Below are 53,739 nucleotides of genomic sequence, written 5' to 3'. Positions count from 1 at the left end.
CCCGCCCCCCGCTCCCCCCGCCCCCCCGTCTTTCTTGTTGTGGGGGGGGGTGTTTTCCTCCCAACCCCGGCTTACGCCTGCCACCACACCTCCATGATCGACTCGGGAGGGCGGCGGGGGGGCGGGGGCGGGGGCGGGGGCGGGGCCGGGGCAGGGGCCGGGCCGGGGCAGGGGCGGGGCCGGGGCGGGGCCGGGGCAGGGGCGGGGCCGGGTCAGGGGGCGGGGCCGGGGCAGGTTCAGAGGGGGGCGGGGCGGGGGCTGGGTTAGAGGGCGGGGAGGCCGAGGGCTTCGTCGACGCGGGCGAGGACGGCGGCGTCGTCGTCGGGGTTGACGCCGCGGAGCAGGTCGATAGCCGTGGCCCGAACCTGACCGATGATCATGGCGAGCGGAAGGGCCTGCGTCGAGCCGAACAGTTGCCCGGCGGTGTGCACGGCGGCGAGGGCCGACTCGTCCGCCCGGCTGGCGTACCGGTCGGCGGCCTCGTCCTGGCCGTTCAGGTCGGCGGCGAGCGCGGCACCGGCCTCGCGGACGGCCTCGGCGAGCGACCGCAGCGCGACGCCCAACTCGGGCGGCACCGGGGTGTGCAGGCGGCTGAGCGTCACCCCGGCACGGGCCAGCACCCGGACGTTGCGTACCGCGTAGTCGATCTGGCGGACCGACTCGTCGACCGACCGTAGCCGGCCGATGTGCCGACGCCGCCGCACGTTGAGCCGCAGCGCCTCACCGGCGGCGAGCACCCCGTCGCGCAGACCGTCGACGCGGACGTCCATCCCCCGGGCCCGCGTCAGTTCGTCCATCGCCGCCGACTCGTCGCGGCGGTCCAGCGCGTCGGCGATGCCGGCCAGCAGGCCGGCCAGTTCGTCAAACGTGTGCCGCACCTCGGCGACCAGCGGCGCGAGCGGGTGCCGGGCGTCGACCAGCAGGCTGGCCGCGAGCGCCACCGCGCCGCCGATCAACGCGTCGACGAAGCGGAACGGCACCAGCGTCCCGTCCGGCGGCGCGACCACCACCAGGTAGAGCGCGGACACCGCGGCCTGTACCAGGGTCACGCCGGTCGCGCCGAAGGCGACCGCGAGCAGGACGGTGAGCAGAATGACGGTGAAGACCGTCCAGGTGCTGCCCGGCCCCAGCGCCTGCACCACCAGGTCCGCGACCAGCACCCCGGCGGCCACCCCGAGGATGACTTCGACGGCCCGCCGGATGCGCTGCCCCCGCGCCTGCCCGAGGACGATCAACGCGGCGGCCGGCGCGAAGAACGGCTGCGGATGCCCGAGCAGCCGGGTGGCGAGCAGCCAGGCGACGGTCGCGGCGACGGTGGCCTCCAGCACCGGCCGCCAGCCGTGCCGCAGTCGCCCGCCGGCGACCCGTAGCCCGGTGAGCCGCCGCATCCGTCCACCTCCCCGCACACCGCTCCAGCCGAACGGACCGGCACCGCGCCGCGCCGGGCGGTCCCGGTACCCGAACTGATCGTCTCCCATCACGTGGCGAACCGGCTCACCGGGCCGCTCCCCAGGCCCGACGCGCCGCCCATCACGCGGCGGACCCGCAGGCCGGACGCGCGCCGGCCGCACCGGCCGTCCGGTCAGCTTCCGGTCAGGGCACGCAGCAGCGTACGGACGGCGGTGGTCAGGTCGGCACGGCTGGCCGGGCTGCCGGGTGGTGGGGCGGTGAGCGCGCCGGCCCCGACCAGGCGGTCGAAGAGCAGACCGTCCACGAACGCCACCGGCGAGCTGAGAAGGCGGGCCGAGACGGCGGGCCGAGAAGGTGGGCGCTCGGCCGGCGGCGATCACCATCATCTTCGCACCGGAGGGGCGGCGAACCGCACGTCGGCCCAAAACTCCAGAATAGCCATTTGTGCCGTCGGCGGCCCCGGGTAAAGACGACAGTTCGCCGGTACAATCGGCGACTGCATTGTGACTGATCGCTGACTGCTCGTGGTGAAAGCGATCACACACACTGAGCGCATGAACAGGAGAGTCAACCGCGGTAGGGCACTCCGCGTCGCGGTGTGTCTCGTTCTTCTCGCCGCGCTGAGCGGCTGCATGCAACTCAACATGGGCCTCACCGTCAACGCCGACGACACGGTCGACGGGCAGCTGCTGCTGACGGCCCAGAAGTCCGTGCTCACCGCACGGAACAAGAACATCTCGGCGGCCTTCGCGGAGCTGCGGCAGAACATTCCCGCGCTGCCTCCGGGCGAGGAGACCGGCTACGAGGACAGCCAACTCTTCGGATCCCAGATCAGTTACCGCAAGGCGCCGCTGAAGACGTTCGACAGCGAGAGCGTGAAACTGGTCCGGGACGGCGATTTCTACCGCTTCACGTTGCCGCTCGATCCGAAGAAGTACGGCGGAAAGGTCGCCGAGCAGAATCCGCAGAACCAGCAGGCATTCATGAAACTGATGTCGTTCGAGATCTCGGTGACATTTCCGGGCCGGGTGATCGACAGCAATGGCACGGTCAACGGCCGCTCGGTCAGCTGGAAGGTGAACCCCAACCAGGACAAGCCGGCCGAACTGCGTGCCGTGGCCGAGGCGCCACCCCGACCGTCGACCTCGCCGGCAGCCGCCGGCGACGACAGCGGGTTCCCGTGGCTGCTGGTCGTCGGCGGCGTACTCCTGGTGGTGCTGCTCGCCGCGGTGGGCGTACTCCTGCTGCGTCGCCGCCGCCCGACGGCGCCGGCCGCGCCCGGTCCGACCGCGCCCGGTCCGTCTCCGGGCGCGGCGGGGCCCGGCTGATCCATCGGTGGCCGGCCCTGCCGGCCACGCCCGGCCCCGGCCGCCCCGCGACGACGGCGACCGGCCCCGGCGCTCCCGCCCGGGGGCACCGGACCTCACCTCCACCACATCCCGGTCGCACCATCGCAGAAAAGGGGGATCGCCGTGAACGATCTCTTCACCTGGGCCGCCCTGGGCAGCATCGCCGGCGCGAGCGCCGCCACCCTGCTGGCCACCAACGTCATCGGCGGCCTGATCGGCCCCAGCGGGGACAAGCTCCGCAAGTGGATCGCCATCGCCATCGCACTGCTGCTGTCCTACGTGACCGCGGCGTTCGCCGACGAGGCCGGCGGCGAGAAGTGGGTCATCGCGTTCTTCAACGCGCTGGTGATCTTCTCCGCCGCGCTCGGCATCAACCAGTTCCCGCCCGGCAACCGGCAGGCGACCCCGACCCAGGTCGCGAGCGGTCGCGAGCCCCGAGTCTTCCGCTCCTGGGTCTGAGGGGTGACGTCATGATCTTCGGAATTCTCAGCGCGGCGGTCCAGGTCTGCGTCGGCGCCGTCCTCGGCCTCCTGGCCGGCGGCCCGGTCGGCCTGCTCATCGGCGCCGTCGTGGGCCTGCTGGTCGGCGCGGTCTTCGGCTGGGCGGTGGCCTCCGCCGGGGTGTACGCGTCGGACGCGCGCGGCATCTTCCTCTTCGTCGTCGACCACACCTGGAGCCTGCTGAACACGGTCGTCGGGGCCATCTACCTGGCCGTGCACCTGATCTTCGGGCACTCGTTGGACCGGCCCACCTCACTGAGCAGTGGCCGAGTCAGCGTGGTGGAGGGCGTCTCACCCCGCTACGCCACCACCATCGGCACCGTCTGCGCCGGCTCCAGCTCGGGCATCCAGCGACACGAGGACGTGCACATCTTCCAGGCGCGCCTGCTCGGCCCGCTCTACATCCCGCTGGTGCTGGCGAACTACGTGCTGTTCACCATCGCCCCGGTGTGGCTGCTCTACCACGACCACACGAACGCCCCGATCAACCGCTTCACCCGGTACTTCGAGATCGGCGTCTACCCGCACGTGTGGAACGAGGCCATCGCGTACCGGATCCAGGGGACGCCGCCGCGATGACCGGGCGCGGACCGATCGAGACGGCCACCACCGAGCTGGCCACCTGGCTGACCGGCGCGGCGGGCGAACCCGTCCCGATCGGCCCGCCCCGCACCGACGGCGACGGGCTCACCCTCTGGCCGATGGATCTGCGCCCGGCCCGGCAGACCCGCTCCAGCGGCGCGGTCCGCGAACCGTACCGGTTCACGATCCGCTACCTGCTCTGCGTGACCGGACCGGCCGGACTGGACCGCCTCGACCGGGTGCTCACCGCTGCCACCAGCGACGGCAGCTACCCGGTGGTGCTGGAGGCCGGCGACCCCACCCTGTGGACGGCGCTCGGCGCCGCACCCCGCCCGGCACTGCTCATCGACGTGCCGGCGCAGGTGGACCACCCGACCCCGGCCGCGCCGCCGGTGCTGCGACCGCTGCGGCTGCACCACCTTGCGGTACGCAGCCTCGCCGGCCGGGTGGTCGGCCCCGAGGACCAACCACTGGCGGCGATGCGCGTCGAACTGCCCGGCAGCCCGTCGGCCACCCACACCGATCCCGACGGCCGGTTCCTCATCGTCGGCGTCCCGCACGACCCCGAACACCCCGCACCGGTACGACTGCGGCTGACCGGACGAGGGCTCGTGCTCACCGCCGACGTCGACGCGGACGAGGACGACATCGTCATCGTCTGCGCGCCACCGACCAACTGACGCCCACCCGCACAGGAGGACCGATGCCCAGCTACTTCTCCCCCGGCATCTACGTCGAGGAGGTCCCCAGCGGCGCCCGACCCATCGGACCGGCGAGCACCAGCATCGCCGCGTTCGTCGGCGTCGCCCCGGACCGTGGCGCCCACCTGGGCAAAGCGGTACCGGTCAACAACTGGACCGAGTTCCTGCGGCTCTTCGCCGGCGGGGACCAGGTGGAGAGCACCCCGCTGGCCCGGGCGGTCTTCGGTTTCCTCGACAACGGCGGCGCCCGCTGCTGGATCGTCAACGTCGGCGACGGCGGCGCGATCACCGGCACCGGCAAGCAACGCGGCGGCCTGCAACTGCTGGAGGCCATCGACGAGATCTCCATCATCGCCGCGCCCGGCTTCCACGACGTGGTCGCCCACGAGGCGCTGCTCAGCATGGCCGAACGGACCCGCACGATGGTCGCGATCTGCGACCCGGCGCCCGACATCGACGACATCGCCGCGTTGACCCGCGTCGCCACACCGTCGTCCGGCAAGCCTCCGAAACCCGCCGAGGGTGCCGGCGGCAGCGCCGCCGGCTCCGGCGGTCCCGGCGGCTCGGGTGGCGTGGACGGGGCGGCGTACCGGCCCCGGCAGTCCGAGTTCGGCGCCTTCTACTACCCGTGGCTGCGGGTCCGTGACCCGATCAGCGGGGAGCTGGAACTCACCCCGCCGAGCGGGCACCTGGCCGGCATCTGGGCCCGCACCGACGCCCTGCGCGGCGTCCACAAGGCACCCGCCAACGAGCCGGTACGCGGCGCCGTCGACCTGGGCTACCTCGTCACCCGGCCCGAACACGACGTGCTCAACCCCAAGGGCGTCAACGTGATCCGCTACTTCGCCGGCGAGGGCATCCGCGTCTGGGGCGCCCGTACGCTCGCCGCCGAGGCCAGCGAGTGGCGCTACCTCAACGTACGGCGGCTCAGCATCGCCATCGAGCAGGCCATCGCCAACGGCACCCGCTGGATGGTCTTCGAGCCCAACGACTTCACGCTCTGGCGTTCGATCCGCCGCGACATCGGGGCGTTCCTCACCCGCGTCTGGCGCGACGGCGCACTGCTCGGACGCAGCCCCGAGGAGGCGTTCTTCGTCAAGTGCGACGAGGAGACCAACCCGCCGGACGTCCGCGACGCGGGCATGGTGATCGCCCACATCGGCATCGCCGTCGTCAAACCCGCCGAATTCGTGGTGTTCAAGCTGAGCCAGTGGGCCGGCGGCACCGAGACCGAGACGATCGGAGGCTGACATGCCCACCACGGCCGCCCCGCAACCGGGCGCACCGGTCGACCCGTACCGGGCCTACAACTTCAGGCTGCTCATCAACGGTGTCACCAACGGCCACTTCACCGAGATGAGCGGGCTGGAGGTGAACATTCCCGGGCAGCCGTACCGGGAGCACGGCGTCGGCCGGATGCGGATGGTGCCGGGCCAGGCCGAGTACGAGCCGGTGACCCTGCACTTCGGGCTCACCGCGTCCCGGGAACTGTGGGACTGGGTGAACGCCACCGCGCAGGGCACCGTCAACCGCCGCAACGTCTCGGTGGTCCTGCTGGACCCGGTGGGCACCGCCGAGGTGCTGCGGTGGAACCTGATCGACGCCTGGCCCACCCGGTGGCGCGGGGCGCACCTCAACACGCTCAGCCACGAGATCGCCATCGCGTCGCTGACCCTGCGCTACGAGGGCCTGGAGCTGGAGACCGGCGGTGCCACCGCGCCGACCCCCGCGTAACTGGCTGGCCGACCGGCTGCGCTCGGCGGCCGGGGCGGCGCAGCGCCTCGCCGGGCGGATCGAGGAACCCGGCGTACCCGCGGAGCGCCCGGCGGACGTGCCGCGTCGCTTCGGGGAGCCACCACCGCACTGGCTGAACCTGGTCGCCGCACACGCCCCGGGCCTGCTGCGCGAACTGGACCTCGACCCGCCACCGACCGCCATACAGCAGACGCGGGGCGGCGACGGATTGTCGGCAGGTGACGCGGCGTCGACCGCTGCGGAGCGGCCGCGGTCCGGGGCCGCACGGCCATCCGGACGTGCGGAGGAGGTCCGGCCCGCCGCCCAGACCGTCGAGCCTCACGCTCACGGCGGAGATGGCACCACGGGTGGTTCCGCGGCGTCCGCGCGGCACGGTGGTCCGGGTCCGGGCGGTTTCCAGGCTTCCGGTACGACGGTCGGCCGCGAGTGGACGGACGAGTCCGGGACGACGGGCGGCGCTGGTCCCGCGGGGCGCCTCGGCGCAGCAGGCGCCTTCGGCGCAGCGGGCGGGTCCGGGACGGCCGGCGGGTTCGGCACGGCCGGCGGGTTCGGCACGGCCGGCGGGTTCGGCACGGCCGGCGGGTTCGGCACGGCCGGCGGGTTCGGCACGGCCGGCGGGCAGGACGCAGCGGGCGGGATCGGCGCGGCGGGCGGGTCCGGGACGGCGGGCGGGGCGTTTGGCGTCGGTGGCCCGCCGGCGGTGGGTGCGGACGGGTGGCGATCGGCGGACCGGGCCGGCGGGTCGGGCCGTCCGTCCGGTGCGGCTGACGGTCCCGGCGACCCGGGCATCGGCAGCGCCTCAGCAGGCGCCGACACCCAAGGCGCGGCGGCGGCCTCGCACACGGACCGTGGGGTGGCCGGGCGGCTGCTGGATCGTTGGCGCCTGCGCTCGCCGTCCCGGCGGGGCGAGGCGACAGGGCCGCCCGCGCGCACCATCGCCGCGTCCACCGACACGAACTGGCCGCGCCGGACCGGCGAGCCGACCAGTCAGCCCAGCCGGCCAGTCCGGCGTCCGCCCCGCACACCCGCCGAGATCGTGAGAGATGTCGGCCGCTCCCGGGACACTCGCCTGCCACGATCCGCGGCCGCCTTCGCCGACGCCGGCGGGGTGGGGTCGGATCGGGCGGGCGGGCTTGTCGGGGACGGGTCGTGGCCGGCTCTTCCCGACGATCGCGCATGGCCGGGCCAGCAGACCGAGCAGCCGGCCGAGCAGGGCGTCGGGCAGCGGACCGCACGGCCGGGCGGGCAACGCGCCGGGCAGTGGGGCGTACCGCCGGGCGGCGCGGTGGCAGAGGGCTGGGCCGGCGCGGTGGCACGCGACCCGAGCGGCGGGCGACGGCCGGTGCGCGGGGCGATCCCGTTGTCCACCACCCAGGCGACGGCCGTCGACCCGTGGCCGGCGTTGCCGGATGACGGACCGCTGTGGGCGCTGCCCACCGCGGCGTGGGACACGGCCCAGCTCGCCCGACTGGAGCGGGAACAGGCGGGCGACTGATGGAACGCGTGGCCTTCCTCATCGACTCCTCCGGGGAACGGGTGGACTGCCTGCTCAACCCGGAGACCGTGCAGGTGACCCGGCTCGCCGGCGTACGGCACCGGGGCGTGGCCGGTGGGCAGCTCACCGGGGCGGGACTGGCCGACGACCCGCTGGTCTTCACCGGCGGCGGCCGCACCGAGCTGGTGCTCGACCTGCTGTTCGACGTCGACTTCGTCCAGGCGCAGGTCCGGCCGGCCGACGTGCGGGTGTTGACGCGTCCGCTGTGGATGCTGGCCGAGAACTCCGGCTCCGAGCACGGATGGTTGCGGCCACCGCTGGTCCGGCTGGTCTGGGGCAAGACCTGGAACGTGCCCGGGGTGATCATCGCGGTGGCGGAGCGGTTCGACGCGTTCACCGGCACCGGCTCACCTCGGCGCTCCTGGCTGCGGTTGAAGCTGGTGCGGGCCGCCGAGACCGCCGATCAGGCGCAGGCCGGGTTCGCCGAGGAACTGGCCGCGGCGAACACCCCGACCGCCGCACCAGGCAGCGCGGTCATCGCCGCCGGTGACGGCGCCGCCGAGCCGGGCCGCTCCGGTGTGCGCTTCGACCTGCTCGCCAACGACGCGCTCGGCTCGCCGTTGCGCTGGCGGCTGCTGGCCGAACACAACCGGATCACCGACCCGCTCGCGGTGCCGGCCGGCACCACCCTCGCCGTACCCCCACCCCACAGTGCCCCGGGCGCGTCGACGCTGACCGGTATGGCCCGGGCGGTGGCCGGCGCGGTCGGCGCCGGCGCGTCGTTCCTCGGCTCCTCGATCGCCACCGCCACCGCGGGCTGGGCCGCGCCGGCCGACACGACACCCGCACCGGCCACCGCCGCACCGACCGGCACCAGTCCCGCGGGTGCGCCGTGACCAGCGTCGTGCCCCGGGCGCTGATCGTCCTGCTGGACGGCGTCGAGCTGACCGCCACGGCCCGCCAGCGGCTGCGTTCCCTGCGGGTGGCGGCCCGCCTGGACCAGCCCACCCAGGCCGAACTGGTGCTCGCCACCACCGCCGGGGTCGGCGCGTTCGACCCGGCGGTACGCCCCGGCACGACGCTCGACGTACGCCTCGTCGACCACGCTGACGCCCTGTTCACCGGGGAGGTCACCGGTGTGGAGGTCGAGTACGCCGCGGACGGCGCGGCAGTGCTGCGGCTGCGGGCGTACGACGCGTTGCACCGGCTGCGCAAGCGTCAGGGGTTGCGGGTCTTCACGTCGGTGACCGCCGCCGACCTGGCCCGGGAGCTGTGCGGCGAGGTCGGGCTGGACGTGACGGCGGAGACCGACGGGCCACGGTTGGAGCGGCTGGTGCAGCACCGGCACAGCGATCTGGAGCTGCTGCGCGACGTGACCGGCCGGGCCGGGCTGCACCTGGCCGCCGACGGCGACGGGGTCCGACTGGTCACCCTCGCCGGGTACGGGGAGCCGGTCGCGTTGGCCCTCGGCGCGGGTGTGCACAGCCTGCGGTTGTCCACCAACGCCGACCAGGCCAGCGGTGCCAGCGCCGCGCTGGGCTGGCATCCGCAGCGGGCCGAGCCGATCAGCCAGCGGGCCGACGAGGCGCGGTGCGGTCGACCGGCCGGTGACCGGCCGGACCCGGCTGACGTGGGCGCCGACGGGGTACGCACCGCCGTCGACCAGCCGGGTCGTAGTGACGACGAGTTGGCGGCGCTGGCCCAGGCGCGACTGGACACCCGCGCCGCCGCGCTGGTCACCGCCGAGGGGGTGGCCGAGGGTGATCCGGCGCTGCGCCCCGGCCGGCGGATCGACCTGAGTGGGGTGCCGGACCCGGTCGCCGGGGCGTACGTGCTGACCGAGGTGGTGCACACCGTCGACGGCGACGGGCACCTGACCCGGTTCTCCACGGTGCCGCCGACCACCCCGCCGGCCGTGACCGGCGGCGCGGTGGTCACCCTGGGCACGGTCACCGACGTCGCCGACCCCGATGGGCTGGGCCGGGTGCGGCTGACCCTGCCGGCGTACGGGGACCTGGACGCCGGGTGGCTCGGCGTGCTCTGCCCCGGGGCGGGCCGCGGCAAGGGTCTGGTGGCGCTGCCCGATCCGGAGGACACCGTGCTGGTGGTGCTGCCCGGCGGCGAGCCGGCCTCGGGCATCGTGCTGGGCTCGCTGTTCGGCGCCGTCGAGCCGTACGACGCGGGCATCGACGACGGCCGGGCGCGTCGGTGGACGCTGCGCACCGCCGGCGGGCAGTCGATCGTCGTCGACGACGTGCGGCGCAGCCTGCGCCTGGCCACCGAGGGCGGCAGCTCGTTGGAGCTCACCCCGGATCTGGCCACCCTGCACGCGGCGACCGACCTGGTGATCTCCGCGCCCGGCCGGGCCCTGGTGGTACGCGCCCGCAGCGTCGACTTCCTGCACGCCGAGTCGACCGAGGACCCGGACACCGCGGCGGAGCAGGCCCGTTCGCTCGCCCGCGCCCACCACGAAGGAGGCGGCTGACATGCGCTGGATCCACCGCGACTCGGTGATCACCTGCGACCACGACGGCCGGGTCGAGAACCGGCCCTCGCAGGAGTGGGTGACCGTCACCGGCGTGCCGGTGCTGGTGGACGACGACCCGGAGGGACGAAAGATCATCGCCTGTCCGAACTACGGCCCGACCATCAAGCCGTGCACGAAGACGGAGTCCCTGCGCGTCGGCTACAGCGACTGGCTGCGGGTCGACGGGCACCGGGTGGTGCTGTCGAACCTGGAGGGATTCACCAACGGGACACCTCCCAACGCGGTCCACCACACCGTGCGCGATCCGCGCCAACTGTTCCTGGCGGCGGACCGATGAGGGCGTTCCGGTTCGTCGGCGCGGGCTTCGACGCCGGCCGTACCGGTGGGTTGGCGCTCACCGCGGCCGGCGGCCTGGCCATGACCGAGGGCGACGAGAGCGTACGCCAGGCGCTGTTTCTGCTGTTGTCGACGACGCCGGGCGAGCGGCTGATGCGCCCCGGGTACGGCTCCCGGCTGCACCGACTGGTGTTCGCGCCCAACGACGACACGACCGCCGGGCTGGCCATCCACTACGTCCGGCAGGCCATCGCCCGGTGGGAGCCCCGGGTCGAGGTCATCGACGTCGACGCCGGGCCGGACCCGGACGACGCGTGGCGGCTGGTGATCCGGTTGGACTACCGGGTGCGGGCCAGCCTGACCCCCGGGCAGCTGGTCTTCTCCGTGGACCTGCTCCCCGCCGACGAACCCGAACAGGGAGGATCGTCATGACGCTGCCCGTGCCGCACCTGGACGACCGGGGGTTCCTCGACCTGGTCACCGAGACCCGGGAACGGATCCGGCAGTCCTGCCCGGCGTGGACCGACCTGTCGGCGCACGACCCGGGCATGGCGCTGGTGGAGGCGTTCGCGCACCTGACCGAGGTGATGATCTACCGGCTGAACCAGTTGCCGGACAAGGCGTACGTCTCGTTTCTGAACCTGCTCGGGGTGACCCGGCACGCGCCGACCGCGGCCTGGGCGGACGTCCGGTTCACCCGCGGCGGCACCGATCGCGCGGCGGTGCGGATCCCGGCGGGGCTGCGCGTCGCGGCGGCCCGTGGCGCCGACCCCCGCCCGGTCGTGTTCGTCACCACCGAACCGGCGCTGCTGCCCGCCGGCGAGGCGTCGGTGCTGGTCCGGATGCACCACTGCGAGCTGGTCGAGGCGGAGCTGATCGGCGTCGGCACCGGCCAGCCGGGGCAGGTGCTGCGGGCGGCGCGCGCTCCCCTGGCGCACACGGCCGAGCCGCTGGACCTGCTGCTCGGCGTGGAGGTGCCGGCCGGCACGGTGGAGTTGGGCGCGGCGGCCCGGGAGCACGACGGCCGCACGTTCGAGATCTGGCGACCGGTGGACAGCTTCGCCGGGCTCGGCCCGCAGGCCAAGGCGTACCTGGTGGACCGCTGCTCGGGCACGGTCACCTTCGCTCCCGCCCTCGACCTGCGCCCGCCCGTCGAGCCCGCGTCCGACACGGCCGAGCAGGGCGCGCCGGCTCCGGTGACGGTGGCGGCGGTGCCGCCGGCCGGGCGTCAGGTCCGGCTCTGGTACCGGGCCGGCGGCGGGCCGACCGGCAACGTGGCGGCGGGCACGCTGACCAGCCTGCGCGATCCGCTTCCCGGCATGAAGGTGGACAACCCCGCGCCGGCCGCCGGTGGTCGGGACATCGAGGCGTTGGAGTCGGTGCTGCTGCGTGGCCCGTACGAGTTCTTCGCGCAGCAGCGGGCGGTCACCGCCCGCGACTTCGAGGTGTTGGCCACCAGTTCCGGCGCGGTGGCGCGGGCCCGGGCGTTCACCCGCGCGGCGGTGTACAGCTTCGCCCGGCCGGGCGAGGTCGAGGTGGTGCTGGTGCCGTTCGTGCCGGCGACGGCCCGTCCGGGTGGCCGGCTGCCGGTGGCGGTGCTGCGCGAGCACGAGGTGCCCGAGGCTCGGCGTCGGGTCGAGGCGGACCTGGAGCAGCGCCGGATGGTCGGCATCCGGTCCCGGGCGACCTGGGCCCGGTTCAAGGCGGTGTCGGTACGGGCCCGGGTGGTGGTCCGGCGGGAGGAGGACGTCGACGCGGTCCGCCGGCGGATCCACGACCGGCTGCACCAGACGTTGAGCCCGCTGCCCACGGCGCTCAATCCGACCGGCTGGCCGTTCGGCGAGCCGCTGCGGGCGTCCAACGTGTACCGCCTGCTGGAGCACGCCGAGCCGGGCGTGCGGTACGTCGAGTCGGTCCGGTTCGTGGTGGACGAGGCGCCCGACGCCGACGTCCGCGCCCTCGCCGTCGACCAGTACCAGCCGCGCACCTGGTACGCGGGGCGCGGCGCGGTGCTGTTCCGCTCCAGCAACGCGGGCTCCGGCTGGGAGCCGACCGGCCGCTTCGACGGTGAGACGGTGCTGCGGGTGGCGCCCGCGCCCGCGCCGGTGCGGCCGGGCATCGTGCCCCGGGCCGGCGCGGTGGCCGTGGTGACGCTGCGCGCGTCCGGCGGCTCCCGGGTGCACCTGAGCACCGACCTGGGCGAGACCTGGTCGCTGCTCGCCGATCTGGATTCGCGCATCTCCGACGTGGCCTGGTTGGACCGCGACGGCGCGGGCGCGCTGCTGGTGGCCACCGATACCGGCCTGTACGAGGTGTCGCTGCTGCCCGGGGCGGTGCCGTTGCAGATCCTGGTGGATCCGTCCGACGCCGACCGGGGGTTCTACGCGGTCCGCGCGTTCGTCTCCGAGCGGGGTGCGCCGGGTGTGGCGGTGGCGGCGCAGGCCAGCTTCGGGGTGTACCTGTCGACGGCCGGCGGCCGGCCGGGCAGCTTCACGCACGTCGGGCTCGCCAACGTGGACAACCGGGTCCTGGCCGTGCAGTACGACGGCCCGGCCACGCTGCTGTGGAGCGGCGCCGGCGAGCCGGACCCGAAGAAGCCCGGCCAGGGTTGCCACCGGACCCGGCTGTTCGAGTCCGACGTGCAGTGGCAGTCGGTGCAGAGCGGCTGGATCGGCGGCACCTGCCGCGACCTGGCGTTCGCCGGCCAGTCGGCGTTGGCGGCGACGCAGAGCGGCGGGGTGCTGCGGCTGGACACCCTCGCGGCGCAGCCGCAGTGGCAGCCGGTGTCGGTCAACTGCGGGTTGCCGCTGCGCGACCGGACCCGGTTCGTGCCGGTGGACGCCATCGCCGTGAGCGGCCCGGCGACCAGCGCCCCGGCGACCAGCGGGACGGCGGGCAGCGCGGCGGCGGGCAGCGGTCCGGCGGAGCGGCTGATCCTGGCCGGTGGTGAACGCGGCGTGCACCGCAGCGCCGACGCGGTGGACTGGACGCCCAGCGCCAACCAGGCCACCGCCGACGTGGTGACCGTCCCGGACACGTGGCTGCTCTGCTCCGGCGAGCACGACATCGAGGTGGTGCGTCAGGATGCGACGCTCGGCGATTGAGCGGCTGCTGCCCGCCGCCTACCAGCGGGCGTGCGTGCCGGGCAGCGTGCTCTGGGCGCTGCTGGACGTGATGGAGGGACTGCACGCCCCGGACGAGGCCATCCTCGCCGAGGTGGACGCCCTGTTCGACCCGTACCGGGCGCCGGACCATCTGGTCGTGCGGTTGACCCGCTGGGTGGCGATGGATCACGTGGTGGCCTCGCCCCGACCGGACGCCCCACTGCCGCTGCCGGTGGGCCGGCTGCGTGACCTGGTGGCGAACGGCGCGCTGCTGGCCCGGTGGCGCGGCACCCCGTACGGGATGCGTCGGGCCCTGGAGCTGGCCACCGGGTCGACGGGTTTCGTCATCGACGAGCCCACCGAGCAGCCCTTCCACATCGTGGTTCGGGTGCCGGCGGCCGCCGCCGGCCAGCTCGCCGTGATCACCCGCATCGTCGAGGCGGAAAAGCCCGCCTCGACCACCGTCGAGATCGTCGTGGATGAGGAGTCGTCATGACCACCGAGTGGGCGGTCGTCGCCGCCGCCGAGCAGTTCACCCTCGATCCGCGCAACAGCGGCGAGCTGACCTTCACCGTCTCCAACCCGGGCAACGCGCCGGACACGGTGGTGTTCGACGTGGCGCCCGGCGACGGTTCGCAGCGGGCGTGGTTCACCGTGGCCGAGCCGCAGCGGGTGGTGCCCGGGCAGGGCTCCGTGTCGTTCCTGGTCAAGCTGGCCGTACCGGCCGGCACCCCGCCCCGGCGCTACGACATGACCGGGTTCGCGTACTCGGCGAACACCGCGCCGGAGGAGAGCTCCCGGTCCAGTGGTCGGGTCACCTACGAGGTGCGGGCGGTCGCCGCACCCCGGCGTATCCCGTGGTTGTGGATCGCCGCCGCGGCGGCGATGGTGCTGGTGGTGGTGACCGTCGGCGTGGTGCTGTTGACCCGCGACGGCGAGCCGGGCCCCGGCGAGCCGCGGGTGGTCACCGTCGAGGCGGAGAGCCTGGTGGACGGCGCGGTGGTGGAGTCGCCGCAGAAGAGCAAGGCGGGCGTGGGCGCCCAGCCCAACTGCTGCGGGGTGACCTGGTCCGAGGACAAACAGCTGTTCTTCACCGGGCTGGCGATCGGCGACCAGGTCACCGTGACGGTGCAGATCCCGGCCGACGGCACCTGGCGCTTCGCCACGGTACGCACCACGGCCCCCGACTACGCCAACACCGTCTTCACCATCGACGGCAGTCAGGTCGGCGGCACGTTCCTCGGCTTCACCCCGACGGTGCAGAAGACGGAGTTCCTCGACGTCGGCACGGTCCGGCTGGCCAAGGGGCCGCACCGGATCACGCTGCTGGTGGTCGGCAAGACGCAGGGCACCAACTCCTACTTCGCCGGGGTGGACACGATCCGGTTCACCGAGCTGGTCGCGCAGGCCGTCGCACGATGAGCGGGCGGCAGAAGGCGCTGCTGGGGGTGCTCGCCGTGCTGCTGGTGGCGCTGTTCGTGGTCGCGGTCAGCGTCCCCGGGCAGGATCGCGGCGACCCCGGGGCGAGGCACGGGCTGGTCGATCGACTGGGTGCGCTGGGCGGTGAGCGTTCGGCGGTGGACCCGGGCACGGTCAGCGCCGACTGCGCCGACGAGACCGGCCGGCTGGTCTTCACGGGCAGTTGCGTGCTGCGGGTCGCCGACCCCGGCGGGCTGCGCACCCTCGTGCTGCGCAGCCCGGCACGGTTCCGGGTGACCGCTCCGGCGCCCGGGGACGCCGACCTCACCATCCGCGACGACGTCGAGCCGGCGTCGGACGGCACCGGCGCGGTGGCGAAGGTCGCCGTCGACGAGGCCACCGAGGTCGCGGTGACCTGTCCCGGTCTCGGTGGCTGCACGGTCACCGTGACCACGTCCTGACTGGGAAGGTGCCGCCGTGGGTGACCTGCGCAAGCCGTTCCTGCTGCTGGCGATGCTCGCCATCGTCCTGGCCATCGGGGTGGAGCTGGGGGCCGGGCTGCTGCTCGGCGGCGCCGACGCCAGCAGTGCCCTGACCGACAGCGCCGGCACGCTCGACGTGGAGATCGACGACGTGTCCGGGGTCAGCGAGCCGTCCGGTCGGGGCACCGGCTACCTGGCGTTGATCGACGCCGTGGCGGTCTGGAGCACCGGCCTGTTCTGTCTGGGCCTGCTGCTGCCCGAACGTGTCCAGGGTCGGGTGCAGGGCATCGCCAGCCTGATCTTCTCGATCATCCTGATCATCGTCGGGCTGGTGGCGTTGCTCATCGCGTTCGTCGAGCTAATGATCATGGTGTCGCTGTTCCTGGCCGTCCCGTTCGGCACCCTGGCGTACCTGGCACTGTGGGGGTTCTTCCCGGTCGGCGAGGCGTCGGTGCTGCTGGGGTTGGTGCTGCTGCTCAAGCTGCTCTGGGCGGGGCTGCTGGTGCTGGCCCAGCCGCGCTTCCTGCAGAACAAGGGCCTCGTGCTGCTGATCGGCACCACGCTGCTGTGCACGGTCGTCCTGGAGTTCCTGCACAACCTGGTGCCGGTGATCCTGGTCAGCATCGTCGACGACGTGGCGGCTCTGGTCTTCGCGGTGGTCGCCATCATCTGGGGGCTGGTGCTGCTGATCGGGTCGATTCCGGCGATCGTCAAGGCCGTCCGCGTGACGGCGGCCCTACCGGCCCGCGCCGCCGGCCGGGACTGACGGCCGCCCGTGCCCGCGTCGTCTCGCCGGGCGGTTCACGGCGCCGACGCGCCCAGGGCGGCGACACCGTCGCGGTCCAGCGTCCCGTCGGCCAGCCACACCCGGTACCGGCCGTGCCGGCTCGCGCCGGCCGGGACCACCGCCGGGCGGTCGAACGCGAACGCCACGCAGACCCCCGGATACATCCCGGTCCGCACGAACCACCGGTCGCCCCGGCCCAGACCGGCAAAGACCAGGGTGTACGCCCCGCCGCCCGGCCCGGTGCCGGTCAGCGCGAGCCACGGCGCCGTGCTGCCGTTGACCGTCTCCTCCCCGGCGGCGTCGGCGGTGAACGCCACCGGTTCGCCGTCGGCGGCGGCCCGCCAGAAGAATCCGCCGTAGCCGGCCCCGCCGGGGCGGCCGTTGGTGGCCGGGCTGCCCAGGCGCACCTCCCGGTCGGCCGGGGCGGTCAGGACGGAATCCAGGTCGAGCCGCCAGACGTCGGAGGCGACCACCGACGCGGTCAGCTGCCGTCGCTCGGTCAGCAGCACCCCGCCGGCCCGGTCGCGCCACTGCAGATCGTGTGCGTACCGGCGCGGGGAGCGCTCGATCTCGGCGGTGTGGGCGATGACGCCGTGGTCGTCGCGCCAGGTGTAGCCGACGTCGCGCACGTAGGTGCGCCCGCCCCAGAGGTTGCTGCCGTTGACGTCCTGCACGGCCAGGGACGCGCCGAGGTGCCACACGTGGTCGGCGGGCAGCGCGTCGGTGACCACCGTGCCGCCGAGGGTGCGTACCGGGTGCAGGTACGGCCGGGGTCCGTGCCGCGCGTCCAGCGCCGGTTCGAGCATGTAGCGGGCCACCTCCGTCCCGTCGACCAGCAGCCGGGCGGGCTCGTCGGCCGGGGCGGCAGGACGGGCCACGGGCTCGGCGCTCACGGCAGCTCCGGGCGGGCGGGGACGGGCAGCCGGCCGGCGACGGCGTGCAGGGCGGCCAGGGTGTAACCGGCGAGGATCGGCACCGCCACGGGCGTGACCAGGACGGCGAGCAGCCCGGCCAGCGCCGTCACCCCGCTCACCGCGGCCCAGCGGATCGGCGCGTCCAGGCAGGCGCGGGCGGCGGTACGGGCCGCGTCGCGCCACCGTCGGCGGCCGCCCACCTCGACGACGACCAGGCCGGCGTACCCGGCCAGACCGGCCGTGACCAGCGCGGTCACCAGCAGAGCCGGCGGGCCGCCGGGCACCCGGCCGGTGGCCAGCGCCGTCAGGTCGGCGGCGAGGAGGCCGGCCACGACCAGGGCGAGCAGGCTCACCGGCACGCCGGGCAGCACCGAGCGGCCGAGTCGGCGCAGGGTGGCGCGCGCCGACGGCCAGCTGCCGGTACGCGTCCAGTCGTGCACGGCCGCGCTGGCCGTACCCACCGCGGCGGCGGTGAGCAGGAGCCCCGCCGCCAGGGTCAGCAGGATGACTCGACCGGGCCACCGCCACCTACCCCACCCCTAAACCAAAACCTGGGCCGACGCTGGCTTCAAGAACCGCGTCATCGAACACGGCGCCGCAATCGGCGTCGACGTCGACGCCGTCACCAAAGACCCGCAGGTCAAGGGCTTCAGCGTGGTTAAACGTCGATGGGTCGTCGAACGCGCCATCGGCTAGCTCATGCACCACCGACGACTCGTGCGCGACTACGAAACCCGACCCGACAACTCCGCCAGCATGATCACCATCGCCATGATCGACAACCTCGCCAAACGCCTCACCACCGAAACCACCCCAACCTGGCGAGATGACTAAAACCACAAGCACGCAAAATACGTGAATCGGACGCCCTCTCAGTGAACCGAACCAGTCGGCGGTCCGTTGTATCTATATCCATGAGGTCCCTGCAGTGCGATCAGGTTCACGCCGTTGGCCGATTTTTCGTGACACGGCATCCAGGCAGGTCAGTAGAGGAAAGGAAGCGGCATGCAGCGAAGGCCGCCCGTCCGTGGGTCAGTTCCGCATAACCAGCTCGGAATTTTGGACTGCTATCTTGTGTGGCTTCTGAGTCCCGCTGGCAAAGATGGAACTAAGCCAACCGACACTTTCAACTCGCCCCACAGGAAGCTCGGTGGTCGCCTCAATAAACTTGCTAGACGAGGTGAAAATGTCAGGGCTTTCGACCGTGAGGTGCCAGTGTTGGAGGCGCTCGGGGCTACTGTCGGAAACCGACAGATCACCGATGCGCCATGGTTTCCGGAACGTGGCGGGCAAATTACGGATATGAAAACGCGGCACGCGGTTGTTTTGGGTGTCATTGTAGAGCAAATGCGGGCATTGGCATTGGCCGCTGACGCCCCATCCGGCTTCTCTGACCATGTGGAAAAACTGCTGAAAGAACGTTTTCCTGATTCCGGCAAGGTGCCGCAGGGCCAGGGTGGATCGCAGGCCGCGGTGGGGCTGGCACCGGCCAGCTTGTCAGGGTTTACTGGTGGGTCGTCTCAGCCCCCGGCGACCGGGTTGGATCACTATAGGGAATGGGTCCAGTCGCAGACGGGGCTTACCTACGCTATGAGCCCGCCAGGCGCGGAATTTTGGGGGAGTTATCAGGAATACCTGGCGCGACAGGCCGCCATGGCACAGGCTCCGCGCCGGCCGCCGCGGCAGTACGCCGCATACCCAGAACGATCTCTGTCGCAGCCAGTCCCACTCATGGCCACTCCTTCGCTATCGGTCACAGCCGCGACGACGAGCAGCACCATTCAGGTAACACGCCGAGAGCAGCAGGCAGCCCCGCATCAGAATCCGCCCTACATGCACCAAGGAACGGCACAGATGCCCGCCCCTGCTACTCACCCTCAATTCAGGATCTGATCAACGCCCCAGCAACGGCGGAACGCTGCGGCGAACCACACGAAGTGACGAACCTCCGCAGCAGTACTGCTGTGGAGGTTCGTCACTATTGATGGCGTCGAGTCGTCTGCGGTAGTGGCTGGCTTTCACATACGAGACGTCCTGTTCCCGCAGCCAGCCGCGTAGGCCCGGGTTCTGCCCGTAGGCCTCAGCGGCGGTGAACCACGCGAACGGCACCCCAGCGGCGATCGCTCTCTCCAGCATCGCCCGCGCCTGCTGCGGCTTGGTCGCGAACGCCACCTCATCGGGGATCGCCGCGTCCCGGCACCGCCGCCGGTCCTCGGTCCACGACTTCGGCAGGTACAACTTTCGGTGATCAACGCCCGCCCCTTGCCAGAGGCATAGCACAGGAACGTACCGATCCGACAGTTCTCCGACCGCCGTCCCCGAATACTGCCGCTGCACCCCCGCAGACCGGTCCCCTTGTTCAAAAACCCAGTCTCGTCGGCAACCAACACCGCAGCAGGATCGCCGAGGTGTTCCACCACATAATCGCGAACATCATCACGCACCGCGTCGGCATCCCAACACGGGCTACACAACACCGCCTGCATCCCGTCCGGCGACCGGTCACCAGCCTGCTCCGCGAGAGTCCACCCGTTACGCCGCTCCAACGGCGACAGCAGCCCTCGCACATAAGCGAACGCCCGCTTCCGCGGCTCCACCCGCGAGAACCGGCCCGCGATCCGGGCAAACAACTCACCCAGCCCGACTTCCCACCACTCAACCAACCCAACGCCAACCACAATGGACTATCGAGCCACATCCACCCGAAGTTGCGAACCACCGTTGCAGTATTTGGAGGCGATGGCGTCACCGGTGGCCGCGGTCGTGGTGCCCGGGCCCGCAGGGCAATGCGGGTCCGGGCCACGCGATGCGGCCAGGGGACGTGCCGGTCGGGCGTGCGGGCCCGGGCCGGTCGAGTCGCGGATGACCAGGTCGGTCTGGAGCATTACCTGTGCGGTGGTACGACGGACGCCGAGCGCCGTGCCGGCACCGAGCCCTCGCGCGCCGCGCGGTGACTCGGTGTCCTGTTGCAGCAGCATGTCGACGGCCGTCCGGCCGGCGGCCGCGGTGGGTGTGGCCACCGTCGTCAGTTTGGGGCGGGTGAGCCGGCTCAGGGCGATGTCGTCGACCCCGACGACGCTCACCTCCTGCGGCACCCGGACCCCGAGCGCGTCCAGCCCCTCGATGAGGCCGATCGCCATCAGGTCGTTGTAGGCGAGCACGGCCGACACACCGCTGCGCCGCACCTGCTCGGCGACGGCCGAGCCGCCGGTCTCGGTGGGCGCGTTGGGGCCGAGCATGGTCAGCTCGGCGCCGCCGGCGCGGGCGGCCGTGGCGGCGGCGCGGCGCATCTCCCGGTTGGTCCATGAGCTGCGCGGGCCGCCGAGCAGGGCGATGCGGTCGTGGCCGAGGCCGACGAGGTGCTCGATCGCCGCCCGGGCGCCCTGCCCGACATCCATCAGCACGCAGGGCAGGCCGGTCACCTGGCGGTTCACCACCACCAGCGGCACCTCGCGGCTGAGCTGTTCGATGAGGCTGTTGCTCATCCGTGGGCTGCACAGCAGCACCCCGTCCACCTGCTTGGCGAGGGCGTGGACCAACTCCTCCTCGGCGGTCGGGTCCTCGTTGGTGTCGGCCACGAAGACGTGGTAGTCGCGGTGGCGGGCCTGGCTCTCCGCCGCCTTGATCAGCGGCGGGAAGAACGGGTTCGCGATGTCCGCGATGATCAGGCCGATGTTGTGCGTACGGCCGGTGATCAGGGCCCGGGCGGCCCGGTTCGGCCGGTAACCCAGATCCTCCGCGCAGGCCAGCACGCGGACCCGGGTCTCCGGGTTGACCAGGTGCGGGGCCGAGAAGGTGCGGGACACGGTGGAGATGTGCACACCGGACGCCCGGGCGACGTCCCGGATGGTGACTGGCACGGCGGCCCCTTCGTCCGTTGTGGCGGCGGTCACGTGGGTGTCGCCAATTAATGCAAACGGTTGCTCCAGTGTCAACGGTGGATGATGACGGTTCTGTTGCGCCAGCGCTCCCAGCGGTGATCTATGAGCCCGCAAAGGGGGACATATGCCGCCGGTTGCGGCCTCCACGTTGACGCAATCGGATCGACCGTGATTACTTCACTGCAAACCTTTGCAGGATCACCGGGGAGGCCACCGAATGTCACCGAGAGCCGGCGGGCGGGTCCGGTACGCCGTCGTGGGCACCGGCGCGCGGGCGGAGATGTTCGTCCGGGCCCTGGTCCTCGATCACCCCGACACCACCGAGCTGGTCGCCTTCGCCGACGTCAACCAGGCCCGGATGGACGCGCACAACCGCTGGCTGGCCGAGCTGGGTCACGACCCGGTGCCCACGTACCCGGCCGCAGACTTCGCGGCCATGCTGGACAAGGAGCACGTCGACGTCGTCCTGGTCACCAGTGTGGACGTCACCCACGACGCGTACGTGGTGGCCGCGCTGCGCGCCGGTCGGGACGTCGTCACCGAGAAGCCGATGACCGTCGACGCCCCGCGCTGCCGGCGCATCCTCGACGCGGTGAGCGAGACCGGCGGTCGGGTGACCGTCGCCTTCAACTACCGCTACAACCCGCTGCACGAACAGGTCCGCCGGCTGCTCGCCGACGGCGCGGTCGGCGAGATCGGCTCGGTGCACTTCGAGTGGCTGCTGGACGTCCGCCACGGCGCCGACTACTTCCGCCGCTGGCACCGGGACAAGGCCACCTCCGGCGGGCTCACGGTGCACAAGGCCAGCCACCACTTCGACCTGGTCAACTGGTGGCTGGCCGCCACACCCGTCGAGGTGTACGCGGCCGGCCGGCTCTTCTTCTACGGCGACGGCGGCCGCCGGCACGGCTACGCCCGCGACTACGACCGGGCGCACGGCTCCCCCGCCGCCGTCGACGACCCGTTCGCGCTCCGGCTCGACGCGCACCCCCGGCTGCGCGAGCTGTACCTCGACGCCGAGGCCGAGGACGGCTACCACCGCGACCGCAACGTGTTCTCCCCCGGGGTGAGCATCGAGGACGACATGGCGGTGCTGGCCCGCTACTCCACCGGCGCGACGATGACCTACCACCTCACCGCGTACGCACCCTGGGAGGGCTACCGGGTGATGGTCAACGGCAGCCGTGGCCGCCTGGAACTGGAGGTGACCGAGAACGACTTCGTCGACCGGGGCACCGCCGGCGCGGTCAAGGGCGCCGCCCTGCACGGGGTCGAGGCGCCGGCCGAGGGCGGACGCGCGACGCTCACCCTGCGCCCGTTCTGGGAACCACCCCGGCAGATCCCGGTGCAGGGCCGCACCCGGCACGGCCACGGCGGCGCGGACGCCCGGATGACCGCTGTGCTCCTCGGCGGCCAGCCGGACCCGCTGGACCGTGCCGCGACCGCCGACGACGGCGCGTTGGCCCTGCTCACCGGCCTGGCCGCCAACCGGTCCTTCGAGACCGGGCAACCGGTCCGGGTCGCCGACCTGCTCACCCTCCGCTGACCACCGACGAGGAGCCCAGCCCCGTGCCGACGTCCGACCACACCGATCTGCTCCTGCCCTCCGAGCCCGGCCAGCGCGCGTTGGCCCGGGAGTTGTACGCCCTCGCGGCGGAGCAGCCGATCATCTCGCCGCACGGGCACGTCGACCCGGCCCTGCTCGCCGATGATCGGCCCTTCCCCGATCCTGCGCAGCTGCTCATCGTGCCCGACCACTACCTGACCAGGATGCTGCTCAGTCAGGGCGTGCCCCCGGCGCAGCTGGGTGTGCCCACCCGCGACGGCAGCCCGGTGGAGACCGACGGCCGGGTGATCTGGCGGCGATTCGCCGCGCACTGGCACCTGTTCCGGGGCACCCCGTCGCGGCTGTGGCTGGAGCAGACCTTCCGCACCGTGTTCGGGGTGAACACCCCGCTCGGCCCGGCCACCGCCGACACCCTGTACGACGAGATCGCGGCCCGGCTCGCCGAGCCGGACTTCCGCCCCCGGGCGCTGTTCGAGCGCTTCGGCATCGAGGTCCTCGCGACCACCGAGTCGCCGCTGGACGACCTGGGTCAGCACGCCAAGCTCGCGGCCGACGGCTGGGGTGGGCCGGGCGGGCGCGTGGTCACCACGTTCCGCCCGGACGACGTGGTGGACATGGAGTTCGACGGCTGGTCAACCAACGTGGACCGGCTCGGGACGCTGACCGGTGCGGACACCGGCACGTACACCGGTTATCTGGCCGCGCTGCGGGCCCGGCGGGCCGCGTTCATCGCCGCCGGGGCGACCTCGTCGGACCACGGCCATCCCACCGCGCGCACCCTGGACCTGTCACCGGCCGAGGCGGCGCGGCTGTACGACCGGGGCCGGCGAGGCGAGGCCGACGCGGCCGACGCGGAGGCGTTCCGGGCGCACATGCTGATGGAGTTCGCCCGCATGTCGCTCGACGACGGCCTGGTCCTGCAGCTGCACCCCGGCGCCGTGCGCAACCACAACCGCTGGCTGCACGCCCGGCACGGCCGCGACGTCGGCGGTGACGTCCCGCAGGTCACCGAATACGTGCACGCGCTCGCCCCGCTGCTGGAGCGCTACGGCAACGATGCCCGGCTGCGGGTCGTGCTCTACACCCTCGACGAGGACACCTTCACCCGCGAGCTGGCGCCCCTGGCCGGCGGCTACGCCGCACTGCTGCTCGGCGCGCCCTGGTGGTTCCTGGACTCCCCCGAGGTGCTGCGCCGGTTCCGGGAGACCGTCACCGAGAGCGCCGGCTTCTACAACACCACCGGGTTCGTCGACGACACCCGGGCGTTCTGCTCCATCCCGGTCCGCCACGACGTCGCCCGCCGGGTGGACGCCGGTTTCCTGGCCCGGCTGGTCGCCGAGCACCGGCTGCCGATGGACGAGGCGGCCGAGACGATCGTCGACCTGGCGTACCGGCTGCCCAAGCGGGTCTTCAACTTCGGAGGCGACGACCAGTGAGTGTCACCATCACGTCCGTCGACGTGCACGACGTGCGGTTCCCGACCGCTGCCCGGGGCGACGGCTCCGACGCGATCAACCGGGGTGACTACTCGGCGACGTACGTGGAGCTGGGCACCGACGCCGGCCCGATCGGCGCGGGGTTCACCTTCACCAACGGCCGGGGCAACGAGATCACCTGCGCGGCGGTGCAGGCGCTGGCGCACCACGTACGGGGGCGCACAATCGAGGAGATCACGGCCGAGCCGGTCGCGTTCTGGCGCTCGCTCAGCGCCGACGTGCAGTTGCGCTGGCTGGGTCCGGAGAAGGGCGTCATCCACATGGCGACCGGCGCGCTGGTCAACGCGGTGTGGGACCTGCGGGCCACCCTCGCGGGCAAACCGATGTGGCGGTTCCTCGCCGAGCTGCCCACCGACGACCTCGTGGCCAGCGTCGACTTCCGGCACATCAGTGACGCGCTCACCCCGGACGACGCCGCCGCGATCCTCGACAAGGGACGCGACGGGCTCACCGACCGGATGGCCACGCTCGACCGCGACGGCTTCCCCTCGTACACCACCTCGGTCGGCTGGCTCGGCTACCCCGACGACAAGGTGCGGGCGCTGACCCGGCAGGCGTACGACGACGGCTGGCGGGCGATGAAGATGAAGGTGGGCGGCCCGCTCGCCGACGACCTGCGCCGGGCCCGGATCATCCGGGCCGAGATCGGCCCGGACGCGCTGCTGATGATGGACGCCAACCAGGTCTGGGACGTCGACGAGGCGATCACCGCGATGGCCACTCTGGCCGAGGTCGACCCGTACTGGATCGAGGAGCCGACGCACGCCGACGACATCCTCGGGCACGCCCGGATCGCCCGCGCCGTCACCGAGCTGACCGGCGGGCGGTGCCGGGTGGCCACCGGCGAGGTCGCCGCCAACCGGGTGATCTTCAAGCAGCTGCTGCAGGCCGAGGCGATCGGCGTGATGCAGATCGACGCGTGCCGGGTCGGCGGCGTCAACGAGGTCCTGGCGGAGCTGCTGCTGGCGGCGAAGTTCGGGGTGCCGGTCTGCCCGCACGCCGGCGGTGTGGGCCTCTGCGAGTACGTCCAGCACCTGGCGATCTTCGACTACCTGCGGGTGGGCACCAGCCTGGACGGGCGGATGGTCGAGTACGTGGACCACCTGCACGAGCACTTCGTCGACCCGGTACGCACCCGCGGTGGCCGGTACCTGCTGCCGGAGCGGCCCGGCTACAGCGCCACCATGCGGCCCGCGTCGGTGGCCGAGTTCCGCTTCCCGGACGGTCCGGCGTGGCGGTGACCGTCGGCGCCACCCGGCTCGGCCTGGGTGTAATGCGCCAGCTACCCATGGAGTCCCGTCCGCTCGTCCGGCCGGGCACGGTGCCGACCGGCGTCGTACACCTGGGGTTGGGCGCGTTCCACCGCGCGCACCAGGCCGTCTACACCGAGGCGGCGGTCGGCGCGGCCGGCGGCGACTGGGGCATCGTGGCCGTCGCGCCGCGCAGCACCGCGCTGGTCGAGGCCCTCGCCGCGCAGGACAACCTGTTCAGCGTCAGCACCCTCTCGGCGGCCGGCAGCACGACCCGGGTGGTGGGCGCGCTGAGCGGGGTACGACACGCTCCCGGCGACCCGGACGCCGTGGTGGCGCTGCTCGCCGACCCGGCGGTGCGGGTGGTGACGCTGACCGTCACGGAGAAGGCGTACCACCTCGACCCGGTGACCGGCGACCTGTGCCCGGACCCGGCGCTCGCCGCCGATCTGGCCGGCGGTCGTGCGCCGACCACGGTGCCGGGGCTGCTGCTGCGTGGGCTGGCCGCCCGGGCTGCCGCGGACGCCGGGCCGGTGGCCCTGGTGAGCTGCGACAACCTGCCCGCCAACGGCCGACGTCTGCGGGGTCTGGTCGACCAGGCGGTCGCCCGGGCCGCCGGGGTGCCCACCGGGCTCGTCGAGTGGGTCGCCGGCAATGTCACCTGCCCGGGCACCATGGTGGACCGGATCGTGCCGGCCAGCACTCCCGACACCATCGAGGCGGCCCGTCGGGCGCTCGGCGTGACCGATCTGGCGGCGGTCGCCGCCGAGCCGTACGCGCAGTGGGTGATCGAGGACGACTTCCCGGGTGGGCGGCCGGGTTGGGAGCACGCCGGGGCGGTGCTCACCGACGACGCCGGCCCGTGGGAGCGGTTGAAGTTGCGCAGCCTCAACGGCGTGCACTCGGCCGTCGCGTACCTGGGGGCGCTCGCCGGCCGGGAGACGATCGCCGACGCGCTGGAGATCCCGCACCTGGCCGACGTGCTGCGCCGGCTGATCGCCGAGGACGTCGCGGCCAGCTTCACACCGCCCGACGGGGTGCGGGTGGTCGACTACGGCGAGCAGGTCCTCGCCCGGTTCGGCAACCCGGCGATCCGGCACCGCACCCTACAGGTGGCGATGGACGGCTCGCAGAAGCTGCCGCAGCGGATCCTGCACACCATCGCCGACCTGCGCGCGGCCGGCCGGCCCGCGCGCTGGGGCGCGCTGGTCGTGGCGTCCTGGCTGCGCTTCGCGCTGGGCTACGCCGACGACGGCCGGCCGTTGCCGTTCCAGGATCCGCTGGCCGGGCCGATCCGGGCCGTGCTGGACGCCGGCGCGCAGAGCCCGGCCGGCGCGGTGGACGCGGTCTTCGCCCTGCGCGAGGTCATTCCGGCCGAGGTGGCCGGCGACGACGAGGTACGCGCCGACGTGATCGCCTGGCTGACCGCCCTGGAACGCCACGGCGTCGAGGCCACCCTGGCCGGTGTCCGGTGAGCGGGCGCCTACCGCCGGCCGGTGCGCGGTGACCGGGGCGGCGCCGCCGACGCGGGTGGCGGTGATCGGTGCGAACGGGCACGGCCGCTGGCACCGCCGGGCGATCGCGCCGTTGCACGCCGACGGCCGGGTGCGGCTGGTCGCGCTCGTCGACGTCCAGCCGGTGCGGGACGATCCGGTGGCGCCGCTGCCGTCGGGGGTGCAGGTGTTCACCGACCACCGGGCGATGCTCGCCGCCACCCGGCCGGAGGTGGTGGTCATCTGCACGCCGCCGCACACGCATCTGCCGATCGCCCGCGACGCCCTCACCGCCGGCGCCGACCTTCTGCTGGCGAAGCCGCCGGTGTTGTCGCTGGCCGAGCACGACGAGCTGACCTGGGCGTTGACCACCGCTGGTCGGGTCGCCCAGGTCGGTTTCCAGGCGCTCGGCTCGGCGGCGCTGACCGCGTTGACCGACGCGCTGGCCGCCGGACGCCTCGGCACGGTCACCGGCATCGCCACCGTCGCCGCCTGGCAGCGCCCGGACGCCTACTACGCCCGCTCCGCGTGGGCCGGTCGGCGGACGCTCAACGGGCGGCCGGTGCTGGATGGCGCGCTGGCCAACCCGCTCGCGCACGCGGTGATGCAGTGCCTGGCCGTCGCCGAGTCGCTCGGCGGGGCGCCGCCCTGGCCGGTCGCGATCGAGGTGGAGCGCTACCGGGTCCGGCCGATCGAGGTGGAGGACACCGCGGTGCTGCGGATCCGCTTCCGTGCCGGCCCGCCGGTGCTGGCCGCGGTCACCCTGGCGGCCGAGGAGTTCGTGGCCGGTGAGGTGGAGGTGACCGGTTCGGCGGGTCGTGCGGTGCTGGAGTACCCGACCGACCGGCTGTGGCTGCCCGGCGACGTGGTGACCCGCCGGGTCCCCGGTCGGCAGGGCCTGCTGGAGAACCTGCTCGCGCACCGGGCCGATCCGCTCGGTGTGCCGCTGATCGCGCCGCTGGCCCGTACCGCGCCGTTCACCGCGCTGCTGGACGCGCTGCGCGCCGCACCGGAGCCGCGGCTGCTCGACGGCGACGTTGTCGACGCGGTGGGCGACGGTGCCGAGCGGGTGGTGCGGATCCGTGGCGTGGTCGACGTGCTGCGTCGAGCGGCCGAGCAGGGCGCGCTGCCCAGCGAGCAGGGCGTGTCGTGGGCCGCGCCGGCGTACCGCGCGGATCTGGCGTAGTGGCGGCGCCCCGATCTGGGCGCCGACGCGGGCTGGACGCCCACCCTGCGGCGCGACCCGGTCCTGCCGGCCCCGCTGGTCCCCCTCGTGGTGGGACCGCTCGCCGGCGCGGACCGGCTGCCGATCTGAGCGCCCGCCCACCCGTTGATCAACTCTGCGGTTGCCGGACGCCTCGGCGGCACGCGGGACCATCGATGTGGAGAAGATCGGCTATAAGTGACGCATGGACTTCCCGCCGCACCTGGGCAGCATGCCGATGCACGCGATCACCGAGATCCACGGTGAGCCCGGGCTGCTGGAGCGCTTCCGGCTGGAGGTCGAGCAGTTCGACGTCGACGCCCGCGCGCGGCTGTCCGCCGCACTGGACCTGGCCGCCGACCTGCACCGCGACGACCGGCGCGTCCGCGAGCCGTACCTCAACCACCTGCTGCGGGTGTCCATCCGGTTGATGCACCACTACCAGGTGCGCGAGGTGGACGTGATCGTCGCCGGTCTGCTGCACGACTCGGTCGAGGACCACCCGGCCGAGCTGGCCGGCGGCGAGCAGGTCGCCGACCCGACCGCAGCCGCGTTGGCCGCGCTCGCCGCGCGGTTCGGGCCGCGGGTGGCCCGGCTCGTCGGTGCCGTCACCAATCCGGTGTACGACCCGCGGCGCGACCGGAACACGCAGTACCGGGAGCACCTGGCCGTCAGCCTGGAGCGGGAGCCCTGGGCGCGGGTGATCAAGGTGTCGGACTTCACCGACAACGGCGTCGGGGTGATCCACACGGTCGGGCCGAAGGTGGTGTCCTCGGCCCGGAAGTACCGGCCGCTCGTGCCGCTGTTCCGCGACCTGATCGGCCGGCCGGACACCCCGCTGACCCCGGCGGTGAAGCGGCACATCTTCGGCCAGCTCGACCTGGCCGAGGAGCGGTTCAGCGCGATCCTGGACCAGCCGGTCGCACCTCACTGACCAGGTCGAACCCATCACCCGACCGGGTTCCGCGACAACTTCTCAGATCTCCGGGACGTACCCCGGCCTTACGGTTGGTTTGCGCCAGATGCGAGCCAAGAGCCCTCTTGGTCGAAATGCCTGGCGTGACCCGATCGAGAGGATTTGACCATGCGCGACCTTTCTCGTCGCGATCTGCTCAAGGCGACCGCCGTTGGTGCCGGGGCGGTCGCTCTGCCGGGCATGATGGTCGGAGGCAGCTCGGCGATCGCGGCCGACGGCCCCGGCCCGTCCGACGCGACGTACCCACCGGCGAAGCTGACCGGGCGCATCGTTCGCCCCCAGAGCCCCGACTACGCGGAGGCGAGCCTCGGGTGGGACGAGCTGTTCGTGCGCTATCCGCTGGTCATCGTCTTCGCCCAGGAGACCCAGGACGTGGTCAACGCCCTCACCTGGGCGCGGCAGCACGACGTCGCGCTGCGGGTCCGCAGCGGCCGGCACAGCCTCGAAGGCTGGTCGAACGTCGACAACGGCCTCGTCATCGACGTCAGCGAGCTGAAGGACGTGCACATCGACACCGCCACCCGCACGGCGAAGGTCGGCGCGGGCCTCAACCAGCTGGAGGCGGTGACGACGCTCGGTGAGTACGACCTCGCGGCGACGACCGGCACGGAGGGGACCGTCGGCCTGTCCGGTGCGACCCTCGGCGGTGGCTTCGGGTTCCTCACCCGTTACCTCGGCATGGCCTGCGACAACCTGATCGGGGCGGAGATCGTCGTCGCGGCGGGGGCCAACGGCGCGAAGGTGCTCCAGGTGGACCCATGGAACCACTCGGATCTGCTCTGGGCGCTGCGCGGCGCCGGCAACGGCAACTTCGGGATCGTCACCTCGCTGACCTACAAAGTGGCCCCGCTGAAGAGCGTCGCCTACCTTCAGGCGACCTGGCCGGGCCTCGACGACCTGCACCGGGTCTTCGACGCCTGGCAGCGCACCACACCGTTCGCCGACCCCCGCCTCGGCAGCCAACTCGAGGCCCACCCGGACGAGATCCTGATGTTCGGGGTGCTCGCCGAGGGATCGGAGGCGGAGGTGCGGCGGCTGCTGGCGCCGATCCTCTCCATCGGCGACCCCGAGGTGACCGTGCAGATCGGCGGCTGGGGCGACACGTACGCCGGCTTCCAGATCCCGAACGAGGACGAGCCGGCGAAGTGGAAGTTCTTCTCCCAGTTCACCAGGGAGCCGTTCCCGGCCGAGGCGATCAGCATCATCCGCGAGTTCCTGGAGAACTCGCCGTCGCCGGACAGCAACTTCTTCACCCAGGCGTTCGGCACGGGCGCCCAACGCCAGGAACCCTTCGGCGGGGCGGCGTTCCCGCACCGCGACGCGCTCTTCTACTCCGAGCCGGGCACCGGCTGGGGCACCCGCGGGGAGCCCGACAGCGGCGACGCCATCACCCCGATCGCCCAGACCTGGATCGCCGAGTTCAGCCAGGCGCTGCGCCCCTTTGTGGACGGCGCCTACGTCAACGTGCCGAACATCGGCATGGCCGAGTGGGAGACCGCCTACTGGGGGCGCAACGTCGAGCGGCTGCGCAAGATCAAGGCGAAGTACGACCCGCACAACGTCTTCCAGTACGAACAGAGCGTCCCGCCCGCGACACACTGACCAGGGTGACCGGCGGTGCGGGTGGCACCACCCGCACCGCCGGCCCCGTCCACCGTGTCGATCAGGGATGCGGCACCGTGGCACCGGCCGTGCCGGCCCGCACCAGGTGCTCCAGCCAGGGTGTCGGCCCCACACCCAGCTCACGGCCCAGGTCGGCGCGGAACAGCTCGAAGCGCCGTACCGCCTCGTTGATGTTGCGTTCGGCCAGGTGCACGGCGATCAGTGCCCGGGTGGCGCTCTCCCGCAGCGGCTCCAACTGCACGGCGGTCAACGCCACCTGCACCGCCTCGCTGTAGCGGCCCTGCGCGGTGAGCCGCTCCGCGAGCGCCTCCAGCGCGTACAGCCGCGTCTGCCGGAGCCGCTCCCGCTCGGTCAGCACCCAGTCGTCGTACCAGCCGGGCAGCAGCTCACCGGTCCCGAGCGCCGACACGTCCGGCGCGGCGTCCACCGGCGTGACGCCGGTCAGCAGGGCCGCCGCCGCCGCGGTCAGGGTGGCCACGTCGCTGGTCACCCCGGCGGCCAGGGTCAGCCGGTCCTGCTCCTCGACGAGCGGCTCGGGGGTGACCCGGTGCAGCCGCCACAGCATGGTGCGCAGGTTCGCTCGGGCGCGGTCCTCGTGCGAGCCGGGCCAGAGCGTGCCGGCGGCCTCCGACCGGGCACAGCGCGGCCGTACCCCGAGGTAGGCCAGCAGTCGGCGGGCGCCCTGCGGCACCGCCACCGCCCGCCCGTCGCGTTCCAGCCCGAACCCGCCCAGCAGCCGCAACGCGTACCGGGGCGGCTGCCCCGCGGCGGCCTCGTTCACCCCGGAGTGCAGGTCGTGCGTCACCTCGTGAACATGCATGCATGCGCCTCTCGCACCCGATCGCCCCGTGGCAGTTCCACGCTCGGGTGTGGACGGTTCGCGCACCAGCGCAGTGTCGTCACACCGACCCGGCGAGCGGTGTGGATCAGCCGTTCGCCGGGTCGCCGCCGACCGTTCAGCGAAGCTTGCTCAGCGTCCGGGCGTACGAGGTCCACTCGGCGGCGTCGCCGACCTCGGCGCGTACCCCTGCCTCCTTCATGATGGAGAGCACCCGCTCGGCGGGCGCCTCGGCCAGCTTGCCGAGGGTGCCGATCCCGGCGCGGGTCAGCGCCGCGCGGGCCCTGGTCGGCACCCCGGCGAGCATGGCGATGTCGGCGTCGCCGACGTTCTCCAGCTCCGACTCGATGCCGAGGGCGGCGGCCACCGCCGACTGGGCGCCGACGGTGGTCCGGACGATCGCCGCCTCCCGCTCGCTCACCTCGGCGAACATCGCGTCGAGGCTGGGGTAGCTGCTGTCCGCCGGCAGCACCTTGAGCACGTCGCGGACCGTCCGGCCGTCGGCCACCTCGTCCTCGCCGAAGAAGCGGACGAACTCGACGAGCTTCACCTCGCGCGGGAAGCGCTGCCGGACGTCCGGGGTCTCGACGGCGTACCGGTCCAGATAGGCGGCGCCGCGGACCTTCGGCCCGGCGACCACATCCACACCGAGGGTCTCCACGGCGGGCAGCACGATGGTGCCGGCCTTGGTCTGCCAGATGCTGACCTTCTTGTCCAGGAACATCGTGGTGCCCATGTACTTGCCGAAGTCCAGAGCGCCGATGTAGTTCGGGATCTGCTCGATGGTGTACGGGCCGGGAACGACCTTGTTCTCGTGCACCGTCGAGTGCAGCCGGTTGATCTCGGCGCGGATTTCGTCGAGCAGTCGGCGCAGGCTCACCCGCATCGCGGCCATGCAGGTGAACGCCTTGGCCAGGTCGGTGCCGAGGTGGTCGAGGTCGTGCTCGATGCGGTGGAACCGCTCGTTGAAGCCCTGTTCCCCCGGCGTCTGCCCGGCCTGGACGACGTCCTCGCCGTCGACCCAGTCGGTGTGCGCGAAGGTCCGGGCGAACGGCGGCGGCGCGCAGCCCGGCTCCACCGCCGGGAACGGCTCCGCGTAGCTGAACACCCGCTTCGCGGTGCCCACGTTCTCGTAGATCCAGGAGGAGACCAGCACGCTGGCGTCCGAGGCCGGGATGCCGTGCCGCGTGAACGTCTCGTACAGCTCGGTGACGGTCATCCCGTCGTAGTTGATCTCGCTCGCCATGGTGGTGTCCCTCTCAGAGCTGGTCGTACACGCCGCGGTGCCGGCGCTGCTGGAAGGTGCGGAAGGTGCGGGCCACCGCCGGGCGCAGGGGCTCGGCGGTGCCGTCGGCGTCGAGGTCGACGTGGTCGCGCCGGATGCCGAACGTGTTGATCTCCACGCCGAGCGGGCAGACCCGCATCAGCGCGTTCATCAGCCGCTCGTACTGGGCCAGGGTCAACGCCACCGAATCGGGCAGCTCCACCCGGAACTCGTACGGGTCGGTCCGGCCGGTCCGCACGTAGGACAGCGCCACCACGGCGACCAGGCCGGCGTGGGTGGGCCGCAGCGTGGTCCGCGCGCCGACCGCCTTGATCTCCGCGGTGCCGCCGCCGAGCCCCACGGTGTACCAGCGGAACCCGGTGGCCCGCCGCTCGGCCAGGTTCAGCCCGGCCTGCGGCAGCCCGACCACACCGCACACCAGCAGCACCCGGTTGCCGGTGTCGACCAGCGGCAGCGCGGCGGCGAGGTGCTGGTCGCGCAGCAGGCCGACCAGCCGGGCCAACCGGTCCGCCGCCGCCGGTTGACCGGCGATCAACGCGGCAGCCAGCGCGGCCGGCAGCTCGATGGTCTCCACCAGCTCGTCGGGGAGCCGGTTGAGCGCGGCCACCACCGGCGCCGGATCCCGTACCGCGGGCAGACCGGCGGCGGCCAGGGCCGCATCGACGGGCTGCCCGGCGGGCCGGGTCGGCACGGCCGCCCACCGGGTCCGGGCCGCCGCGTCGGTCAACGGCGTCCAGGCCGGCTCCCCGGCGTCGGTCCAGGCCCGCGCGGCGGCGGTCAACCCGGCCAGCAGCAGCGCGTTGCCACCCGGGTCACCGGGAGCGTGGAACTGCGCCTCGACCGGCGTGTCGGCGCCGACCGCCGCGCTCAGCGGCGCGGTCACCGCCAACCCCCGGGTGGGCAGGTGCGACAGGTACATCCTGGTGGTGCTGATCCGGTGCGCCGTCTGCACCCCGCACACCCGCCACAGCCAGGCCAGCTCACCGTCGGCGGCCACCGTGGGCACACCGGCGGCGCGCGCGGCGGCGATCAACGCCTCGGCGGTCCGGTCGGCGGTGACCGTACGAGCGGTGTCCAGCACCCGGTTGCGCAGGTCGGTGGCCTGCGCGGGGGTCGGCCAGCTGACGTCGACGCCGAGGCCCAGCTCGTAGCGGCTGCCACCGGTGTCGTCCTGGGCGCGGGTCACCTGCCACACGATGGACGACCCGAGCGCCCGGCAGACCCGCCCGGCACGGTCCAGCGCGGCGGCCAGCGGCGGCGCCACCGCGTGCGCGCTGTCGAAGGCGTACGACTGGCGCAGGCTGGCCCGCAGCGCGGTGACCTCGGCCAACCGGCTGGCCGGCAGCGCCCGCCCGGCGTGCACGGTGTTGTTCGGCGGGGTGTTCGCCGGCAGCACGAGGCGATCGCGGCGCAGGTGGGCGAGGAAGTTGGTGCGGTGCTGCGGATCGCCGACGGCGACCAGCCGGATCGCCACCGCGAACCGGTCGTCGTCCTCGCGCAGGGTGAAGCGGGCGCCGCCGGGCAGGTCGGCGAAGAGTCCGGCGTTCGGGTCGGTGTCCGCGCCGGGGCCGTTGAGCAGGCGGCGCACCGCCCCCGGGGTGGGCAGCAGGAACCGCCGGTACAGGCCGAGCCGGTGCGCGTACGCGGCGTCCGGCTCGTGGGCCGGGGCGGCCAGCCGCCGGGCGTACACCTCGCCGCTGGCCGGCTCGTGCACCAGCTCGTCGACGAAGCGGGCCACCCCGACGTCCGCGCCGATCCGGTCCAGCGCGTCGCGCCGGGCGTGCGCCAGGGTCCGGTACGCGTGCACCTCCCGCGCCGCGCGACGCAGCCGGTGCTTCTCGTACGACACCAGGTAGAGCAGCCGGCCCAGGTTGCCCTCGACCACGGCCAGCTCGGCCAGGGCGGTGAGCGCCGTCCCGGTGACCGTCGTGGCGGCGGCGTCGACGGTCCGCTCGGCGGTCACGGCGACGGTGAACGGCGCGACCAGCGGCTCGTCGGCGGTGTCCGGCGCGTACGCGGGCACCGACGCCCCGGCGGCCGACCAGGGCGCGAAGACCACCGGTGGCAGCACCCGCTCACCGGTGCCGCCGGGGTCCACGGTGACGGTCACCCGGACGGTCTCCTCGACCAGGTCACGGCGCAGCACGACGGTGAGCAGCGGGTGCCGACTGGTCCAGTCCACCGCGGCGGCGCCGGTGCCGGCCAGCGGCACCACGACCCGCCGGACGGTGCCCGGGTACGGGCCCTCCAGCTGGTCGACGAGGTTGCGTTCAACGGACGGGTCGGCGCCGTCCACCGGCACCCGGATGTCGGTCATCGCGCCTCCGCTCAGACGATCCGGAACGGCCGGGGATCGTCCCGGTCGACGTAGACGGGCACCTGGTTGGCGGCGAGCACCGCGTTGTCGCCGACCGGCAGCCGTTGCACCCCGTCGCCGGTGGGCGCGCTGCCGGTCACCACCACGGCCGAGTCGGCCGGGAAGCGGACCAGCCGCAGCTCCCGTACGTCGGCGACGCCCGGCTCGTTCATCAGCGTCCAGATCACCTCGGCGGCCCGGACCGGCTCGCCGAAGGGCAGTTCGTCGACGTAGCGGCGCAGCCGGGCGTGCAGCCGGGCGCGCAGTTCGGTGGCGGCGGTGGAGGCGTTCACCGTCTCCTTCGAGCCGGTGGGCAGCGGCAGGCCCCGGACGACCAGGTCGGCCTCGACGCCGATGCCGACCTCGTCGGCCCGGTCCACCGAGGCGAAGATGCCCACCGGGCGCAGGTCCTCGATGACCGACTCGACGGCGGCGTGCAGCCCGTCGGGGCCGTCCCAGATGGCGGCGGCGGTCGGCGCGACGAGGACCGTGACGTAGTACGGATTGCCCAGGTCGCGTTCGGTGCTGAACACCCGCTCGATGAAGGTGAAGTTGCCGAAGATGGACTGGTTGAGGTCCAGCCCGCCCCGGCCGTCGAAGACCTGCACCTGGCGTACGCCCGGCACGGTCGCCACGGCCAGGCCGATCGCCTCGGCCGTCCAGATGGAGCGGGGCGCGGCGAGCAGCAGTTGCCGGTAGCGGGCGTCGGAGACCTGCTGCTCCCCACCGGTCAGCGCGACGGTGTGGGTGATCTCCACCAGCTCCGCGCCGGCGGCCTGCTCGGCGTCGTCCAGGTCGGCCAGCAGGGTGTCGGCCCGGTTCCACCTGTCGATCTTCTGGCTGGCCTGGGTCGGGTCGAGGTTGTGCGCCGGGCCGGGGTAGAACGCGGCGACCGCCGGTACCCGTTCGCCCACGGCGGCGGAGAGCACCACCGTCTCGTCCAGGGCCACGTGGTGCCCGCCGGGCGTGGAGAGCCGGGCGCCCCGGGGCAGCGTGAGCTGGGTTCGGCCGGTGGGCAGCGCGGCCGTCAGCGTCAGCTTCACGGTGCCCCGCGCCGGCAGGTACGGCCGGGGGATGCCGAGTTCCTCGCCGAGGCGGGTCAGCGCGTCGGCGGTCGCCGACACCACGTACGAGTTGTCGTAGACGGCGCCGAGTGCCGCCCACAGTCGGGCGTCCTCCAGGGCGGCCAGTTCGAGGACCTTGCGCAGGACCGCGCCGCTGGTCAGGTCGATGTCGTCGCCGAAGAGCAGCCGGGCGGTGGCCAGCTTCTCGGCGAGCAGCCGGGCGAAGGACTTCGGCACGAAACCGCTCTCGACGATGCCGAAGCCGGTCGAGCCGGTGGCCCGCAGCGCGGCGGCGTCGACGGCGAGGACGTCGGCCAGCTCGGCCGGGAGGGTGGGATCAGACACTGGGCAGCTCCCCGAGATGCACCGAGAGCCGGTCGTCGGTGATGGTTTCGAACTGGACCTGCACCTGCAGGGTGCGAGAGGACCGCAGTGCGGCTGCCGCCGCGTCGTCGGCACGGCCCGCGCCGAGCCGGCCGTCGTCGAGGTTCACGTCGACGATCTTGCGGACGCGGGGGTCGCGGTCGAGCAGCGTGATGATGCCGATGCGGACCTGCTCGCGGACGAGGTTGGGTTCGGTCTGCTCGGCCAGGGCGTTGAGCCCGTCGAAGCCGAAGGTGGCGTCGAAGACGTTCGAGCCGCGCAACGTGGTCAGCGCCACCGCGAGGCTCTGCGCCACGTTGCCGGTGCCGGAGACGAGGGCCAGCACCCGGCCGTTCGGGCCGTCGTCGAAGACGACGTCGCGGGCCAGGTCGACCCCCGGCATGGTGGGTTCGAAGGCGAGTCCCCAGCCGAGGTAGCGGCGCTGGGCGGCCTGCCGTTCCCGTTCGGTGCGATCCATCTCAGACCGCCCTCAGCGTGCTCTGCCCGGCGGTGGCGGCCAGGCCGGAGGTGCTGCCGTTGGTGGCGCCGCTGAGCGTGTCCAGCGCCACCCCGACGCCGGCGACGTGCAGCTTCTGCGCGGCACCAGACGCCGACATGACGTTCTTGCACTGCACGGTGGAGCTGCTGTCGGTGATCGTGCACCCGGTCACCGACTTGCCGCTGATGCCGTCGGGGCGGACCACCGGGGTGCCGGCCACCGTCAGCTTCGACTGCCCGGCCGGCGTGACCGCGCCCTGGTTGGGGCAGTGCACGTCGCTCGACGTGGTGAGCACGAAAGCCATCTCGCTCTCCTCAGTGGACGTTCATCGCGTTGTCGACCTGCACGTCGACGTCGGCGGCGGCGATGCTGACCGTGCCGCCGCTGATGTTCACCGCGCCGTTGCCGGCGTCCAGGTCGATCCGGGTGGCGGTGATGGTGATCGAGCCGTCCTGCTTCATGACGATCGACGAACCGCCGGCGGCGTGCTCGATGGTGATGCTGTCGGCCTCGTCGGCGCGTTCCGGGCGTTGACCCCGGCCGTGCAGCTGCGCCCGGCCCACCCGCACGGTCAGCTCACCCAGCTCGATGACCCGGTTGCCGTCGGCGTCGGTGAGGTCGTGGGTCACCTTGCCGTCGTGGTCGGCGGGCACCACCGTGTCACCGATCGACGAGCGGCTGCTGCTGGCCACCCCGACCGGCAGCGACAACCACCAGTCCCCCGGTTCGGAGACCGGGGCGTGCCCGGTGGGCCAGAGCGCGCCCACCTCCACCGGGTCGTCCGGCGCGCCGTTGCGGTAGGCCAACGCCACCCTGGTGCCCGGGTAGCGGGGCAGGATCAGCCCGCAGCCGCCCCAGGCGAACGGGGTCAGGTAGGTCACGCCGGGCAGCGGCGCGGGCTGCTCCCGGCGTACCGGCAGGCGGCGGGCGCCGTTGGGCCGGCCGTCCGGCCGAGCGAGCCCCTCCCACACCGTCTCGGTCTGGGCGGGCGGCTCGACGGCGCCGCTGGCGTTGGTGGCCGCCGCGCGTACCTCGCCGATCTCCAGGCCACGCGTCTCGCCCCGGGCGGCCCGGGCCGCGCGGCGCACCGCCTCGGCGGCGGCCACCCCGGGCGACGACGCCGGGCCGGCCGGCTCGGCGGTGCCCACGCCGGAGGCGTCGCTCCAGCTGTCCCACGCCTGCGCGCCGGAGGTGACCTCGACGCCCTGCACCACCGTGACGAACCCGGCGGTACGCGACAGGGTGTGCCGTGCGGCGCTGAGGTAGAGCAGCGTCGCCCCCGCGCCCAGCTCCCCGGTCGACGGGGCGAACGGCGCCGCGAACGAGCCGAGCAGCGCCGCGCCGACGCTGCCCAGCGTGGTGGCCTCGTCGGTCGCCGGTGGGTCGAAACGCACCAGGTCGCCGGGCTTCAGGTCGGGGCGGCCCTTGAGGGTCAACGTCCACGCCCGGCGGCGTGGCGCGGCGGTGCCGCCGGCCTCGGTGGCCGCGTACGGGTCGGTGTCCTGGCCGCCGTTCTCGGTGCACTCCAGCAGGCCGGTGGCGAGGGTGAGCGGCTTCGGCTCCCCCTGCGGGTACGGGATCGGGCGTTTGCCGACGTGCACGGTGCCGTCGCGGATCAGCAGCATCCCCCGCCCGTACGCGTTGAGGGACTGTTGCAGCGCGCCACCGATGCGCTCCAGGGCGGCGCGGTAGAGCAGCCCGGTGCCGAAGGCGACCCGTTCGTCGCCGGCCGCCTCGGTGGCGCCGGAGGTCATCGTGCCGTCCGGGTTGGCGCCCCAGGTGGCGATGTCCACCCTGGTCCGTTGGGCGATGGCGCGGACCGCGGCGCTGAAGTTCGCCGCCTCGAACCGCTCGGCCACCCGCTGCCCGAGGCGCGCGTACGCCTGCTCGACGAGGGTCAGCTCGGTGTCGTACGTCCGTTCGCCGGTGAGCCGGCGCACCTTGGTCACCCGCAGTACGGCGACCAGCGCCTGGGTCAGTTCGGCCGACGTCGGGCCGGCGTTGACGCCGACCAGGTTGGTGAAGAACGCGCCGACCGAGGTGTTGGCGTCCCGCCAGTACAGGTGCAGTTTCGCCACCAGCGGCGGTTGCCCCTCGGCGGTGCGCAGCGCGGCGAAGTGTTCGTCGATCAGCCCCTGCACGGTGATCGTGTACGCGCCGGGGCCGAGCCCGTCGGGCAGTGCCGCGTCGATGGCCGCGTAGTAGTCGGCGCTGGACAGGGTGAGCGCCGCGTCGGGGCTGATCCCGGTGCTGGTCTCCCGGTGCAGCGTCAGCGTCCAGCCGGCGTCGTTGCCGACCGCGCCCTGGCGTACCTGGCCGCTCTGGAACGGCGTGAGTGTCATCGCAGCACCCTCCGCAGCTTCTTGTCGAGCAGGTAGCGGTAGCGCAGCTTGCCGGGGCCCAGCTCGGATTCGACGCGCTGCGCGGGTGGGCGGCGACGCCAGACGAACTCGTTGATCGGTGGCGGACCGAAGTGGTCCGCCGCGCGGTCGGCGGGCCGCCAGGCCAGGGTCAGCGACGAGCCGTAGTCGCCGGAGCCGCGGACCGTCCCGGCGTGCAGCAGCCAGGCGAGCACCACCACCTCGACGGCCACCGGTGCGGACGGCGTGACGCTCGACGGGCCGGCGTCGGGGCACACCCGGCGCAGGCCTGCGGCGAGGGGCACCGAGCCGAGGATCCGGGTGCCCTGGCGGACGACCAGGCGCAGCGGCACCCGACCGACCAGCGCGGGTGGCCGGGGCGTGGCCGCCGGTGCGGGTCGCGGGGCCAGGTCGTCGGCGGAGGTGCTGACCACCGCCAGGGGGTCGGTGGCGAGCCACTGCCGGGCCAGCCCGGTGGGCAGGATCAGCACGGCGTGCACGCCGGCACCCAGCTCGACGCGGTGCGGCAGGCCGGCGGTGAGGCTCTGTCGCACCTCGGTGAACCCGTCGGGCACCTCGACGGGTGTCTCCGGTAGCAGGTAGCGGTCGATCGGGAACGGTGGCATCAGTTGCCCAACCCGTCGGCGAGCGCGCCGACTCCGATGCTGGCCACGTCGAGCAGCTTGCCGAGCAGGCTGGGACGGGGCACGTGGACGAGGGTGATGGTGGTGTCCAGGACGTCCCGGCGGGCGGCGGAGGCGCTGAAGGTCAGTGACTGCACCTGCATGTCGGTGCGGATGGTCATCGACGTGACGAGGATCAGCCCGCCGAACCGTCCGCCGGAGTACGCGGCGAGGGCGGTGCCGCGTTTGCTCGCCTCGGCCATCGTCTCCAGGGCGAACTTCCAGGCGTAGCGTTCCGCGCCGACGAGCACCCCGGTCAGCGTGATGGTGTCGTCGTGGGTGGCCACGATGGCCTTGTGCGCGGTGGAGCCGATCGGCGGCAGGTGGTAGGTCTGGGCGAGCGAGATGGCGGTGACGGCCCAGAGCGGGATCGGCAGCACCCCGTCGCTGATGATCGCCGACGGCACCGTGCCGTAGCGCATGAAGCTGCTGGTGATGGCCATGATCAGCGCCCTCCGGTGGGTGGCAGCGGCACCGGCGTACCGGTGGCTTCGACGGCCAGGCCCAGGTCGCGCAGCGCCTGGGTGATCTCGCGGACCTCGCCGGCGGCGCTGGTCACCCGCAGTCGCAGCCGGCGCTCCTGAAGTGCCGCGCTGATCCGGGCGGGCCGGGTGGACGCGGAGCCGCGCCGGTTGATCCGGTCGATCTCGGCGGCGGCGTCCTCCATCCGGGAGATCGCGTCCAGGATGCGCGGGTCGGGAGTGAAGCCGGGGTCGTCGCGGTGCAGTCGGGCGATGGCGTCGCGGAAGTCGGCCGCGTCGCGGCGCAGGTTGGTCACCAGGTTGTCGGTGAGCGCGCTGACCCCGCCGACGCTGGACGCGCGGTGCGACTTGTCGTCGATGAGCCAGACCCAGCCGTCGTGGCCGATGCCGACGAGGTCGGTGCCGGCGACCTTGACGTTGGCGTCCGGTCCCTTGAGGAACAGCTCGATGCTGCTCAGCGAGAAGGCGGCGCTGTACTCGCCGAGTACGCCCCGGCCGTAGGTGACCATGTCGTGGCGCAGGTAGGCGCGGAAGCCGGCGCTGTCGTCGGCGCGTCCGCCCCGCTCGCGGAAGCGCCGCCACAGGGTCGCCAGGGCCTCCGGGTTGTGCACGGCGAGCTGCTGGGTGAGCCAGACGTCACCGGTGCCGGCCACCAGCGCGCGCAGATCCGGGTCGGCGATGCGGGCGAGGGCCTGGGCGAGGCGGGCGTCGCCCATCTGCAGGCCGCGCGAGCGGGCCCGCCCGAGATCGTCCACGGCGGTGCGCAGCCGGGCCAGTTCGTCGGGGGTGAGCCGACCGCCGAGGCGGGTCTCCAGGTCCGCGACGGCCGCCCGCTTGCCGGCCTCGGACTCGGCGGCCACCGCGTGCCACAGCGCGGCCGGTTCCAGCTCGGCGGCACGGCGCAGCGCGGCCTGCCGGTCCGCCGGCATGGCCCGGAACGCGTCGCCGACGATCGCGGTGGGCTCGACGTGCCGGCCGGCCGCGCCGCCGCCGGCGTCGAAGTCGCGCAGCAGCGAGTCGGCGTACGCGGCGGCGCCGTCGGCCAGTCGCAGCGGCGCGTCGCCGACGATGCCCTCGCGGGGTCGGCTCAGCTCCCGCATCTCGGTGCTGAGCTGGTCGAAGTACTCGCCGAGGGTGGCCACCCGCACGCCCTCGGGCAGGGTGCCGCCCTCCAGCACGTGATCGAGGATGGCGGCGATGTTGTCCCGCAGCACGGCGATGCGTTCCAGCCGGTTGAGCGCGTTGCCCAGGTGCAGGTCACCGACGTCGTCGACGATGCGGCGGATGAGGTGCTCCAGCAGCCGACGCGAGCGGACCTCGCCGGCCTCGCTGTGCTCCGCGATGGTCCGCATGAACCGGCGCAGCCGGGGGTTCGCGTCGGCGGCGGCGTGCACGGCGGCGGCGTCGAGGAACCGGCCGGCACGGAACCGGCGCGGCCCGGTCACGGCCGCACCACCGGGACGCGCGGCCCACCGGTGGCGGCACCGGCGTGCTGCGAGTCCAGCACCATGAGGATGAACCGGGCACCCTCGGGGCCACCGACCGCGCCGCTGAGCATCGCCTCGCGCTCCACGTACGCCAGCACCGGCTCCATCAGCTTCTGCACCACCCGTTCCAGCACCTCGTTGAGCAGGATCTCGGTGAGGAACGCCTGGAGCAGGTCACGGGAGGCCGCCTCGATGATCTGGCGGGTGACCCGGCGCACCACGTACCCCCGGGCGGCGCGCAGCCCCGCGCGGACGCCGAAGCGCAGGGCGACCCGGCCGCCGCGCACGGCCGCGCCGCCGATCGTGCCGGCCTCGGGGATCAAGGACATGGCCAGCCCGAGGTACGCGGCGAACAGCTCGACCTCGACCTCGGTGCGGGTGAGCACCAGCTCCGGGTCGAGCAGGGATTCGTAGAGGCGGGCCCGCTGGTGGGCGTGTGCCACGTCGACGGCGGCGACGGCGACCCCGACGACGAAGCCCAGCGGTGGGCAGAGCACCGACAGCGCGATGATCCCGACCATGATGCCGATCCCGGTCAGCGCCTCCCGGCCCAGTTCGGTGTTGAACAGGCTGTCGGTGCCGGTGGCGTAGTACAGGTTGCCGCCGAAGAACTCGCCGATCTGCTGGTGGGTGACGAGGTGGATGCCCTGCAGCGCGAACTGCCCGCCGGGGATGGTGGCCGACGGGATGTGCTCGCTGATCCGGCTGGACCGGAAGGCGAAGCGGGCGTCGGCGCGGGCGCGGCCGAGCATCTCGGTGTTGTTGCGCTGCATGTCGTGCAGCACCCGCCACAGCTCGTCGCGGATGGCCGAGCGGTCGCCGGCGAAGCGGGCCAGCACGTCGGGCACGTCGGTGATCTGCTTGACCAACGGGTCCACGCCCTCGGCCTCGCCGCGCTGGATGACCAGCGCCTGTTCGATCTCGGCGAGGGTCCAGAGCACCGCGTGCGAGTCGCGGATCCGCGTGGTGCCGTCCCGCTCGACGATCTCACCGGCCGCGCCGGGGCTGGTCAGCGTGGCCTCGGCGGCGAGGAACGCGGTGGAGATGGCACGGGCGGCCCCGTACCAGGCGGTCGACGGGTTGGCCATGCTGACGGTGGCGAGGGCGCCGCCGCCGACGTCGGTGTGCTCCTGGGTCCACCGGGCGGCCTCGTGGCGGCGTAGCCGTTCACGCAGGCCCTGCAGTTCGGCGTAGTCGGTGAGCTGGGAGACGATCAGCCGCTCGAAGATCGGCGCGTACCGCTCGAAGTTGGCGATCCGGGCGTTGATGCCGCTGCGGGAGCTGAGCAGCAGTTGCACCAGCATGGCCTGGCTGCCGACGATGAACAGCTGCCCGACGGCGCCCTTGACGGCCGGGCTGAGCGCCTGGACGAAGTGCAGGTTCCAGGACGCCGACGAGTCGATCCAGCCGCCGCGGATCCGGGCGAAGTGCTCGGGCTGGCGGTAGCGAGCCATGACCAGTCGGGCGAGATGGTCCAGGCGGGGCACGACCCCGGCCAGGTGGCGCAGGACCTGCACGGCGGGCGAGGCGACCGGCCGAAAGTCCAGCGGCCCGAGCCGGCCGGTGCCCTCCGGCACGGGCCGGGTGAACGCCTCCCGCTCGGCCGATCCGACCAGCAGGCTGATCGCCGCCGCTCGACCGCGCAGCACGGCGGCGGCCTGGAGGCAGAAGTTCGCCGGGTAGCGGCACGGCTCGCCCATCTGCAGCCGGAACGCGATGTCGTCCATGAGCCGGCGCAGCTCGTCGCCGTCCGGGCCGAGCGCGTCCAACTCCGGCTCGCCGTTGAGCGGGGCGCACGCGGGCATCGCGGAGTGTCCACCGGCCACGACGGGGAACCGGCTGCCCTCGACGCCGGCCGGCGCGCTCGGGCTGCTCGGGTCGAACACGAATCCGCCCCGGCGTCCCCCACCGGTGCCGTCGCCGGTGCCGCCGGCGCCACCACCCGGGCCGGTGCCCGTGCCGACGCCGGCGCCGCCCGGTCCACTGCCGGTGCCCGAGCCGGACCCGCCACCGCTGCCCGAGCCCGTGCCGGTGCCGTCGCCGATGCCCCCGCCCGCGGGCGCGTTCGGGTCCGCCGCGGTGGTCGGGTGCTGCTCCACGCTGATCGGCAGCAGGTTCGCCGTGCCGGTCCAGTGCAGGTTCTCCTCGGTTTCCGCGGTGCTCACCAGCAGCAGGGACACCCCGCCGACGCGGACGACCACCAGGCTGCTCGGTGTGGACCCGCCCACCGAGGCGAGGATCGCGTCGACCCGCCGGTTCACCTCCGCGTCGACGGCGCGCTCGAGCTGTGCCTCGTACTCCGCCACGCTGGTGGTCTCACCGCGCGGCTGGGCGGTCCGTAGGCGCTGCCGGATGTCGGCGCTGAGCTCGTCGTCCACCACCGCCACCAGGGCGACCCGGTCGGCGACCGGCCGGCGCTGCACCGTCCCGGGCTGCGGGCTGGGCACCCGCGCCTCCACCTCGAAATGCGGCTGCGGGGTGGCCCGGAACACCGTCTCGCCGAACGTGTCGAACGTCAGCACCGACAGTGGAGTCGTGGTCACCATGATCGCCCAGACCTGGCGTCCGTCGGAGCCGACCACCCGGGCGATGATCCCCTGGGGGGCGCCCGAGGGCAGACCACCGTGCTGGCGTACCGCCTCGCGGGCCAGCTCGGCGAAGTGACCGACCAGATACGTGGCCGGCCGCAGGAACCACTGGTAGGTCACCGGCGGCGGATCGTCGCCGTCCACCGGCACCTCGGCGGCGTCACCACCGTCGTCGTAGGACGGCACCCGGTAGACGGCCAGCAGGTGACGCATCCGAGACGCGTCGAACACCTCGCTCGGCGGCCGGCTCAGCGGCACGGCCACACCGGCGGGCAGCCCCGGATCGAGCCGCGCCGCGGTCACCACCTCGTCGACGCGCCGGCGCAGCCGGGCCTCGAACGCCCGCCGCTCGTCCGGGGACACCCCCGCCACCGCCGCGCCGGTCCAGCGGAACTCCGGTGCTTCGGTGCGTACCTCCAGGTAGCCGCCACGGGGCGCGACCACCTCGCGCCGGGAGCGTTCCAGGGCGCGCGTCAGGGCCGCGGCGAGCGCCTCGGTCACCACCTCCGGTCGCGCGGTCACCGACCGGGCGTCCAGCCGGATCCGCACCGGCACGTGCACCGAGATGGCCATTGTCAGGACCGCCCGTCCAGGTGCGCGGCGAGCCGGGCCAGCGCGAGGTCGGCGAGCGCGTCGGCGTCGAGGGCGCCGCCGGCCGCGACCACCTCGATCTCCACCGGGAAGTGGTACGCGATGACCGCGCGGTCGTCCTCGGCCACCTGCTCGGCCTCCGCCTCGCTGCCGGCCGCCGGCAGCACCAGCTCACCCGCGTGCACCAGGGCCAGCCCGGTACGGGTGACCCGGGCGGCACGGCCAGCACCGGTCGCCATCTGCTACCTCCGGTCAGTCGTGGGTGGGGTCACGGCAGGACGGACGGGTCGCCGGTCTTCGGGTCGACCGACGCGGCCAGGCTGAAGCCGCTGAAGGTCGCCGCCGGTGCGCCCGAGATGGTGGCCGTCGTCGGTGTCGCGCTGGTGATCAGGCAGTCCCGCAGCACGAACGACGAGAACGACCAGTCGTCGCCGGTGTGCTCCAGCAGCGCGATGTCGAACAGCTCGCCGTCGAGCGCCAGCTTGGTGAGCCGGCCGGCGACGTCCCCGATGGCCTTGACGGTCATCGTGAAGTTCATCGACACCGGCGCGTGGATGGCGCCCAGGTGGGTCACCTCGCACGAGTGCAGGGCCTCGACGTTGAGCGAGAAGGACGGGCTGAACGAGTCGATCGGGCTGATCAGCACGGTCTCGGTGCCCTTGGTGTACTGCACCGCGAGGCGGGTCTTCCACTCCATGGTCTGGTTCCTCCGGGTCAGAACTTGGCCACGAGCGTGACCAGCAGGCGGCTCACGGCAGGGCCGTACGTGACGGTGACGACCAGGTCGACGGTGCGGTCGGCCCGGGCGGCGGTGACGATCGAGGTGTCGGTGGCGGTACGGGCGACCTCGGGGATGCCGAGGATGTCCAGCACCGGGATCTCGATCTGGTAGTCGTCGATCACCGCCTGCCGCTTGAGCGGACCGAGGATGCCGTCCACCTGGGTCTTCAGCAGGGTCATCCCCGGCTTGGTGATCCGCGCGTCGCCGACCAGGCCGATCAGGCCGGCGCGCAGCATGAACTCGATCTGGTCGAGGGTGCGCACCAGGTCGACGTGCAGCAGGCTCGCGTCGGAGGTGAACAGCCGACCGTCGGCGAAGTGCAGGCTCTCCCCGGTGATCAGCGTGGGATCGATGATCGGCGTGAGGTTGGCCTCGGAGAGGCCCTTGATCTCCGCCGGGCTGTACTGCTTGGCCACCGGGATGGCCACCCCGCGGATCTTCTTCAGCACGATGCTGTGGTGCACCGGCAGGCCGGCCACGGCAGCCATCGCGGCGGTGGCCGCGTCGCCGTCCGCACCCCGCGCCGCGATCATCACCATCCGGCTGGTGCTGCTCTTGAGCGGGTTAGCCGCGGTGGTGACGTCGGCGACGTAGGTGGGGCCCTTCTCGGTGGCCGGGTTGACCATCGCGAAGCCGATTCGCCGCTGGCCGGCCGCCGACATCGTCTCCACGTGCGCCTTGAGCGCCTGCAGCCCGGTGGGCGCGCCGGCGCCGGCCGGGTTGCCGACGGTCGACTCGTTGGCCAGCGACACCATGGTCACGTCGTCGGCGGCCTCCAGGCCGCTCAGCGCGGCGGCGTAGTCGTCGCCGGCCACCTTCACCCCGTACACCTTGGCCGGGCGCGGGTCCTGCAGGAACGCCAGTTCGAGGGAGTTGTAGAGGGCGTTGCGGACCACGCTGCCGGCCTGCCGGCGGGCGAAGTTGGTGACCGCGTCGTCCAGGGTCTCGATCCGGACCGGCGTGTTCGCCGGCGCCGAACCGCCGTCGGCCGTGGACGGCGCCTTGCCCACCACGGCGACGACGCCCGGCGAGCGCTGGGCCAGCGGCGCCGGTGGCGGCACGATCCGGACCTCGATGAACGGGAATGCTGCTGTCGGTGCCACGGGTCCTCCCGGACGAAGGTTGCTGCTCGGTCGATGGGCGGCTGCCGGCCGTTGCGGTCGTTGGGGCGGCTGCCGGCCGTTGCTCGTGCCGGCGGCCGGGCGTCTCAGGTCGGCAGGGCGGCGAGCCCGATGCCGCTGCCGGCTAGCCACTGGCCGGCCCGCGCGAAGCGGGCGGCCCGTTTCTGCGCGTCGGTGCCGGTGTCGCCGCCGGGCCAGCCGTCGTCGTCGAACGTCTCGATGGGCACCACCCAGACGGCGACCACCCGATGTCGTCGCCGGACGTCGTCCGGCGACGGCACGTCCAGGCCCAACTCCTCGGCGCGGGCCCGTACCAGACGGGTCTCGACGAGCAGGTCGGCCAGGGAGAAACCCTTGTCGCGGACCAGTACGGCGGCGGCGAACGGCAGCGGACGCGGGGTCGGCGGGGCCGCCGGCGCGGCGGCGTATCGCAGCTTCACGGTGGCCCCGGCGGCCTGCCCGCGCATCCGCGCCACCAGGTCACCGGCGTTCGCGGCGCCGACGCCGGCGAGCAGCCGGTCCAGGTGCGAGTCGGTGAACGCGGCCGGCTGGTGCAGTCCGGCGCGTAGCCGGGCCACCAGCCGGGTCCGGCGCTCGGTCTCCAGGGCCGCCGGGTCGGCCGGCAACGCGCCCAGCTCGGCGATGATCTGCGGGTCGACGTCGAACGCGGGTACCGCCACGTCGACGTCCTCGACCCGGTCCCGGGCCGTGCTGGTCCGCACCACCAGGCTGCCCCGCCACAGGGCGTCGATGCGCAGCGCCGAGCCGCCGAGACCGTGCAGGCGTACGCGCAGCTCGGTGCGGGTGGTGCCGCCGGAGCCCAGCCACTCCCCCTCCGCCACGGTCACCGGCGCGGCGGCGAAGCCGAGGGTCAGCTCGTCGAACACCGCCGCGTACGGTGGCGCGACCGGCATCGCCTCGGTGTCGTACGCGGCCTCGACCAGGTGGGCCAGCGACGCGTCGTCGAACACGGCGGCGCGGGTGCCCGGATCGGCCAACCGCACCAGCACCCCGTCGACGAAGTCCACCGCACCGGCCTCCTCGCTGCCCGCGCCGGTGCGTTCCGCCCGGCTCGGCACGAGGATCGCGAAGGAGCCGTCACCCGAGCGTCACCGCCACCGTCACCGTGCCCGCACGAGGCACCGACTGTCGGGAACTGAGCACCGACACAGCCATCGGCCGCCGCCGGGGCGGGCGCGAGTCGACGCGGCAGGCGTGTCGTTCGTCAGCAGGGCGCGGCCTCGTCGAGGACGACGCGCATCGGGTGCGGGGCGGTGGCGGCCACGTCGCCGAGCACGGCGAGCAGCAGCGCGTACTGATCGGCCGGCTCGTCGACCAGCAGGTGGCCGGCGTCGGTGATCAGCAGGGTGAGCGGGCCGGCGTCGAGCCGGTCCCGCAGCACGTCGGAGAGGGCATCCCAGGTGTCCCCCAGGTACGCCGGCAGGGCCAGCGCGGCGGTCAGCGTGGCGAACAGACCGGCCCGGGTCCGGGTCGCCGCTGCGGGCAGCACCACCGCACCCGGCTCGTCGAGGTCGCCGTCGCGGCCGACGATCAGCCAAGCGCCCCTCCGACCATCGTCCCCGTCGACCATCGCGTACCTCCTGTTCTGACCCGGGGTGACCGCGCGGGGCCGGCCGCCACCGGCCGGCCCCGGTCGCTCAGAGCCGGTAGAAGTCGGTGTAGTGGTTGGGCGAGAACCAGGTCGCGCCGGTGCTGCGGTTCACCACGATCCGGTACGCGTCACGGGCCGCGCCCTGGGTACGCGGGTAGACGTCGTACTCGTAGTAGGTGGCGTTGGTGGGCAGTTGTCCCTCGTAGTTGTAGAACCGGCCGCCGGCGAAGTTGGACAGTCCGCCGCTCCACGAGTACCAGCCGCGGCTGGTCGGGAAGCCCTTCGCGGACCATCCGGAGCGGGCGGCGCGGGCGTCGGCGCAGCGGCTGATCGTGCAGGAGCTGTAGACCGCAGCCGAGGCGGAGTCGGTCAACCGGGGGGCCACCACGGACGGGCCGACCAGCGCGGCGGCGACCATGGTGAGCAGCAGGGCGAGAGTGGTGGTACGCCGGCGGATCGCGCCGAGCGTGGCCAGCGGGGACACGAGGGTGGACACAGGCTGCCTCCAGACCATTCGATCCATCGATCCGCTTCACTGTCGGATCGGACCCAGTCTCACCGCTACCGGTCGGCTCCGACACCCCTCGGCGGCCCAACTGCTCCACAATGCTCGGTGAACCCCGGATGATCCGCTCCCCCGGCCCGCCCGACCGGAAGGAGCACCAGCATGCCGATGCTCACCCACAGGTACGCGTTCACGCCGACGAACCCCACCGGCCCGGCCCAGCCGTTGCTGAACACCCAGACCAGCCCACTGCACAGCACCACGTACGCGACGCCGGCGGCGTACAACCGTCGCCGCGCCACCCGATCCGAGGGCGGCCACGGCAGCGTCGACGCGACGAGCACCACCAGGCCCGGCACCAGCCACACCAGGTGGTGCACCCAGGTGACCGGGCTGAGCAGGCACGCGGCGACACCGGTCACCGCGAAGCCGGCCCGCTCGTCGCCCCGCCGCACCGCCCGGCGGACCCGCACCACCCACACCGCCAGCACGGCGACGACCAGCACCAGCCACAGTCGCCGGTCCGGGTGCGCCGGATCGAGCCGGGCGACCAGGCCGAGCAGCGACTGGTTCGCCACATACTCCAACCGTCCGACGCGCTCGGTGTCCCAGAGCGCCTCGGTGAAGAAGGTCCGGGTCGCCTGTGGGGCGAGCACGCCCGCGAGCACGGTCGCGCCGACCGCCGTGCCGACGGCCGTGCCCGCGGCCCGCCACCGCCCGGTGACCAGCAGATACCCGATGAAGACCGCCGGGGTGAGCTTGACCGCGGCGGCCAGCCCGGTCCCGATGCCGGCCAGTCGACTGCCCCGCTCCAACAACCACAGATCCAGGTAGACCAGCGCCACCAACAGCAGGTTGACCTGACCGAAGCTCACCGTGTCCCGTACCGGGTTCAGCCCGGCCAGCAGGCAGCACGTCAGCGCGAGCGCGTACCAGCGGCTCCACCCGTACCGCCGCGCCAGCGGGTCCACGAGCAGGTGCAGCAGGAGCGCCACGGCCAGCGCGGTGAGCAGCAGGTGCGCCACGATCGTCGGATACCAGGCCAGCGCCGCCATCGGCAGCATGCAGAGCGCGGCGAACGGCGGATAGGTGAAGCCGTACCCGTTGTGGGTGGTCCACCCGTACAGGTCGCCGCCGCGCGCCCAGTGCCCGACCGCGCCGTGGTAGACCCCGACGTCGAACCAGCCCCGATGCCCGGGCACCATCGCGATCACCACCGCGAGCACGGTCACCAGCCCGACCACCGTCGCCACCCGCAGCCGGGTCGCGCTCATCGCGCCACCTCCACCGGGGCGATCGGCCTCAGCAGGCGCAGCGAACCGACCACGAGCAACCCGACCAGCACTCCGGCGACGGCCAGCGCCGCCTGCGCCGCGTCCGGGCCGAAGCCGCTGGGCAGCGCCACGAACGCGAGCACCACCGCGCCGGACGCGGCCGCCGGCCGCGCCCACCCGTGCGGCGCCGACGCCGCGATCACCACCAGGCCCCACAGCGCGTACCACGGCCGGGTCGCCGGGCCCAGCAGCGCCGCCGCCACCAGCGCCAGACCCAGCGCGTACGCCGGACCGAGCCGCCGCCGATGCCACCACGCGGCGACCGCCACGGCCAGTGCGGCGGCGACGCCCAGCGCGAGGCACAGCCGCATCGGGGCGTCACCCAGGTGCAGGCCCAACCGTCCGGCCGCGCGCGACGCCACTCTGCCCAGCGCGCTGGAGACCGACCAACTGTGCCGGTACATCGGTGTGCCGAGGGCGCCGATCCACCCGTACCCGATGCCGGTGGCCCAGGTGACCACGGCGGCGGTGCCCACCGCGACGCCGGCGGTGCGCGCCACCGAGGCCGGCAGCGCCCGGTGCCGCGCGGCGAGCGACACGACGACCAGCAGCCCGATCACCGCCGGCACCTTGACCAGCGCGGCGAGGGTCACCAGCACCGTGGCCGCGCCGTGACGGTGCTCGAAGGCGAGACTGAGCCCCGCCACCAGCAGCCCCAGCATCACCGCCTCATTGTGCGCGCCGGCGACGAGATGCAGGGGGACGAGCGGGTTGAGCACCCCCAACCAGAGCGCGGCGGCCGGGTCGACGCCGCAGTGCCGGGCCAGCCGGGGCAGGTACACCAGCAGCAGCGCCACCCCGGCGAGCGCCACCACCCGCAACCCCAGCACGCCCAGCACCAGCGTGCCGCCGCTCGCACCGCTCACCACCGCCGCCAACGCGAGGAACACCGGTCCGTACGGCGCGGGCGTCTGCTGCCACATCTGCGGCACCTCGGCGGCCAGGGCCCCGCCGAGGTACGCGACGCCGTGGCGGTACACGTCGACGTCGGCGAGCACCATGGCGCCCTGCGCGAGATAGCTGTACGCGTCGCGGCTGAACAACGGCGGCGCCACCAGCAACGGCCCCGCCCAGCACGCCAGCGTCACCGCCGCCGAGCGCCGACCGACCCCCTGCTCGGGTGGGTGCGGGTGCCGCCCGACCTCCGGCGGGTGCGGCTGTCGGCCGGCCCACCACCAGGCGGCGGTGAGCAGGGTCAGTCCGGCGTACCCGCAGAGCAGCCCCGGCCCGGCGAGCTGCCGCAGCGCGCTCCACCAGGCGGCGTGCGCGCCGACCGGCAGCGCGCCGGCCGCCAGGCCGGCGGACGCCACCAGGGTGGCACCGGCTCCCCCGAGCAGCCGGTACGCGACGACGGTCGGCAGTGTGCGCACCCGGGCAGGATGTCGCCCCCGACTGACCGGCACACGACCGCCCGACGATCTTCAGGCGACGGCGTGGTGTCGTCCGGGTCGGGCCCGTGCCGTGCCGGCGTGGCGACGGGCATATCGGTCACCGGTTGTTAGCGTGGCGTGCGGATCCGTGACCGTGGAGGGGTGCCATGACGGACGCCCCCGATGGGAGGCCGAGACCCGCGGACCAGTGGCGACATCGAGGCGTTCGCGGGCTGACCGTCGCCCGCGACGTGAGTGTCCGCGGTTGGCGGTGGTGGGCGCGAAGCTGGGATCGGCTGGTCGCCGCACTTCAGGACGAGGCGCCCGTCGGCTCCGCGGCCGGCCCGACGCCGTCCGGCCCGCTCGTCGAACAGCGCGACGCGCCCCGACTGATCACGGTCCCCGCCCGGGGCTACGTGTACTCGTTCCACATCCGCGCCACGTTCGCCTGGTCGTCACCGGCGAGTCTGCGCTCCGAGGTGCTGAGTTGGTACGTGCAGTACTTCCAGCCCAACGCGATCCAACGGCTGACCCGGCTCGCCGCCGACGCCGCCCGGGACCTGCCGCCGCACCGGGCGGGCGATCTGGAGGTGGCGTTGCAGCAGGCGCTCGCCGACGATCCGGAGTGGTCCTACGAGCGGGGCGAGGTCGTCATCACCTGCCGACCCGACGCCGCCGTCCGCCTCGACGAGCGGATCATGCCGGCGCTCCAGCCGCACGTCGACCGGATGGTGAAGCTGGAGTACCAGTTCGACGAGCAGCTGCGCAAGGCCCGGTACGCCGAGGAGCTGAGTCGACGTTGGATGGCCATCCTGAGCGACGACGCCGACGACCAGGACGTGGCCGACGCCCGCCACCACCTGCTCAACGCCCATCGCGAAGCCACGAGATGGATCACCGAACTCCTGCACCACCACGCCGAACCCCCCACCGACCAGGTAACCCCACCCCACCAACGCCCCGCCCCCTGACCCGCCCCCTCCCCGCCCCCTCCGCACCCCTCCCCCACTCCCGCCCACTCGCACCCCCGCCCACTCCCTGGGACTGTACAAATAACGGCTGATCGACCGATCAAGGGAGAGACGCCAGATGACGACCGAGACGACCGTGGGACAGCCGGCCGCCGAGCCGGTGGGTGCGGTGACGGATGAGCAGTTGATCGCGATGCTGGCCGATCGGGCTCGTGGGGACGGGCTGCGGTTGACCGGGGAGGGTGGGCTGTTGCAGCAGCTGACCAAGCGGGTCCTGGAGTCGGCGCTGGACGGCGAGATCACCGACCACGTCGGCTACGACAAGCACGACCCGGCGGGTCGAGGCAGCGGGAACACGCGTAACGGCAGCCGGACTAAGACGGTGCTGACCGATGTCGGGCCGGTCGAGGTGCGGGTGCCGCGTGACGCGGCGGGGACGTTCGAGCCGCAGATCGTGCGTAAGCGGCAGCGCAGGCTGTCCGGGGTCGATGACATGGTGTTGTCGTTGTCGGCGAAGGGGTTGACGCACGGGGAGATCGCCGCGCACTTGGCCGAGGTGTACGGCGCCGAGGTGTCGAAGCAGACGATCTCCACGATCACCGACAAGGTGATGGACGGGATGGTCGAGTGGCAGAAC

Annotated in this window: 50 protein-coding genes and 2 pseudogenes; 26 read left to right on the top strand and 26 right to left on the bottom strand. The window is 73.3% G+C overall.

What is annotated here, in order from left to right; genetic code table 11:
• Positions 1-263: 263 nt before the first annotated feature.
• Both AB0H52_RS23555 and AB0H52_RS23550 read right to left on the bottom strand, forming a co-directional pair.
• Positions 264-1,388, bottom strand: coding sequence for an FUSC family protein (locus AB0H52_RS23555; RefSeq protein ID WP_357949994.1), 1,125 nt, complete (start codon positions 1,386-1,388; stop codon positions 264-266).
• A gap of 194 nt (positions 1,389-1,582) precedes the next feature.
• Positions 1,583-1,723 (bottom strand): hypothetical protein, encoded by a 141-nt coding sequence (locus AB0H52_RS23550; protein ID WP_225854837.1) that lies wholly within the window; start codon positions 1,721-1,723, stop codon positions 1,583-1,585.
• 241 nt (positions 1,724-1,964) lie between these two features.
• Between AB0H52_RS23550 and AB0H52_RS23545 the strand changes: the two genes are divergently transcribed.
• The 16 genes from AB0H52_RS23545 to AB0H52_RS23470 all read left to right on the top strand — a co-directional run bounded on the left by AB0H52_RS23545 (position 1,965) and on the right by AB0H52_RS23470 (position 16,387).
• Positions 1,965-2,738, top strand: coding sequence for a DUF3153 domain-containing protein (locus tag AB0H52_RS23545; RefSeq protein ID WP_151493012.1), 774 nt, complete (start codon positions 1,965-1,967; stop codon positions 2,736-2,738).
• Positions 2,739-2,882: 144 nt separating this feature from the next.
• A complete protein-coding gene (locus AB0H52_RS23540; protein WP_151493011.1) occupies positions 2,883-3,218 on the top strand; it encodes a hypothetical protein in 336 nt (111 codons plus the stop codon).
• An 11-nt stretch (positions 3,219-3,229) separates the two neighbouring features.
• Positions 3,230-3,838 carry a glycine zipper family protein gene (locus tag AB0H52_RS23535; RefSeq protein ID WP_151493010.1) on the top strand — a complete coding sequence of 203 codons (609 nt, stop codon included), beginning with the start codon at positions 3,230-3,232 and terminating at the stop codon, positions 3,836-3,838.
• Positions 3,835-4,521: a carboxypeptidase regulatory-like domain-containing protein gene (locus tag AB0H52_RS23530; protein WP_151493009.1), complete on the top strand. Its 687-nt coding sequence runs from the start codon at positions 3,835-3,837 to the stop codon at positions 4,519-4,521. The genes AB0H52_RS23535 and AB0H52_RS23530 overlap by 4 nt, the downstream gene beginning before the upstream one ends.
• Before the next feature lie 23 nt (positions 4,522-4,544).
• Positions 4,545-5,792 (top strand): phage tail sheath subtilisin-like domain-containing protein, encoded by a 1,248-nt coding sequence (locus tag AB0H52_RS23525; RefSeq protein WP_151493008.1) that lies wholly within the window; start codon positions 4,545-4,547, stop codon positions 5,790-5,792.
• Between the two features lies 1 nt (position 5,793).
• Complete coding sequence (locus AB0H52_RS23520) at positions 5,794-6,276, top strand: phage tail protein (RefSeq protein ID WP_151493007.1); 483 nt, start codon at positions 5,794-5,796, stop codon at positions 6,274-6,276.
• Positions 6,251-7,792: a hypothetical protein gene (locus AB0H52_RS23515; protein WP_357949988.1), complete on the top strand. Its 1,542-nt coding sequence runs from the start codon at positions 6,251-6,253 to the stop codon at positions 7,790-7,792. The genes AB0H52_RS23520 and AB0H52_RS23515 overlap by 26 nt, the downstream gene beginning before the upstream one ends.
• A complete protein-coding gene (locus tag AB0H52_RS23510; RefSeq protein WP_151492371.1) occupies positions 7,792-8,688 on the top strand; it encodes a hypothetical protein in 897 nt (298 codons plus the stop codon). Before AB0H52_RS23515 ends, AB0H52_RS23510 begins: the two co-directional genes overlap by 1 nt.
• On the top strand, positions 8,685-10,277 hold the full coding sequence (locus AB0H52_RS23505) for a contractile injection system protein, VgrG/Pvc8 family (RefSeq protein ID WP_225854749.1): 1,593 nt from the start codon (positions 8,685-8,687) through the stop codon (positions 10,275-10,277). Before AB0H52_RS23510 ends, AB0H52_RS23505 begins: the two co-directional genes overlap by 4 nt.
• A 1-nt stretch (position 10,278) precedes the next feature.
• Complete coding sequence (locus AB0H52_RS23500) at positions 10,279-10,617, top strand: hypothetical protein (protein WP_151492370.1); 339 nt, start codon at positions 10,279-10,281, stop codon at positions 10,615-10,617.
• Entirely contained in the window at positions 10,614-11,048 is a 435-nt protein-coding gene (locus AB0H52_RS23495; RefSeq protein WP_151492369.1) for a GPW/gp25 family protein, read from the top strand. The genes AB0H52_RS23500 and AB0H52_RS23495 overlap by 4 nt, the downstream gene beginning before the upstream one ends.
• A complete protein-coding gene (locus AB0H52_RS23490) occupies positions 11,045-13,720 on the top strand; it encodes a putative baseplate assembly protein (protein ID WP_357949984.1) in 2,676 nt (891 codons plus the stop codon). Before AB0H52_RS23495 ends, AB0H52_RS23490 begins: the two co-directional genes overlap by 4 nt.
• On the top strand, positions 13,701-14,216 hold the full coding sequence (locus AB0H52_RS23485) for a phage tail protein (RefSeq protein ID WP_151492367.1): 516 nt from the start codon (positions 13,701-13,703) through the stop codon (positions 14,214-14,216). Before AB0H52_RS23490 ends, AB0H52_RS23485 begins: the two co-directional genes overlap by 20 nt.
• Entirely contained in the window at positions 14,213-15,142 is a 930-nt protein-coding gene (locus AB0H52_RS23480; protein WP_151492366.1) for a hypothetical protein, read from the top strand. Before AB0H52_RS23485 ends, AB0H52_RS23480 begins: the two co-directional genes overlap by 4 nt.
• The gene (locus AB0H52_RS23475; RefSeq protein ID WP_151492365.1) at positions 15,139-15,600 is read left to right on the top strand and encodes a hypothetical protein; all 462 of its coding nucleotides are present in this window, start codon (positions 15,139-15,141) and stop codon (positions 15,598-15,600) included. The genes AB0H52_RS23480 and AB0H52_RS23475 overlap by 4 nt, the downstream gene beginning before the upstream one ends.
• A gap of 16 nt (positions 15,601-15,616) precedes the next feature.
• A complete protein-coding gene (locus AB0H52_RS23470; protein ID WP_151492364.1) occupies positions 15,617-16,387 on the top strand; it encodes a hypothetical protein in 771 nt (256 codons plus the stop codon).
• 35 nt (positions 16,388-16,422) lie between these two features.
• Here AB0H52_RS23470 and AB0H52_RS23465 read toward each other — a convergent pair whose 3' ends face one another.
• Together AB0H52_RS23465 and AB0H52_RS23460 are read right to left on the bottom strand one after the other, a co-directional pair.
• Positions 16,423-17,301 (bottom strand): PmoA family protein, encoded by an 879-nt coding sequence (locus AB0H52_RS23465; protein WP_357949979.1) that lies wholly within the window; start codon positions 17,299-17,301, stop codon positions 16,423-16,425.
• Positions 17,298-17,783, bottom strand: coding sequence for a hypothetical protein (locus tag AB0H52_RS23460; protein WP_151492363.1), 486 nt, complete (start codon positions 17,781-17,783; stop codon positions 17,298-17,300). The genes AB0H52_RS23465 and AB0H52_RS23460 overlap by 4 nt, the downstream gene beginning before the upstream one ends.
• A gap of 85 nt (positions 17,784-17,868) precedes the next feature.
• Between AB0H52_RS23460 and AB0H52_RS23455 the strand changes: the two are divergent.
• Positions 17,869-18,156: pseudogene (locus AB0H52_RS23455) on the top strand (IS5/IS1182 family transposase); the annotation flags it as partial.
• Between the two features lie 1,059 nt (positions 18,157-19,215).
• Here AB0H52_RS23455 and AB0H52_RS23450 read toward each other — a convergent pair.
• The 3 genes and pseudogenes from AB0H52_RS23450 to AB0H52_RS23440 all read right to left on the bottom strand — a co-directional run bounded on the left by AB0H52_RS23450 (position 19,216) and on the right by AB0H52_RS23440 (position 21,182).
• On the bottom strand, positions 19,216-19,659 hold the full coding sequence (locus AB0H52_RS23450) for a transposase (RefSeq protein WP_357949976.1): 444 nt from the start codon (positions 19,657-19,659) through the stop codon (positions 19,216-19,218).
• Between the two features lie 86 nt (positions 19,660-19,745).
• Positions 19,746-19,889 (bottom strand): annotated as a pseudogene (locus AB0H52_RS23445) (IS701 family transposase); the annotation flags it as partial.
• Positions 19,890-20,006: 117 nt separating this feature from the next.
• Positions 20,007-21,182 (bottom strand): LacI family DNA-binding transcriptional regulator, encoded by a 1,176-nt coding sequence (locus AB0H52_RS23440; RefSeq protein ID WP_151489597.1) that lies wholly within the window; start codon positions 21,180-21,182, stop codon positions 20,007-20,009.
• A 238-nt stretch (positions 21,183-21,420) separates the two neighbouring features.
• On the opposite strand from AB0H52_RS23440, the gene AB0H52_RS23435 reads away from it, so the two are divergent.
• From AB0H52_RS23435 to AB0H52_RS23405, 7 genes are all read left to right on the top strand, one after another.
• Positions 21,421-22,749 carry a Gfo/Idh/MocA family oxidoreductase gene (locus AB0H52_RS23435; protein WP_151489596.1) on the top strand — a complete coding sequence of 443 codons (1,329 nt, stop codon included), beginning with the start codon at positions 21,421-21,423 and terminating at the stop codon, positions 22,747-22,749.
• A 23-nt stretch (positions 22,750-22,772) separates the two neighbouring features.
• Positions 22,773-24,206 (top strand): glucuronate isomerase, encoded by a 1,434-nt coding sequence (gene uxaC, locus AB0H52_RS23430; protein ID WP_357949972.1) that lies wholly within the window; start codon positions 22,773-22,775, stop codon positions 24,204-24,206.
• Positions 24,203-25,507 (top strand): enolase C-terminal domain-like protein, encoded by a 1,305-nt coding sequence (locus AB0H52_RS23425; RefSeq protein WP_357949969.1) that lies wholly within the window; start codon positions 24,203-24,205, stop codon positions 25,505-25,507. The genes uxaC and AB0H52_RS23425 overlap by 4 nt, the downstream gene beginning before the upstream one ends.
• On the top strand, positions 25,498-26,991 hold the full coding sequence (locus AB0H52_RS23420) for a mannitol dehydrogenase family protein (RefSeq protein ID WP_225854411.1): 1,494 nt from the start codon (positions 25,498-25,500) through the stop codon (positions 26,989-26,991). The genes AB0H52_RS23425 and AB0H52_RS23420 overlap by 10 nt, the downstream gene beginning before the upstream one ends.
• A complete protein-coding gene (locus AB0H52_RS23415) occupies positions 26,981-28,195 on the top strand; it encodes a Gfo/Idh/MocA family oxidoreductase (RefSeq protein ID WP_357949966.1) in 1,215 nt (404 codons plus the stop codon). The genes AB0H52_RS23420 and AB0H52_RS23415 overlap by 11 nt, the downstream gene beginning before the upstream one ends.
• 223 nt (positions 28,196-28,418) lie before the next feature.
• On the top strand, positions 28,419-29,147 hold the full coding sequence (locus AB0H52_RS23410) for an HD domain-containing protein (RefSeq protein WP_151489592.1): 729 nt from the start codon (positions 28,419-28,421) through the stop codon (positions 29,145-29,147).
• Positions 29,148-29,297: 150 nt separating this feature from the next.
• A complete protein-coding gene (locus tag AB0H52_RS23405; RefSeq protein ID WP_151489591.1) occupies positions 29,298-30,791 on the top strand; it encodes an FAD-binding oxidoreductase in 1,494 nt (497 codons plus the stop codon).
• A 61-nt stretch (positions 30,792-30,852) separates the two neighbouring features.
• On the opposite strand, the gene AB0H52_RS23400 is transcribed toward AB0H52_RS23405, so the two are convergent.
• The 19 genes from AB0H52_RS23400 to mptB form a co-directional block, all read right to left on the bottom strand.
• On the bottom strand, positions 30,853-31,632 hold the full coding sequence (locus AB0H52_RS23400) for a BTAD domain-containing putative transcriptional regulator (RefSeq protein WP_151489590.1): 780 nt from the start codon (positions 31,630-31,632) through the stop codon (positions 30,853-30,855).
• 136 nt (positions 31,633-31,768) lie between these two features.
• On the bottom strand, positions 31,769-32,896 hold the full coding sequence (locus AB0H52_RS23395; RefSeq protein ID WP_151489589.1) for a hypothetical protein: 1,128 nt from the start codon (positions 32,894-32,896) through the stop codon (positions 31,769-31,771).
• Positions 32,897-32,909: 13 nt separating this feature from the next.
• Complete coding sequence (locus AB0H52_RS23390; RefSeq protein WP_357949961.1) at positions 32,910-35,252, bottom strand: hypothetical protein; 2,343 nt, start codon at positions 35,250-35,252, stop codon at positions 32,910-32,912.
• A gap of 11 nt (positions 35,253-35,263) precedes the next feature.
• Positions 35,264-36,700, bottom strand: a complete 1,437-nt coding sequence (locus AB0H52_RS23385; protein WP_357949958.1) for a baseplate J/gp47 family protein — start codon at positions 36,698-36,700, stop codon at positions 35,264-35,266.
• A complete protein-coding gene (locus tag AB0H52_RS23380; RefSeq protein ID WP_151489586.1) occupies positions 36,693-37,196 on the bottom strand; it encodes a hypothetical protein in 504 nt (167 codons plus the stop codon). Before AB0H52_RS23380 ends, AB0H52_RS23385 begins: the two co-directional genes overlap by 8 nt.
• Before the next feature lies 1 nt (position 37,197).
• Complete coding sequence (locus AB0H52_RS23375) at positions 37,198-37,521, bottom strand: hypothetical protein (RefSeq protein ID WP_357949955.1); 324 nt, start codon at positions 37,519-37,521, stop codon at positions 37,198-37,200.
• 10 nt (positions 37,522-37,531) lie between these two features.
• Positions 37,532-39,559, bottom strand: coding sequence for a hypothetical protein (locus tag AB0H52_RS23370; protein WP_357949952.1), 2,028 nt, complete (start codon positions 39,557-39,559; stop codon positions 37,532-37,534).
• Positions 39,556-40,203 (bottom strand): hypothetical protein, encoded by a 648-nt coding sequence (locus AB0H52_RS23365; RefSeq protein WP_357949949.1) that lies wholly within the window; start codon positions 40,201-40,203, stop codon positions 39,556-39,558. The genes AB0H52_RS23370 and AB0H52_RS23365 overlap by 4 nt, the downstream gene beginning before the upstream one ends.
• Positions 40,203-40,703 carry a hypothetical protein gene (locus tag AB0H52_RS23360; protein WP_151489582.1) on the bottom strand — a complete coding sequence of 167 codons (501 nt, stop codon included), beginning with the start codon at positions 40,701-40,703 and terminating at the stop codon, positions 40,203-40,205. The genes AB0H52_RS23365 and AB0H52_RS23360 overlap by 1 nt, the downstream gene beginning before the upstream one ends.
• Positions 40,704-40,705: 2 nt before the next feature.
• On the bottom strand, positions 40,706-42,187 hold the full coding sequence (locus AB0H52_RS23355) for a hypothetical protein (protein ID WP_151489581.1): 1,482 nt from the start codon (positions 42,185-42,187) through the stop codon (positions 40,706-40,708).
• Positions 42,184-45,390: a hypothetical protein gene (locus tag AB0H52_RS23350; RefSeq protein WP_192580240.1), complete on the bottom strand. Its 3,207-nt coding sequence runs from the start codon at positions 45,388-45,390 to the stop codon at positions 42,184-42,186. Before AB0H52_RS23350 ends, AB0H52_RS23355 begins: the two co-directional genes overlap by 4 nt.
• A 2-nt stretch (positions 45,391-45,392) precedes the next feature.
• Positions 45,393-45,647 carry a hypothetical protein gene (locus AB0H52_RS23345; RefSeq protein ID WP_151489580.1) on the bottom strand — a complete coding sequence of 85 codons (255 nt, stop codon included), beginning with the start codon at positions 45,645-45,647 and terminating at the stop codon, positions 45,393-45,395.
• A gap of 29 nt (positions 45,648-45,676) precedes the next feature.
• Positions 45,677-46,105: a hypothetical protein gene (locus AB0H52_RS23340; RefSeq protein ID WP_007460824.1), complete on the bottom strand. Its 429-nt coding sequence runs from the start codon at positions 46,103-46,105 to the stop codon at positions 45,677-45,679.
• Between the two features lie 17 nt (positions 46,106-46,122).
• Complete coding sequence (locus tag AB0H52_RS23335) at positions 46,123-47,292, bottom strand: hypothetical protein (protein ID WP_357949944.1); 1,170 nt, start codon at positions 47,290-47,292, stop codon at positions 46,123-46,125.
• A gap of 104 nt (positions 47,293-47,396) precedes the next feature.
• Entirely contained in the window at positions 47,397-48,389 is a 993-nt protein-coding gene (locus AB0H52_RS23330; protein ID WP_357949941.1) for a hypothetical protein, read from the bottom strand.
• Between the two features lie 146 nt (positions 48,390-48,535).
• Positions 48,536-48,901 (bottom strand): barstar family protein, encoded by a 366-nt coding sequence (locus AB0H52_RS23325; protein WP_151489577.1) that lies wholly within the window; start codon positions 48,899-48,901, stop codon positions 48,536-48,538.
• 67 nt (positions 48,902-48,968) lie between these two features.
• The gene (locus tag AB0H52_RS23320) at positions 48,969-49,418 is read right to left on the bottom strand and encodes a ribonuclease domain-containing protein (protein ID WP_225854410.1); all 450 of its coding nucleotides are present in this window, start codon (positions 49,416-49,418) and stop codon (positions 48,969-48,971) included.
• A gap of 65 nt (positions 49,419-49,483) precedes the next feature.
• The gene (locus AB0H52_RS23315) at positions 49,484-50,701 is read right to left on the bottom strand and encodes a glycosyltransferase 87 family protein (RefSeq protein WP_357949937.1); all 1,218 of its coding nucleotides are present in this window, start codon (positions 50,699-50,701) and stop codon (positions 49,484-49,486) included.
• A complete protein-coding gene (mptB, locus tag AB0H52_RS23310; RefSeq protein ID WP_357949935.1) occupies positions 50,698-52,131 on the bottom strand; it encodes a polyprenol phosphomannose-dependent alpha 1,6 mannosyltransferase MptB in 1,434 nt (477 codons plus the stop codon). Before mptB ends, AB0H52_RS23315 begins: the two co-directional genes overlap by 4 nt.
• 251 nt (positions 52,132-52,382) lie before the next feature.
• On the opposite strand from mptB, the gene AB0H52_RS23305 reads away from it, so the two are divergent.
• Both AB0H52_RS23305 and AB0H52_RS23300 read left to right on the top strand, forming a co-directional pair.
• Complete coding sequence (locus AB0H52_RS23305) at positions 52,383-53,102, top strand: hypothetical protein (protein ID WP_357949932.1); 720 nt, start codon at positions 52,383-52,385, stop codon at positions 53,100-53,102.
• A gap of 193 nt (positions 53,103-53,295) precedes the next feature.
• On the top strand, positions 53,296-53,739 hold a 444-nt coding region (locus AB0H52_RS23300), incomplete at its 3' end, for a transposase (RefSeq protein ID WP_357949997.1).

The organism is Micromonospora sp. NPDC050695 (genome assembly GCF_040654415.1).
In the GTDB taxonomy this organism is placed as follows: Bacteria; Actinomycetota; Actinomycetes; order Mycobacteriales; family Micromonosporaceae; genus Micromonospora.
This window is presented reverse-complemented; position numbering and strand designations above follow the sequence as displayed.

Bases quoted from the DNA above. Each gene is read 5' to 3' on its own strand.
- AB0H52_RS23555 (WP_357949994.1), bottom strand. From the start codon at position 1,388: ATGCGGCGGCTCACCGGGCTACGGGTCGCCGGCGGGCGACTGCGGCAC.
- AB0H52_RS23545 (WP_151493012.1), top strand. From the start codon at position 1,965: ATGAACAGGAGAGTCAACCGCGGTAGGGCACTCCGCGTCGCGGTGTGT.
- AB0H52_RS23535 (WP_151493010.1), top strand. From the start codon at position 3,230: ATGATCTTCGGAATTCTCAGCGCGGCGGTCCAGGTCTGCGTCGGCGCC.
- AB0H52_RS23530 (WP_151493009.1), top strand. From the start codon at position 3,835: ATGACCGGGCGCGGACCGATCGAGACGGCCACCACCGAGCTGGCCACC.
- AB0H52_RS23525 (WP_151493008.1), top strand. From the start codon at position 4,545: ATGCCCAGCTACTTCTCCCCCGGCATCTACGTCGAGGAGGTCCCCAGC.
- AB0H52_RS23520 (WP_151493007.1), top strand. From the start codon at position 5,794: ATGCCCACCACGGCCGCCCCGCAACCGGGCGCACCGGTCGACCCGTAC.
- AB0H52_RS23510 (WP_151492371.1), top strand. From the start codon at position 7,792: ATGGAACGCGTGGCCTTCCTCATCGACTCCTCCGGGGAACGGGTGGAC.
- AB0H52_RS23500 (WP_151492370.1), top strand. From the start codon at position 10,279: ATGCGCTGGATCCACCGCGACTCGGTGATCACCTGCGACCACGACGGC.
- AB0H52_RS23495 (WP_151492369.1), top strand. From the start codon at position 10,614: ATGAGGGCGTTCCGGTTCGTCGGCGCGGGCTTCGACGCCGGCCGTACC.
- AB0H52_RS23490 (WP_357949984.1), top strand. From the start codon at position 11,045: ATGACGCTGCCCGTGCCGCACCTGGACGACCGGGGGTTCCTCGACCTG.
- AB0H52_RS23485 (WP_151492367.1), top strand. From the start codon at position 13,701: ATGCGACGCTCGGCGATTGAGCGGCTGCTGCCCGCCGCCTACCAGCGG.
- AB0H52_RS23480 (WP_151492366.1), top strand. From the start codon at position 14,213: ATGACCACCGAGTGGGCGGTCGTCGCCGCCGCCGAGCAGTTCACCCTC.
- AB0H52_RS23475 (WP_151492365.1), top strand. From the start codon at position 15,139: ATGAGCGGGCGGCAGAAGGCGCTGCTGGGGGTGCTCGCCGTGCTGCTG.
- AB0H52_RS23435 (WP_151489596.1), top strand. From the start codon at position 21,421: ATGTCACCGAGAGCCGGCGGGCGGGTCCGGTACGCCGTCGTGGGCACC.
- AB0H52_RS23410 (WP_151489592.1), top strand. From the start codon at position 28,419: ATGGACTTCCCGCCGCACCTGGGCAGCATGCCGATGCACGCGATCACC.
- AB0H52_RS23405 (WP_151489591.1), top strand. From the start codon at position 29,298: ATGCGCGACCTTTCTCGTCGCGATCTGCTCAAGGCGACCGCCGTTGGT.
- AB0H52_RS23400 (WP_151489590.1), bottom strand. From the start codon at position 31,632: ATGCATGTTCACGAGGTGACGCACGACCTGCACTCCGGGGTGAACGAG.
- AB0H52_RS23395 (WP_151489589.1), bottom strand. From the start codon at position 32,896: ATGGCGAGCGAGATCAACTACGACGGGATGACCGTCACCGAGCTGTAC.
- AB0H52_RS23390 (WP_357949961.1), bottom strand. From the start codon at position 35,252: ATGACCGACATCCGGGTGCCGGTGGACGGCGCCGACCCGTCCGTTGAA.
- AB0H52_RS23380 (WP_151489586.1), bottom strand. From the start codon at position 37,196: ATGGATCGCACCGAACGGGAACGGCAGGCCGCCCAGCGCCGCTACCTC.
- AB0H52_RS23375 (WP_357949955.1), bottom strand. From the start codon at position 37,521: ATGGCTTTCGTGCTCACCACGTCGAGCGACGTGCACTGCCCCAACCAG.
- AB0H52_RS23370 (WP_357949952.1), bottom strand. From the start codon at position 39,559: ATGACACTCACGCCGTTCCAGAGCGGCCAGGTACGCCAGGGCGCGGTC.
- AB0H52_RS23365 (WP_357949949.1), bottom strand. From the start codon at position 40,203: ATGCCACCGTTCCCGATCGACCGCTACCTGCTACCGGAGACACCCGTC.
- AB0H52_RS23360 (WP_151489582.1), bottom strand. From the start codon at position 40,703: ATGGCCATCACCAGCAGCTTCATGCGCTACGGCACGGTGCCGTCGGCG.
- AB0H52_RS23350 (WP_192580240.1), bottom strand. From the start codon at position 45,390: ATGGCCATCTCGGTGCACGTGCCGGTGCGGATCCGGCTGGACGCCCGG.
- AB0H52_RS23345 (WP_151489580.1), bottom strand. From the start codon at position 45,647: ATGGCGACCGGTGCTGGCCGTGCCGCCCGGGTCACCCGTACCGGGCTG.
- AB0H52_RS23340 (WP_007460824.1), bottom strand. From the start codon at position 46,105: ATGGAGTGGAAGACCCGCCTCGCGGTGCAGTACACCAAGGGCACCGAG.
- AB0H52_RS23325 (WP_151489577.1), bottom strand. From the start codon at position 48,901: ATGGTCGACGGGGACGATGGTCGGAGGGGCGCTTGGCTGATCGTCGGC.
- AB0H52_RS23315 (WP_357949937.1), bottom strand. From the start codon at position 50,701: ATGAGCGCGACCCGGCTGCGGGTGGCGACGGTGGTCGGGCTGGTGACC.